This window comes from Thermocatellispora tengchongensis, assembly GCF_014202315.1.
Classification (GTDB): domain Bacteria; phylum Actinomycetota; class Actinomycetes; order Streptosporangiales; family Streptosporangiaceae; genus Thermocatellispora; species Thermocatellispora tengchongensis.
Genome location: NZ_JACHGN010000005.1, coordinates 468,706 through 525,131 on the forward strand (window position 1 = coordinate 468,706; position 56,426 = coordinate 525,131).

At 73.3% G+C, this 56,426-nt stretch carries 56 protein-coding genes (2 of these 56 only partly in view); 24 read left to right on the forward strand and 32 right to left on the reverse strand.

The annotated features are described in order from the left end of the window. The 3 genes from HNP84_RS14255 to HNP84_RS14265 form a co-directional block, all read left to right on the forward strand. Positions 1-540, forward strand: the 3' portion of a protein-coding gene (locus HNP84_RS14255) for a CGNR zinc finger domain-containing protein (RefSeq protein ID WP_185050138.1). It extends 36 nt beyond the left edge of the window; the window shows 540 of its 576 coding nt (coding positions 37-576); its start codon lies off the left edge, out of view; its stop codon occupies positions 538-540. A gap of 245 nt (positions 541-785) precedes the next feature. Beyond that, on the forward strand, positions 786-1,277 hold the full coding sequence (locus tag HNP84_RS14260) for a GNAT family N-acetyltransferase (protein WP_246518120.1): 492 nt from the start codon (positions 786-788) through the stop codon (positions 1,275-1,277). A gap of 31 nt (positions 1,278-1,308) precedes the next feature. Beyond that, complete coding sequence (locus HNP84_RS14265; protein ID WP_185050140.1) at positions 1,309-2,217, forward strand: 1,4-dihydroxy-2-naphthoate polyprenyltransferase; 909 nt, start codon at positions 1,309-1,311, stop codon at positions 2,215-2,217. On the opposite strand, the gene HNP84_RS14270 is transcribed toward HNP84_RS14265, so the two are convergent. From HNP84_RS14270 to HNP84_RS14295, 6 genes are all read right to left on the reverse strand, one after another. Continuing rightward, entirely contained in the window at positions 2,207-2,719 is a 513-nt protein-coding gene (locus HNP84_RS14270) for a GNAT family N-acetyltransferase (protein WP_312924759.1), read from the reverse strand. The genes HNP84_RS14265 and HNP84_RS14270 overlap by 11 nt on opposite strands. A gap of 127 nt (positions 2,720-2,846) precedes the next feature. Then, positions 2,847-3,584: a 4-hydroxy-tetrahydrodipicolinate reductase gene (gene dapB / locus HNP84_RS14275; protein ID WP_185050142.1), complete on the reverse strand. Its 738-nt coding sequence runs from the start codon at positions 3,582-3,584 to the stop codon at positions 2,847-2,849. 27 nt (positions 3,585-3,611) lie between these two features. Beyond that, a complete protein-coding gene (locus HNP84_RS14280; RefSeq protein ID WP_185050143.1) occupies positions 3,612-4,925 on the reverse strand; it encodes a M16 family metallopeptidase in 1,314 nt (437 codons plus the stop codon). Between the two features lie 276 nt (positions 4,926-5,201). Then, entirely contained in the window at positions 5,202-7,535 is a 2,334-nt protein-coding gene (locus HNP84_RS14285) for a polyribonucleotide nucleotidyltransferase (RefSeq protein WP_185050144.1), read from the reverse strand. 357 nt (positions 7,536-7,892) lie between these two features. Next, the gene (gene rpsO / locus HNP84_RS14290) at positions 7,893-8,162 is read right to left on the reverse strand and encodes a 30S ribosomal protein S15 (RefSeq protein WP_185050145.1); all 270 of its coding nucleotides are present in this window, start codon (positions 8,160-8,162) and stop codon (positions 7,893-7,895) included. A 215-nt stretch (positions 8,163-8,377) separates the two neighbouring features. After that, entirely contained in the window at positions 8,378-9,334 is a 957-nt protein-coding gene (locus tag HNP84_RS14295) for a bifunctional riboflavin kinase/FAD synthetase (protein WP_185050146.1), read from the reverse strand. 252 nt (positions 9,335-9,586) lie between these two features. Here HNP84_RS14295 and HNP84_RS14300 point away from each other — a divergent pair, with 252 nt between their 5' ends. After that, on the forward strand, positions 9,587-10,615 hold the full coding sequence (locus HNP84_RS14300) for a TRM11 family SAM-dependent methyltransferase (protein WP_185050147.1): 1,029 nt from the start codon (positions 9,587-9,589) through the stop codon (positions 10,613-10,615). Positions 10,616-10,664: 49 nt separating this feature from the next. Here HNP84_RS14300 and truB read toward each other — a convergent pair whose 3' ends face one another. From truB to rimP, 8 genes are all read right to left on the reverse strand, one after another. Next, on the reverse strand, positions 10,665-11,561 hold the full coding sequence (truB, locus tag HNP84_RS14305; protein WP_185050148.1) for a tRNA pseudouridine(55) synthase TruB: 897 nt from the start codon (positions 11,559-11,561) through the stop codon (positions 10,665-10,667). Between the two features lie 14 nt (positions 11,562-11,575). Further along, a complete protein-coding gene (locus HNP84_RS14310) occupies positions 11,576-12,676 on the reverse strand; it encodes a DHH family phosphoesterase (RefSeq protein WP_185050287.1) in 1,101 nt (366 codons plus the stop codon). Further along, a complete protein-coding gene (gene rbfA / locus HNP84_RS14315) occupies positions 12,676-13,164 on the reverse strand; it encodes a 30S ribosome-binding factor RbfA (RefSeq protein WP_185050149.1) in 489 nt (162 codons plus the stop codon). Before rbfA ends, HNP84_RS14310 begins: the two co-directional genes overlap by 1 nt. A gap of 66 nt (positions 13,165-13,230) precedes the next feature. Then, positions 13,231-13,530, reverse strand: a complete 300-nt coding sequence (locus tag HNP84_RS14320) for a DUF503 domain-containing protein (RefSeq protein ID WP_185050150.1) — start codon at positions 13,528-13,530, stop codon at positions 13,231-13,233. An 81-nt stretch (positions 13,531-13,611) separates the two neighbouring features. Next, positions 13,612-16,719 (reverse strand): translation initiation factor IF-2, encoded by a 3,108-nt coding sequence (gene infB, locus HNP84_RS14325; RefSeq protein WP_185050151.1) that lies wholly within the window; start codon positions 16,717-16,719, stop codon positions 13,612-13,614. Between the two features lie 144 nt (positions 16,720-16,863). Next, positions 16,864-17,169, reverse strand: coding sequence for a YlxR family protein (locus tag HNP84_RS14330; RefSeq protein ID WP_185050152.1), 306 nt, complete (start codon positions 17,167-17,169; stop codon positions 16,864-16,866). After that, a complete protein-coding gene (gene nusA, locus HNP84_RS14335; protein WP_221336232.1) occupies positions 17,153-18,145 on the reverse strand; it encodes a transcription termination factor NusA in 993 nt (330 codons plus the stop codon). Before nusA ends, HNP84_RS14330 begins: the two co-directional genes overlap by 17 nt. Before the next feature lie 24 nt (positions 18,146-18,169). Next, on the reverse strand, positions 18,170-18,697 hold the full coding sequence (gene rimP, locus HNP84_RS14340; protein WP_185050154.1) for a ribosome maturation factor RimP: 528 nt from the start codon (positions 18,695-18,697) through the stop codon (positions 18,170-18,172). Positions 18,698-19,265: 568 nt separating this feature from the next. Between rimP and HNP84_RS14345 the strand changes: the two genes are divergently transcribed. After that, a complete protein-coding gene (locus tag HNP84_RS14345) occupies positions 19,266-19,805 on the forward strand; it encodes a hypothetical protein (protein ID WP_185050155.1) in 540 nt (179 codons plus the stop codon). Continuing rightward, a complete protein-coding gene (locus HNP84_RS14350) occupies positions 19,802-20,401 on the forward strand; it encodes a ferritin-like domain-containing protein (RefSeq protein ID WP_312924766.1) in 600 nt (199 codons plus the stop codon). The genes HNP84_RS14345 and HNP84_RS14350 overlap by 4 nt, the downstream gene beginning before the upstream one ends. A 98-nt stretch (positions 20,402-20,499) precedes the next feature. Here HNP84_RS14350 and HNP84_RS14355 read toward each other — a convergent pair whose 3' ends face one another. Both HNP84_RS14355 and HNP84_RS14360 read right to left on the reverse strand, forming a co-directional pair. Next, positions 20,500-22,251 carry a proline--tRNA ligase gene (locus HNP84_RS14355; protein ID WP_185050156.1) on the reverse strand — a complete coding sequence of 584 codons (1,752 nt, stop codon included), beginning with the start codon at positions 22,249-22,251 and terminating at the stop codon, positions 20,500-20,502. A gap of 68 nt (positions 22,252-22,319) precedes the next feature. Further along, the gene (locus HNP84_RS14360; RefSeq protein WP_185050157.1) at positions 22,320-23,111 is read right to left on the reverse strand and encodes a hypothetical protein; all 792 of its coding nucleotides are present in this window, start codon (positions 23,109-23,111) and stop codon (positions 22,320-22,322) included. A gap of 132 nt (positions 23,112-23,243) precedes the next feature. Here HNP84_RS14360 and HNP84_RS14365 point away from each other — a divergent pair, with 132 nt between their 5' ends. Next, a complete protein-coding gene (locus HNP84_RS14365; RefSeq protein WP_185050158.1) occupies positions 23,244-24,284 on the forward strand; it encodes an acyl-CoA dehydrogenase family protein in 1,041 nt (346 codons plus the stop codon). 63 nt (positions 24,285-24,347) lie between these two features. Here the strand turns inward: HNP84_RS14365 and HNP84_RS14370 are convergent, their stop codons facing one another. Further along, positions 24,348-24,776, reverse strand: a complete 429-nt coding sequence (locus HNP84_RS14370) for a hypothetical protein (RefSeq protein WP_312924769.1) — start codon at positions 24,774-24,776, stop codon at positions 24,348-24,350. A 683-nt stretch (positions 24,777-25,459) separates the two neighbouring features. Here HNP84_RS14370 and HNP84_RS14375 point away from each other — a divergent pair. From HNP84_RS14375 to HNP84_RS14400, 6 genes are all read left to right on the forward strand, one after another. Continuing rightward, positions 25,460-26,554 carry an LLM class flavin-dependent oxidoreductase gene (locus tag HNP84_RS14375; RefSeq protein ID WP_185050159.1) on the forward strand — a complete coding sequence of 365 codons (1,095 nt, stop codon included), beginning with the start codon at positions 25,460-25,462 and terminating at the stop codon, positions 26,552-26,554. Further along, positions 26,551-27,621 carry a class I adenylate-forming enzyme family protein gene (locus tag HNP84_RS14380; protein ID WP_185050160.1) on the forward strand — a complete coding sequence of 357 codons (1,071 nt, stop codon included), beginning with the start codon at positions 26,551-26,553 and terminating at the stop codon, positions 27,619-27,621. Before HNP84_RS14375 ends, HNP84_RS14380 begins: the two co-directional genes overlap by 4 nt. 32 nt (positions 27,622-27,653) lie before the next feature. Next, positions 27,654-29,321 (forward strand): AMP-binding protein, encoded by a 1,668-nt coding sequence (locus tag HNP84_RS14385; RefSeq protein WP_246518121.1) that lies wholly within the window; start codon positions 27,654-27,656, stop codon positions 29,319-29,321. 94 nt (positions 29,322-29,415) lie between these two features. After that, positions 29,416-30,606, forward strand: coding sequence for a class I adenylate-forming enzyme family protein (locus tag HNP84_RS14390; RefSeq protein WP_185050161.1), 1,191 nt, complete (start codon positions 29,416-29,418; stop codon positions 30,604-30,606). 32 nt (positions 30,607-30,638) lie between these two features. Beyond that, positions 30,639-31,943, forward strand: coding sequence for an FAD-dependent oxidoreductase (locus HNP84_RS14395; RefSeq protein WP_185050162.1), 1,305 nt, complete (start codon positions 30,639-30,641; stop codon positions 31,941-31,943). Positions 31,944-31,950: 7 nt separating this feature from the next. Continuing rightward, positions 31,951-33,171 (forward strand): DUF6986 family protein, encoded by a 1,221-nt coding sequence (locus HNP84_RS14400; protein ID WP_185050163.1) that lies wholly within the window; start codon positions 31,951-31,953, stop codon positions 33,169-33,171. A gap of 24 nt (positions 33,172-33,195) precedes the next feature. Here the strand turns inward: HNP84_RS14400 and HNP84_RS14405 are convergent, their stop codons facing one another. From HNP84_RS14405 to HNP84_RS14415, 3 genes are all read right to left on the reverse strand, one after another. After that, the gene (locus HNP84_RS14405) at positions 33,196-33,876 is read right to left on the reverse strand and encodes a copper homeostasis protein CutC (RefSeq protein WP_185050164.1); all 681 of its coding nucleotides are present in this window, start codon (positions 33,874-33,876) and stop codon (positions 33,196-33,198) included. A gap of 77 nt (positions 33,877-33,953) precedes the next feature. Next, complete coding sequence (locus HNP84_RS14410; protein ID WP_221336233.1) at positions 33,954-34,556, reverse strand: GNAT family N-acetyltransferase; 603 nt, start codon at positions 34,554-34,556, stop codon at positions 33,954-33,956. Positions 34,557-35,918: 1,362 nt separating this feature from the next. After that, a complete protein-coding gene (locus tag HNP84_RS14415; RefSeq protein ID WP_185050165.1) occupies positions 35,919-36,668 on the reverse strand; it encodes a GntR family transcriptional regulator in 750 nt (249 codons plus the stop codon). Between the two features lie 140 nt (positions 36,669-36,808). On the opposite strand from HNP84_RS14415, the gene HNP84_RS14420 reads away from it, so the two are divergent. Further along, positions 36,809-37,156, forward strand: coding sequence for a hypothetical protein (locus tag HNP84_RS14420; RefSeq protein WP_185050166.1), 348 nt, complete (start codon positions 36,809-36,811; stop codon positions 37,154-37,156). 98 nt (positions 37,157-37,254) lie between these two features. Here the strand turns inward: HNP84_RS14420 and HNP84_RS14425 are convergent, their stop codons facing one another. Genes HNP84_RS14425 through HNP84_RS14435 form a run of 3 tightly spaced genes read right to left on the reverse strand, consistent with a single transcriptional unit; the run spans position 37,255 to position 39,387 of the window. Next, positions 37,255-37,659, reverse strand: a complete 405-nt coding sequence (locus tag HNP84_RS14425; protein ID WP_185050167.1) for a Zn-ribbon domain-containing OB-fold protein — start codon at positions 37,657-37,659, stop codon at positions 37,255-37,257. After that, on the reverse strand, positions 37,656-38,876 hold the full coding sequence (locus HNP84_RS14430; RefSeq protein ID WP_185050168.1) for a thiolase C-terminal domain-containing protein: 1,221 nt from the start codon (positions 38,874-38,876) through the stop codon (positions 37,656-37,658). The genes HNP84_RS14425 and HNP84_RS14430 overlap by 4 nt, the downstream gene beginning before the upstream one ends. A gap of 58 nt (positions 38,877-38,934) precedes the next feature. Next, positions 38,935-39,387, reverse strand: a complete 453-nt coding sequence (locus HNP84_RS14435; RefSeq protein ID WP_221336236.1) for a hypothetical protein — start codon at positions 39,385-39,387, stop codon at positions 38,935-38,937. A 154-nt stretch (positions 39,388-39,541) separates the two neighbouring features. Here HNP84_RS14435 and HNP84_RS14440 point away from each other — a divergent pair, with 154 nt between their 5' ends. The 5 genes from HNP84_RS14440 to HNP84_RS14460 all read left to right on the forward strand — a co-directional run bounded on the left by HNP84_RS14440 (position 39,542) and on the right by HNP84_RS14460 (position 43,384). After that, positions 39,542-40,093, forward strand: a complete 552-nt coding sequence (locus HNP84_RS14440; RefSeq protein WP_185050170.1) for a flavin reductase family protein — start codon at positions 39,542-39,544, stop codon at positions 40,091-40,093. Positions 40,094-40,128: 35 nt separating this feature from the next. Then, entirely contained in the window at positions 40,129-41,319 is a 1,191-nt protein-coding gene (locus HNP84_RS14445; protein WP_376771882.1) for an acyl-CoA dehydrogenase family protein, read from the forward strand. 61 nt (positions 41,320-41,380) lie between these two features. Beyond that, positions 41,381-42,139, forward strand: a complete 759-nt coding sequence (locus tag HNP84_RS14450) for an SDR family oxidoreductase (RefSeq protein ID WP_185050171.1) — start codon at positions 41,381-41,383, stop codon at positions 42,137-42,139. 55 nt (positions 42,140-42,194) lie between these two features. Continuing rightward, positions 42,195-42,683 (forward strand): SLOG cluster 4 domain-containing protein, encoded by a 489-nt coding sequence (locus tag HNP84_RS14455; protein ID WP_312924775.1) that lies wholly within the window; start codon positions 42,195-42,197, stop codon positions 42,681-42,683. Between the two features lie 275 nt (positions 42,684-42,958). Next, on the forward strand, positions 42,959-43,384 hold the full coding sequence (locus HNP84_RS14460) for a DUF6010 family protein (protein ID WP_185050172.1): 426 nt from the start codon (positions 42,959-42,961) through the stop codon (positions 43,382-43,384). Positions 43,385-43,787: 403 nt separating this feature from the next. On the opposite strand, the gene HNP84_RS14465 is transcribed toward HNP84_RS14460, so the two are convergent. The 3 genes from HNP84_RS14465 to HNP84_RS14475 all read right to left on the reverse strand — a co-directional run bounded on the left by HNP84_RS14465 (position 43,788) and on the right by HNP84_RS14475 (position 46,468). Beyond that, positions 43,788-44,042 (reverse strand): hypothetical protein, encoded by a 255-nt coding sequence (locus tag HNP84_RS14465; RefSeq protein WP_185050173.1) that lies wholly within the window; start codon positions 44,040-44,042, stop codon positions 43,788-43,790. Positions 44,043-44,314: 272 nt separating this feature from the next. Further along, positions 44,315-44,986: a pentapeptide repeat-containing protein gene (locus HNP84_RS14470; RefSeq protein ID WP_185050174.1), complete on the reverse strand. Its 672-nt coding sequence runs from the start codon at positions 44,984-44,986 to the stop codon at positions 44,315-44,317. 63 nt (positions 44,987-45,049) lie between these two features. Then, positions 45,050-46,468, reverse strand: a complete 1,419-nt coding sequence (locus HNP84_RS14475; RefSeq protein ID WP_185050175.1) for an alkaline phosphatase D family protein — start codon at positions 46,466-46,468, stop codon at positions 45,050-45,052. Between the two features lie 140 nt (positions 46,469-46,608). On the opposite strand from HNP84_RS14475, the gene HNP84_RS14480 reads away from it, so the two are divergent. Beyond that, positions 46,609-47,301, forward strand: coding sequence for a TetR/AcrR family transcriptional regulator (locus HNP84_RS14480; protein WP_185050176.1), 693 nt, complete (start codon positions 46,609-46,611; stop codon positions 47,299-47,301). Positions 47,302-47,319: 18 nt separating this feature from the next. Then, on the forward strand, positions 47,320-48,009 hold the full coding sequence (locus HNP84_RS14485) for a DNA alkylation repair protein (protein WP_185050177.1): 690 nt from the start codon (positions 47,320-47,322) through the stop codon (positions 48,007-48,009). 32 nt (positions 48,010-48,041) lie between these two features. Here the strand turns inward: HNP84_RS14485 and HNP84_RS14490 are convergent, their stop codons facing one another. From HNP84_RS14490 to HNP84_RS14510, 5 genes are read right to left on the reverse strand one after another with little or no spacing between them, the layout of a single operon-like run. Beyond that, a complete protein-coding gene (locus HNP84_RS14490; protein ID WP_185050178.1) occupies positions 48,042-48,953 on the reverse strand; it encodes a carbohydrate ABC transporter permease in 912 nt (303 codons plus the stop codon). An 8-nt stretch (positions 48,954-48,961) separates the two neighbouring features. Beyond that, positions 48,962-49,864 (reverse strand): carbohydrate ABC transporter permease, encoded by a 903-nt coding sequence (locus tag HNP84_RS14495; protein WP_185050179.1) that lies wholly within the window; start codon positions 49,862-49,864, stop codon positions 48,962-48,964. Positions 49,865-49,867: 3 nt separating this feature from the next. After that, positions 49,868-51,292, reverse strand: coding sequence for an N-acetylglucosamine/diacetylchitobiose ABC transporter substrate-binding protein (gene ngcE, locus HNP84_RS14500; RefSeq protein WP_185050180.1), 1,425 nt, complete (start codon positions 51,290-51,292; stop codon positions 49,868-49,870). Positions 51,293-51,311: 19 nt separating this feature from the next. Continuing rightward, positions 51,312-52,064: a sugar isomerase domain-containing protein gene (locus HNP84_RS14505; RefSeq protein ID WP_185050181.1), complete on the reverse strand. Its 753-nt coding sequence runs from the start codon at positions 52,062-52,064 to the stop codon at positions 51,312-51,314. A gap of 7 nt (positions 52,065-52,071) precedes the next feature. Then, positions 52,072-52,950: a MurR/RpiR family transcriptional regulator gene (locus tag HNP84_RS14510; protein WP_185050182.1), complete on the reverse strand. Its 879-nt coding sequence runs from the start codon at positions 52,948-52,950 to the stop codon at positions 52,072-52,074. Positions 52,951-53,015: 65 nt separating this feature from the next. Between HNP84_RS14510 and HNP84_RS14515 the strand changes: the two genes are divergently transcribed. Beyond that, positions 53,016-54,104, forward strand: coding sequence for an N-acetylglucosamine kinase (locus tag HNP84_RS14515; protein ID WP_185050183.1), 1,089 nt, complete (start codon positions 53,016-53,018; stop codon positions 54,102-54,104). On the opposite strand, the gene HNP84_RS14520 is transcribed toward HNP84_RS14515, so the two are convergent. Further along, complete coding sequence (locus HNP84_RS14520) at positions 54,087-55,184, reverse strand: thiolase C-terminal domain-containing protein (protein WP_312924781.1); 1,098 nt, start codon at positions 55,182-55,184, stop codon at positions 54,087-54,089. The genes HNP84_RS14515 and HNP84_RS14520 overlap by 18 nt on opposite strands. A gap of 200 nt (positions 55,185-55,384) precedes the next feature. Here HNP84_RS14520 and HNP84_RS14525 point away from each other — a divergent pair, with 200 nt between their 5' ends. Continuing rightward, positions 55,385-55,993: an HAD family hydrolase gene (locus HNP84_RS14525; protein ID WP_185050184.1), complete on the forward strand. Its 609-nt coding sequence runs from the start codon at positions 55,385-55,387 to the stop codon at positions 55,991-55,993. Between the two features lie 15 nt (positions 55,994-56,008). Beyond that, positions 56,009-56,426 carry the 5' portion of a MerR family transcriptional regulator gene (locus HNP84_RS14530; RefSeq protein WP_185050185.1) on the forward strand. Its footprint extends 272 nt past the window's final position, so only the first 418 of its 690 coding nucleotides appear in the window; it begins with the start codon at positions 56,009-56,011; its stop codon lies off the right edge, out of view.

The window sequence follows — 56,426 nt, forward strand, 5'->3', positions numbered from 1 at the left end:
AACACCTACGACGTCGAGGCCGGCACCGACGAGCTGTCCTCGCCGGCCGAGCTGGTCGTCTGGCTGCGCGGGCGCGGGCTGGCCGGGGCGCGCGACCGGGCGGACGCCGGCGACCTGGCGCTCGCCGTCGGCCTGCGCGAGGGGCTGCGCGCCGCCCTGCGACACAACCACGACCGCGCCGCCCCGCACCCCCCTGGCCAGGCCGTTCCCCCCGAGCTGCCACGGCTGGCCGAGATCCTGGCCGCGTTGCCGCTGCGGCTGGAGCTGACCGAGGCGGGGCCGATGCTGCGGCCGGCCGTGACCGGGGTGACGGCCGGGCTGGCCGCCATCGCGGCCGCCGTGGCCGACACGCGGGCCGACGGCACGTGGCCGCGGCTGAAGGTGTGCGCCGAAGGCACCTGCCAGTGGGCGTTCATCGACTCGTCAAAGAACCGTTCACGCGCCTGGTGCTCGATGAAAGTCTGCGGCAATCGAACAAAAACTCGTGCGTATCGGGCAAGACGGGTCGCTGACCCCCCATCGCGTCATTCTGCGCGGTGATTCCCCGATACGGTGGGTACTGCCTGCACCGCGGATCCCTCACGGTTCTCCTCAACGCGACGCCCGCCGGACGAGATCCTCGGCGACAGGTCCAGGCATGACGGCATTAGAAGGAGCCGGCCGAGATGGCAGACGTAGGCGTGCGGGCAGCCCGGCGCGAAGATGTGGCCGCGGTGACGCGGACCCAGATCCGGGCGTGGCGCCATGGATATCGGGAGTTCCTGCCTGAAGGACCCCTTGCGCAGATGACGGGAAGCGCCGCCGAGGAGATGTGGCAGCAGCAGTGGGAGGAGGCGGTCGTCGCGCCGCCGACACCACGCCATAGGCTGCTGGTCGCGATCGAGCGCATCCTCGACACCGACGCGTTCCCGGCGCTCGGCCCCGGCGGCATCGCCGCCGCGGCGTCCATGGAACCCCAGGAGCGGGTGGTGGGCCTGGCGTCGCACGCGCCCGCCGAGGACGCCGACACCGACCCGACGGTCACGGCCGAGCTGCTCACCCTGCTCGTCGATCCCGACCACATCCGGCGCGGCCACGGCAGCCGCCTGCTCAACGCCACCGTGGACTACCTGGTCAAGGACGAGTTCACCTCGGCGATCACCTGGGTCTTCGCCGACAACCACGCGATGCTGGCCTTCCTGGAGTCGGCCGGGTGGGGCGAGGACGGCGCCGAGCGGGTGCTCGACATGGGGCGTCCGGTGCGGATGGTCCGCCTGGCGACCGACATCCGCCCATGACGCCGATCGCGTACGTCTCGGGGGCTTGGCGATGACGGCCACGCGGGAGCCGGGCGGGGCCCCGGCTCCCACTCTCAAGCACTGGGTGGCGGGCGCCCGCCCGCGGACCCTGCCCGCCGCCCTGGTGCCGGTCGCGGTCGGCACCGGTGCCGCCGTCTCGACCGGCGGCGCCGTGTGGTGGCGGGCGCTGGTCGCGCTCGCCGTGGCGCTGCTGCTCCAGATCGGGGTCAACTACGCCAACGACTACAGCGACGGCATCCGGGGCACCGACAACGCCCGGGTCGGCCCGCTGCGGCTGGTCGGCTCGGGCCTGGCCACGCCGCGCTCGGTGCTGGTGGCCGCGCTCGGCTGCTTCCTCGCCGCCGCGGTGGCGGGCCTGGCCCTGGTCGTCGCCACCCGGGCGTGGTGGCTGCTGGCCGTGGGGGCGCTGTCGATCGCGGCGGCCTGGTTCTACACCGGCGGCTCACGGCCGTACGGGTACCGGGCGCTGGGCGAGGTGTCGGTCTTCGTGTTCTTCGGCCTGGTGGCCGTGGCCGGCACGACGTACGTGCAGGTGGAGGGCCTGCCCTGGCTCGCGGTCGCGGCGGCGGTGCCGGTCGGGCTGCTGGCGTGCGCGCTGCTGGTCGTCAACAACCTGCGCGACCTGCGCGGCGACGCCGAGGCGGGCAAGCGCACGCTCGCGGTGGTGTTGGGCGACCGGCGTACGCGGCTGTTGTACGCCGGATGCGTGATCGCGCCGTTCGCGGTCGCGGCGGCGCTGATCCCGGTACGCCCGCTGACCGCGCTCACCCTGCTCGCGATCCCGCTGGCGGTCCCGCCGGTGCGCCTGGTGCTCGGCGGGGCGCTCGGCCCGGCACTGATCGCCGGGTTGCGGCAGACGGGGCGGCTCCAGCTCGCCTACGGCGCGCTGTTCACGATCGGCCTGGCCGTCACGTTGTGACGGCGGGCTGCCACATCACCACGCGCGGCGCGACCTCGATGCCGAGTTCGCGCTCGCGCTCCACCAGCTCGGTCAGCTCCGGGCCCCAGCGCTCGCGGGGCAGCACCCGGTAGCCGTGCCGGGCGTACCAGGGAGCGTTCCAGGACACGTCGCGGTAGGTGGTCAGGGTGACCCCGTCGGACCCGGACGCGGCGGCGTGCTCGGCGACGGCGGCCAGCAGCCGCCCGCCGATCCCCCGCCGCATGCGCTCGGGCCGCACGGCGAGCTGTTCGAGGTGCACCCGCCCATCGACCTCGCCCAGCAGCGCGAACCCCTCGGGCGGGGTGCCGGAGACCAGCACCCGCTCCGGGTCGGTGACGTCTTCGATCATGGTCGTGCCGGGCGGGAAGGTGATGCCCACCTCGGCGAACAGCTTGTCGGCGGCCAGCTCGATCTCCGCGAGCCCGGCCAGCTCGTGCTGCTCGGCCCAGCGCACGGGCGCGGGAGCGTACGCGTCGGTCACGCCTCGCACGCTACCGCCCGCGCCCGCACCGGGCATCCCGTTTCCGCGTCCGCCTGCCCGGGTGCGCCGTTTCCGGCCGTCATCGGCCCTCACCCGGGCGCGTGGAGAATCTGCTCGTGCAGGCAGATCACAGGTCGAGCAGGTGCTCCAGGCCGACGGTGAGGCCCGGCAGCCCGCCGATGCGGCGCACGCCCAGCAGGACGCCCGGGGTGAAGGAGGCGCGGTTCATGGTGTCGTGGCGGATCGTCAGGGTCTCGCCACCGCCGCCCAGCAGGACCTCCTGGTGGGCGATCAGGCCCGACAGGCGCACGGCGTGGACGCGCACGCCCCCCACGTTCGCGCCGCGCGCGCCGTCGAGCTCGGTCGTGGTCGCGTCGGGCATCGGCGGGCAGCCCGCCTCGGCCCTGGCCTGCACGATCAGCTCGGCGGTGCGCCGGGCGGTGCCGGAGGGGGCGTCGGCCTTGTTGGGGTGGTGCAGCTCGACGATCTCGGCGGAGTCGAAGAAGCGCGCCGCCTGCTGGGCGAAGTGCATCATCAGCACGGCCGCGATGCCGAAGTTGGGCGCGATGAGCACGTTGACCGAAGGGTGCTCGGCGAGCCAGCCGCGTACGGTGCCCAGGCGCGCCTCGTCGAAGCCGGTGGTGCCGACGACCGCGTGGACGCCGTGCTCGACGCACCAGCGCAGGTTGTCCATCACCACGTCGGGATGGGTGAAGTCGACGACGACCTCGGCCTTGGCGATGTCGTCGATCGGGTCGCCCTTGTCGACCGCGGCCACCAGTTCCATGTCGCCGGCCGCGTGGACGGCCTTGCACACCTCTACGCCGACGCGTCCACGCGCACCCAGCACTCCAACCCTGATCACGGACCTACCTTAGCGAACCGGGCGCTTTCAGTCGGCGATGAAGGGGGTGAAGTCCTTCTCGCCGTACGGGCCGATGACCGCGAGGGTCATCGGGCGGCGCAGGACGTCCGCGGCCACCGCGACGATCTCCTCCGGGGTGACGGCGTCGATGCGGGCCAGGACCTCGTCCACCGTCATCAGCCGGTCGTAGACCAGCTCGCTCTTGCCGATGCGCGACATGCGCGACCCGGTGTCCTCCAGGCCGAGCACCAGGCCGCCGCGCATCTGGCCCTTGCCGCGGGCGATCTCGATCTCGCTGATGCCCTCGGCCGCGATGCGGGTGATCTCCTCGCGGCAGATCTTCAGCACCTCGTCGATCTTGCCCGGCAGGCAGCCGACGTAGATGCCGAACTGGCCGGTGTCGGCGTACTGGGAGGTGTAGCTGTAGGCCGAGTACGCCAGGCCGCGCTTCTCGCGGATCTCCTGGAACAGGCGCGAGGACATGCCGCCGCCGAGCGCGGAGTTCAGCACGCCGAGCGCGAAGCGGCGGTCGTCGGTGCGCGAGATGCCGGTGGTGCCCAGGACCAGGTTGGCCTGCTCGGTGGGCCGGTCCAGCAGGCGCACGCCCGAGCGCGACTCCACGCCGGGCCCGGTCAGCCGCGGCGGCGCGTGCTCGGCGTCGCCGCCCAGGGCCCCCGCCCGCTCGTACGCCGCCGCCACCAGCTCCACCACCCGCTCGTGCTGGATGTTGCCCGCGACCGAGACCACGGTGTGCGGGGGCCGGTAGTAGCGCTGGTAGTACTCCAGGATGCGCTCGCGGCTGAGGGAGTTGATCGACTCGACCGTGCCCAGGATGGGCCGGCCGATCGGCGTGTCGCCGTACAGCTCGGCGGAGAACTGCTCGTGCACGACGTCCGAGGGGTCGTCGTCGTGCATGGCGATCTCCTCCAGGATCACGCCGCGCTCGGACTCGACGTCCTCGGGGTCGATCAGCGCCGAGGTGACGACATCGGACAGCACGTCGATCACCAGTGGTAGATCCTCGTCGAGCACCCGGGCGTAGTAGCAGGTGTACTCCTTGGCGGTGAACGCGTTGATCTCGCCGCCGATGCCCTCGATGGCCGCGGAGATCTCCAGCGCGTCGCGCGTGGGGGTGCCCTTGAACAGCAGGTGTTCCAGGAAGTGGGTGGCGCCCATGTGCTCCGGGGCCTCGTCGCGCGAGCCGATGCCGACCCACATGCCGACCGCGACGGAGCGCACCGTCGGCATGGTCTCGGTCACCACACGGAGCCCACCGGGGAGTACGGTGCGCCGCACGACCCCGGCGCCGTCCTTGCCGGGGTGCAGAGTGACAGTGTTCAAAGCTTGATCAGGGCCTTTCGCCGCGGTGGGGGGGGGCCCGGCCGGGGCCCCCCCCCCCCCCCCCCCCGCCGGGGGGGGGGGGGCGCGGGCCCCCCCCCCCGGGGGGGGGTGCGGCGCCGCGCGGGGGCGCGCGGGAGGGGGGTCTCGGGGGGCGCCGCCCCCCCCGGGCGCCTTCGTGGGGGGGGGGCTGTGTCCCTTTTTAAAACTCTTCAGCGGGCCCTGCCGCGGGGGGGGGGGGGCCGGGGGCGGGCCCCCCCCCACCGCCCGCCGTCGTCGTCAGGAGTTGCGCTCGTCACGCCCGCCGCGGGTGCGGGTGCGGCGCCGCTCGGTGCGCGGCTGCTCGGGCTTCTCGGAGCGCTCGGCGCGCTCCTCGCGGCCCTCCTCGGCACCCCCGCCGTCGCCGCCGCCGCTCTCGGCCGCCGCGGCGGCGGCCTCGGCCTCCTTCTCGATGACCTCGACCGGGACCAGCGACAGCTTGCCGCGCGAGTCGATCTCGGCGATCTCCACCTGGATCTTCTCGCCCACGCTCATGACGTCCTCGACGTTCTCGATCCGCTTGCCGCCGTGCAGCTTGCGGATCTGCGAGACGTGCAGCAGGCCGTCCTTGCCGGGCAGCAGCGACACGAAGGCGCCGAACGCGGCGATCTTCACGACCGTGCCCAGGTAGCGCTCGCCGACCGTCGGCATGTGCGGGTTGGCGATGGCGTTGATGGACGAGCGCGCCGCCTCGGCCGAGGGGCCGTCGGTGGCGCCGATGTAGATGGTGCCGTCGTCCTCGATGGTGATCTCGGCGCCGGTGTCGTCCTGGATCTGGTTGATCATCTTGCCCTTGGGGCCGATGACCTCGCCGATCTTGTCGACCGGGACCTTGATCGTGATGATCCGCGGCGCGGTCGGGTTCATCTCGGCCGGCGAGTCGATGGCCTCCTGCATGACGTCCAGGATGGCCAGCCGGGCGGCCTTGGCCTGCTTCAGCGCGCCCGCGAGCACGTTGGCGGGAATGCCGTCGAGCTTGGTGTCGAGCTGGAGCGCGGTGATGATCTCATCGGTGCCGGCGACCTTGAAGTCCATGTCGCCCATGGCGTCCTCGGCGCCGAGGATGTCGGTCAGCGTGACGTACTCGCCGCCCTCGTGGATCAGGCCCATCGCGATGCCGGCCACCATCTTCTTCAGCGGCACACCGGCGTCGAGCAGCGACATCGTGGACGCGCAGACCGAGCCCATCGAGGTGGAGCCGTTGGAGCCGATCGCCTCCGACACCTGGCGGATGGCGTACGGGAACTCCTCGCGCGAGGGCAGCACCGGGATCAGCGCCCGCTCGGCGAGCGCGCCGTGCCCGATCTCGCGCCGCTTGGGCGAGCCCACGCGGCCGACCTCACCGGTGGAGTAGGGCGGGAAGTTGTAGTTGTGCATGTAGCGCTTGGTGCGCTCGGGGTTGAGCGTGTCGATCATCTGCTCCATGCGCAGCATGTTCAGCGTCGTGACGCCCAGGATCTGGGTCTCACCGCGCTCGAACAGCGCCGAGCCGTGCACCCGGGGCACCACGTGCACCTCGGCGCTGAGCTGGCGGATGTCCTTCACGCCGCGCCCGTCGATGCGCACGCCCTCGGAGATGACGCGCTCGCGCATGAGCTTCTTGGTCAGCGCCCGGAACGCCGCCCCGAGCTCCTTCTCGCGGCCCTCGAAGTCGCTGAGCAGCTTCTCGGCGACCAGCGCCTTGACGCGGTCCAGCTCGGCCTCGCGCTCCTGCTTGCCGGCGATGGTCAGCGCGGCGGCGAGCTCGCTCTTCACCGCGCCGACGACCGCCTCGTAGGCGTCGTCCTGGTAGTCCAGGAAGACGGGGTACTCCGCGGTCTCCTTGGCGGCGACCTTGGCCAGCTTGGCCTGGGCGTCGCAGAGCACCTTGATGAACGGCTTGGCGGCCTCCAGGCCCTCGCCGACCGTCTCCTCGGTCGGGGCGACCGCGCCCTCGGCGACCAGCTTGAGCGTGTCGCGGGTGGACTCGGCCTCGACCATCATGATCGCGACGTCGCCGTCGTCGAGCACCCGGCCGGCCACCACCATGTCGAAGGTGGCCTTCTCCAGCTCGGAGTGGGTCGGGAACGCCACCCACTGGCCCTCGATCAGCGCGACGCGCACGCCGCCGATCGGGCCGGAGAACGGCAGCCCGGCGAGCTGTGTGGACAGCGACGCGGCGTTGATGGCGACCACGTCGTACAGGTGCTCGGGGTGCAGCGCCATGACGGTCGCCACGACCTGGATCTCGTTGCGCAGGCCCTTGACGAACGACGGGCGCAGCGGCCGGTCGATCAGGCGGCAGGTCAGGATCGCGTCCTCGGAGGGACGGCCCTCGCGCCGGAAGAACGAGCCGGGGATGCGGCCCGCGGCGTACATGCGCTCCTCGACGTCCACTGTGAGCGGGAAGAAGTCGAGGTTCTCCTTGGGCTGCTTGGAGACGGTGGTGGCGGACAGGACCATCGTCTCGTCGTCGAGGTAGACGACGGACGAGCCCGCCGCCTGGCGCGCGAGGCGGCCGGTCTCGAACCGAACCGTGCGCGTTCCGAAACCGCCGTTGTCTATGACGGCTTCCGTACTGTGGACACCCTCCACGGGGGACCTCCTTTTACGGTGGGTCTCCCGCGTCTGCTTGCCGGTCCCCGTCAGGTGCAGCGCCGGTCTTCGATCGAAGCGCCCGGTGGCGCGGGCGACGCCCGCGTGACCTACCGGAAGCCACTACCGAGGACCGGCCCTCCGACGCCGCGGGGCGCGCTTGCTGTGCGGACGCGGGGCTTACTCGGCTATTCAGTTGGCGGGCGGGGCGGCCGGTGGCGGCGCGCCGGGCCCTAGCCCATATTGGGCTCTCATATCCGGTTTTCTGGGATATATAGCTTCCGCGGCGACCGATTGGAAGCCTGTCGTCCAGGCCGGATACGAGGAGGGAGCGGCCGGGGCCGCTCCCTCGTCAGTCTATCGGCGCAGGCCGAGCCGCTCGATCAGGGAGCGGTAGCGCATGATGTCCTTGGCCTGCAGGTACTTCAGCAGCCGGCGCCGCCGGCCGACCAGCAGCAGCAGGCCGCGCCGGCTGTGGTGGTCGTGACTGTGCGTCTTCAGGTGCTCGGTCAGCTCGCTGATGCGCTTGCTCAGCAGCGCGATCTGCACCTCCGGCGAACCGGTGTCGCCTTCGCCGGTGGCATACTCGCTGATGATCGCCTTCTTGGCGGCGGTGTCGAGGGACACAGCTCTCCTCTGTCTCATCCAAGGGCACGCGTGAAGTGGGCAAATGTGCTCGAACGACCGTGCGTGCCTACAGTCGCCGTGCGAGAGCCGACGGGCAGCGTCAAACGACGCCGGATCAGAGCCGACATGTAAGGCTACCATCACGGATCGCAGCCGGGCACATCGGCGAACCCGCCGTCAGGGATGTGAGACAAGATGGAGATCGTCGTGTTGCCTCACCTTGCCGTGATCCGCCGCACCTGCTCCACGTCGCGGTGGATCTGGGCCACCAGCGAGTCGATCGACTCGAACCGGGTGTTGCCGCGCAGCCGGGCGGCGAAGTCCACGGCGACGTGCACGCCGTACAGGTCCAGGTCGTCGTGGTCCAGCGCGTACGCCTCGACGGTGCGCGGCACGCCCTCGAAGGTGGGGTTGGTGCCCACCGAGATGGCCGCGGGCCAGCGCTGGCCGGGGTAGGGGGCGGGAATGTTGCCGCGCTGCAGGCAGCTCAGCCAGCCGGCGTACACGCCGTCGGCGGGGATCGCGGTGTACTGCGGCGACTCGACGTTGGCGGTGGGGAAGCCGAGCTGACGGCCGCGCTGGTAGCCGCGTACGACGACGCCCTCGACGCGGTGGGGACGGCCGAGCGCCGCCGCGGCGCCCTCGACGTCGCCGGAGACCACCAGCTCGCGGACCCGGGTGGAGGAGACGGCCACACCGTTGGCGACGAGCGGCACCACCTCCACGGCGAAGTCGTACTTCTCGCCAAGAGTGCGCAAAGTCTCGGTGTCGCCGCCGGCCGCGTGGCCGAACCTGAAGTTCTCGCCCACCACGACCCCGGCGGCGTGCAGCTTGTCCACCAGCACGTTCTGCACGAACTCGTCGGGCGTCATCCTGGAGACCTCCAGGGTGAACGGCTCCAGGCAGACCTGGTCGAGCCCGAGCTGCGAGAGCAGCTCGACCCGGTGCGCCGGGGTGGTCAGCCGCGGCGGGTGGGTGCCGGGACGCACGACCTCGTCGGGATGGGGGTCGAAGGCCACCGCCACCGAGGGCACGCCCAGCTCCCCGGCCATCGCGACCGCCCGCTCCACCATGCGCCGGTGCCCGCGGTGGACACCGTCGAAGACCCCGATCGTAACGACGGATCTGCCCCAGTCTCCGGGCACGTCGCCGAGTCCGCGCCAGCCCCGCACGTTGACCTCGATCCCTCTGGACGGCTGTTGCCTTGCAGGTTTTCCGGGGACAAGACTGCCATGCTCCCCGGCGCCGCGCCGCACCGGGGAGCCTCCCGACCATCTTCATGATCATTCGGGCAGGTCGAGAGTACACAACCACAGGCGGCTCCGCGAACCGCGCCCGGCGATACCTGGGCCTATAATCGTCGGTCCAACGGCGATCAGGGCCCGGCGCCGGCTTCGGGCCCGGCCTTTGAGGCGAAACAGGTCATGGCGAGATACGCGATTTTGATCCTGCCCGCGTTCAACCGCGTTTACGGCGCGAGCGCGGTCGGGCTGACCAGGAGCGAGCTGGCGTTCTTCGGCGAGCGGGCGCTCGGCGGGCGCGTGGGCGAAATCACCGAGACCCGCATGGGCGGCGTGCCGTACGTCACGTTCGAGGCGGACGATCTGCCGGAGCGCGACGTGGCGTTCCTGTCGAACCTGTCCTCCCTGTACGCGCTGTTCGAGCTGGAGGGCGGGCTGCTGCGCCCCGTCGAGGTGCGCCCGCTGGACCGCTTCGACACCGACCTGCTGACGATCCAGAAATACGCCGGGAAGACCAATGAGCATTTCACGAAAATGCTCATGAACGTCACGCTGCTGGCCACCGCGCACCCGGAGCGCATGCTCACCCGCAAGCTGTCGGTATTCGACCCGATGTGCGGCCGGGGCACCACGCTGAACCAGGCCCTCATGTACGGCCTCGACGCCACCGGAATCGACATCGACGCCAAGGACTTCGACGCCTACGCCAATTTCCTGCGCACCTGGCTGAAGAACAAGCGGCTCAAGCACTCCGCCGAGATCACCCCGATCCGGCGCGAGCGCGCCCAGGTCGGGCGGCGCTTCCACGTCACGCTGGGCCGGACCAAGGAGGCGTGGAAGGCGGGCGAGGTCGACTCGATCACCATGATCAACGCCGACACGCTGCGCAGCGCCGAGCTGCTGCGGGCCCGCTCCTTCGACGCCCTGGTCACCGACGCGCCGTACGGCGTGCAGCACGGCAGCCGCCAGGGCACCGGGGGGCTCTCGCGCAGCCCGCTGGCCCTGCTGGAGGCCGCCGTGCCCGCCTGGCGCCCGCTGCTGCGCCCCGGCGCGGCGCTCGGCCTGTCCTGGAACACCCACGTGGCGCCTCGCGGCGAAGTGGTCAAGGTCCTGGAGGGCAACGGCCTGGAGGTCGTCGAGACGCCCGGGTTCGAGCACTGGGTGGACCAGGCCATCAACCGGGACATCGTCGTGGCCAGGGTGCCCGACTAGGTAGCGCGTCGTGGCCAGGGTGCCCGAGTAGCTCCCGGTTGGCTCCCGGCTAGCTGAAGACGACCAGTGGGCGTGAGGTGCGGCCCTGGACCTCCAGCAGTGCGATCAGGGTGCCGTCGGGGGCGAACGCCCCGGTGGGCCCGGCCGGCTGGCCGGCCGCGGGCAGCCGACCGCCGTGCGAGACCAGGCGCGCCTCCTCGGCGGTCAGGTCGCGCCGGGGGAAGGCCGCCGCCACGGCCTCGGCGATGGGCAGGATCGCGCACTCGCGGGACAGCTCCTCGATGGTGCGGGCCATCGACAGGTCGTAGGGGCCGACGCGGGTGCGCCGCAGGTAGGTCAGGTGGCCGCCCACCCCGAGGTCGGCGCCCAGGTCGCGGGCCAGCGAGCGGATGTAGGTGCCGCTGGAGCAGGTCACCGACGCCGAGACGTCCACCAGGCCGCCCTCGCGGCGCACCTCGGTGATCTCGAACGCCGAGACCGTCACCGGCCGGGCCTGCAGCTCGACGTTCTCCCCCGCCCTGGCCCGCTTGTACGCCCGCTCGCCGTTCACCTTGATCGCGCTGACCTGCGGCGGGATCTGCATGATTCGCCCGGTCAGCTTGGCCGCCCCGGCCGCGATCTCCTCGTCGGTGACCCCGGAGGCCCCGGCCGTGGCCACGACCTCGCCCTCGGCGTCGTCGGTGTTGGTGGCCTGGCCGAGCCGGATCGTCGCGTCGTACGCCTTCTCGGTCAGCGCGAGGTGCCCGAGCAGCCGGGTCGCCTTCTCCACGCCCACCACCAGCACGCCGGTGGCCATCGGGTCCAGGGTGCCCGCGTGGCCGACCCTGCGGGTGCCGGCGATGCCGCGCAGCTTGCCCACGACGTCATGGGAGGTCCACCCGGCGGGCTTGTCCACGACGATCAGGCCGCTGGGGGGTGGGGTGCGGTCGCCTCTGGCGCGGTTCATCGTTCCTCGGTTGGTCAGGCGGGCGTGAGCAGCGCCCGGATGTCGGCCATGGTCTCGGCGACCGGGCGGTGGGAGGTGAAGCCGGCGGCGCGGACGTGGCCGCCGCCGCCGAGCGCGGCGCAGACCCGGGCGACGTCCACCGCGCCCTTGGAGCGGGTGGAGACCTGCCAGGCGCCCTCGTCGTCCTCCTTGAGCACGATGGCGACCTCGGCCTCGTCGGTGCGCCTGACGATGTCGATCATGCCCTCGACCTCGTCGTACGGCAGCCCGTACGCGGCGCGGTCCACCCTGGGCACGTACGTCCACACCAGGCCGAGGCCGCCCGCGGCCTCCGGCTCCAGATGGACGCGCTCCAGGGCGGCGCCCAGCACCTTCAGGTAGCCGAACGGGGAACGGTCCCACAGCTCGCGGGCGATCTCGTCGGTACGCAGCCCGGTTGCCACCAGCCGCGCGGCCATGGCGTGGGCCGCCGGGCTGGTCGAGGAGTGCCGGAAGGAACCGGTGTCGGTGACCAGGCCGGCGTACAGGCCGGTGGCGATGTCGCGGTCGAGCGGCACGCCGAGGCGGTCGATCAGCTCCTCCACCAGCATGGCGGTGGCCGCGGCGCCCGGGTCGATCAGCGCCATCGTGCCGAAGCCGCTGTTGGACGGGTGGTGGTCCACCACGATCAGCTCGGCCGCCTTGGCGGCGGAGTCGCCGAGCAGCCCCAGGCGCGCCGAGGTGGACGCGTCGAAGGTGATCATGAGCGCCGGGGCCTCGGGGTATCGGGCCGGCTCCACCAGCAGTTCCTGGCCGGGCAGGAAGCGCAGCAGGCGCGGCACCTCGAAGCGGCGGTCGCCGAAGGAGGCGACGACCCGCTTGCCGAGCGCGCGCATGGCGAGCCCGGCGGCGAGCATCGAGCCGAGCGCGTCGCCGTCGGGCGACACGTGGCAGGCGAGCGCGATCTCGTCGGCGGAGCGGATCAGCTCGACGGCGCGTGCCCAGTCGCTCTCGGGCACCCCGCCGGAGTGGGAAAGGTGCGGCAGGCACGGCGCGTCCGAGCCGCCCGTGCCGTGCCCGGCGCGGTCGTCACGCGGCAGGCGCGTCACGTCGCGCTCCTCGCGCACGTCGCCCATCACGTCGCGGAGTGTCCCGCCCGGTCGGACGACGAGGACGGCCCCGCCTCGGGCTCCTCCTCGTCGGCCTCCCCGCCCGGCCTGCGGTAGGGGTCGGCGTCGCCGGCGTGCTTGGCGCCCTCGGCCCGCCGCGCGATCTCGGCGTCGCGCGCCTTGGCCTCGGCCAGCAGGTCGTCGATGTGCTTGGCGCTGTCGGGGAGCGGGTCGTGGGTGAACGTCAGCGTCGGGGTGTGCCGCAGGCCGGTCTGCCTGCCCACCTCGGAGCGGATGATGCCCTTGGCGCTCTCCAGGGCGGCCGCGCTGTCGGCCCGCTCGGCGTCGGAGCCGAACACGGTGTAGAACACCGTGGCGTCGCGCAGGTCGGCCGTGATCCTGGCGTCGGTCACGGTGACGAAGCCCAGGCGCGGGTCCTTGATCCTGCGCTCCAGCATCTCCGCCACGACCTGCTGGATCCGGTCGGCAAGCTTACGTGCTCGCGCGGCGTCCATATCGTCCCCCTCCTAGCGGATCGGACGACCGGCGCGGGAGGGCGGCTCCCGCGCCGGTCGCCATGGTCAATCCTCGTCCTCGTTGTAGAGCCGCTGCCGGGCGGACAGCACTTCGATCTCCGGCCGGAAGGCGACAAGCCGCTCGCAGGCCTGCAGCACCTCGCCGCAGTTGGCCGCGGTCGCGGAGACGACCGCGATCCCGATCTGCGCACGGCGGTGCAGGTCGAGGTGGCCGGTCTCGGCGACGGCGACCGCCGGATACTTCCGCTGCACCTCGGCGATGATCGGCCGCACCACGGAGCGCTTCTGCTTCAGCGAACGGACGTCGCCGAGCATGATGTCCAAAGTCAGGGCACCGACATACATGGCATGGTACGCCGCGCCGGGCGCTCCCCTCCTCCGCCCGCACGCCCGTCTCGGGGCGCGCGGGCGGAGGGGTCAGGAGCGTCAGGCCCGCGGCTTCTCCCGCATCTCGAACGTCTCGATGACGTCGTCGATCTTGATGTCGTTGTAGCCGATCCCGATACCGCACTCGAAGCCCTCGCGGACCTCGGTGGCGTCGTCCTTGAAGCGGCGCAGGGACGACACGGTGAGGTTGTCGGCGATGACGACACCGTCGCGGATGAGCCGCGCCTTGCTGTTGCGCACGATCGTGCCCGAGCGGACCAGACAGCCGGCGACGTTGCCGATCCTCGGCACCTTGAAGACCTCGCGGACTTCGGCGGTGCCCATCTGGACCTCTTCGAACTCCGGCTTCAGCATGCCCTTCAGGGCCGCCTCGACCTCTTCGATCGCCTGGTAGATGACCGAGTAGTAGCGGATGTCCACGCCCTCGCGCTCGGCGAGGTCGCGGGCCCGCACCTCGGGCCGGACGTTGAAGCCGATGATCACCGCGTTGTCGTCGGCGATCGCCAGGTTGACGTCGTACTCGGTGATGGCACCGACGGCGCGGTGCAGCACCCGGAGGCTGACCTCCTCGCCGACGTCGATCTTGAGCAGCGCGTCCTCAAGGGCCTCCACCGAACCGGAGACGTCACCCTTGATGATGAGCTTGAGCTCGTTGACCTGGCCCTTCTCCATGTCCTTGAAGAGCTCTTCCAGGCTGCGCCTGCGGCCGGACTTGGCCATGTCGGCCGTACGCTGGCGGGCCGCCCGCTGCTGGGCGATCTGCCGCGCCATCCGGTCGTCGGGCACCACGATGAAGTTGTCGCCGGCGCTCGGCACCGCGGTGAGGCCCATGACCAGGACCGGCCGCGACGGGTCGGCCTCGGCCACCGCCTCGCCGTTGTCGTCGAGCATCGCCCGGACGCGGCCGAACGCCTCGCCACAGACGATCGAGTCGCCGACCCGCAGCGTGCCGCGCTGCACCAGCACGGTCGCCACCGGGCCGCGGCCCTTGTCGAGGTGGGCCTCGATCGCGATGCCCTGGGCGTCCATCGACGGGTTGGCCCGCAGGTCCAGCTCGGCGTCGGCGGTGAGCAGGATGGCCTCGAGGAGGTCCTCGATGCCGACCCCGTTCTTGGCCGAGATGTCGACGAACAGCGTGGAGCCGCCGTACTCCTCGGCCACCAGGCCGTACTCGGTGAGCTGGGCGCGCACCTTGTTCGGGTCGGCGCCCTCCTTGTCGATCTTGTTGACCGCGACCACGACCGGCACCCCGGCCGCCTGGGCGTGGTTGAGCGCCTCGATGGTCTGCGGCTTCACGCCGTCGTCGGCCGCCACCACCAGCACGGCGATGTCGGTGGACTGGGCGCCTCGGGCACGCATGGCGGTGAACGCCTCGTGACCCGGGGTGTCGATGAAGGTGATGCGCCGCTCCTCGCCCTCGTGGTCGGTGACCACCTGGTAGGCACCGATGTGCTGGGTGATGCCACCGGCCTCGCGGGCCACGACGTTGGTGTTGCGGATCGCGTCGAGCAGCTTGGTCTTACCGTGGTCGACGTGACCCATGACGGTCACCACCGGCGGACGCGGCGCGAGGTCGGCCTCGTCGCCCTCGTCCTCGCCGAACTCGATGTCGAAGGACTCGAGAAGCTCGCGGTCCTCCTCCTCCGGGCTGACGACCTGGATCACGTAGTCGAGCTCGGCGCCCAGAAGCTGCAGGGTGTCCTCGTTCACCGACTGCGTGGCGGTCACCATCTCGCCGAGGTGCAGCATGATCTGCACCAGCGACGCCGGGTTCGCGCCGATCTTGTCGGCGAAGTCGGACAGCGACGCGCCGCGGGGCAGGCGGATCGTCTGACCGCCGCCGCGCGGGACCTGCACGCCACCGATCGCCGGGGCCTGCATGTTGTCGAACTCCTGGCGCCTCTGCCGCTTCGACTTGCGCCCGCGGGCCGGACGGCCGCCGGGACGGCCGAACGCGCCGGCCGTGCCGCCGCCGCGGCCCCTGCCGCCGCCACCGGGACGGCCGGCGAAGCCGCCGCCGCCACCGGGAGCACCGGTGCCGGTGCGGGTGCCGGCGCCGCCGCCGGGACGACCGGCGAAGCCGCCGCCACCGCCGCCACCGGGACGACCGCCACCGCCGCCGCCCGGACGGCCGCCGCCACCGGGACGGCCACCGCCGCCACCGCCGCCGGCCCGGCCGCCGGGAGCACCGGGGCCGCCGGAGACGGGACGCTGGGGCATCATCATCGGGTTCGGCCGCGGGCCGCCGGGACGCGGACCGCCCGCACCGGGACCCGGACGCGGGCCGGCGGGGCCGGGACCCGGACGGGGACCGGCGGGACCGGGACGCGGACCCGCGGCGCCGGGAGCGCCGCTGCGCCCGCCGGGCGGACGCGGGATCGCGCCGTCGCGGGGACCCTGGCCGCCGTCGCGCCGGGGCTCGCGGGTGCCGGGGCCGCCGTCGCGCGGGCCGCCGTCACGGCCGCCCGGACGCGGCGGACGGGGCTGGCCCATGCCGCTGGCGTTGGACGAGAACGGGTTGTTGCCCGGACGCGGGCCGCGGGGACCCGGACGCGGGCCGGGCCGCGGGCCGCGCTCGCCGCCGGGAGCCGGCGCGGGCGCCGACGGGCCCTGACCGGTGTGGCCGTGGCCGGTGCCCGGACCCTGCTGGCCGGCGGGACGCGGCGGCGCGGGGCGCGGACCCGGACGCGGGCCCGGCTGCGGCGCCGGCCGCGGCGTGGGACGCGGGGCCTCGTCGCGGGCGGGCCGCTGCTGCGGGGCGCCCTGCGGAGGCTGCTGCTGGGGCTGGGGCTGCGGCTGCGGGCCGTGCGGCATGGGCACGGGCGGACGCGGAGCCGCGCCGGAAGGGCCGGGACGCGGACCCGGCCTGGGCCCCGGCTTGGGGATGTTGGTCGGCGCCGGAGCGCCGTTGCCGGCCTGCTGCTGACCGCCGCCAGGCCGGGGGGCCGCCCGATGGGACGACCTGGATCGGTCGGACGAGCCCTTCGACCCGCCCGAGAAAGCTTCGGTGAGCTTGCGGACCACCGGCGCCTCGATGGTCGAGGACGCCGAACGCACGAACTCGCCCATCTCCTGGAGCTTGGCCATCACGACCTTGCTCTCTACGCCGAACTCCTTGGCGAGCTCGTAGACCCGGACCTTCGCCACTGCACTCCCTTACTCGGCCCGGGAGGCTCGCAGTGCCGCCGGACCGTCGTTACCTAGACGTGTTCATCGCCGCATGCTCATCAGGCGCTCATCGCTATCTGACCCGCCCATCAACTCGGCGTCCTACATGACAGTTGGCAACCTTCACCCGGCACCTCCATCTTCGGCACGCTCCTCCAGGTGAGCCCGCACCGGCGTCGTGTCAAGCGGTCCCTGGGCGCGGAATGCGCGCGGGAACGCTCGACGGCGCTCGGCGAGCTCCAGACAGCCGAGGGCGGGATGCAGCGATGCACCCCGGCCCGGCAGCCGTCCTCGCAGGTCGGGGACGATAACGCCCTCGATCGCCACCAGGCGGAGCAGCTCGGACTTGACCGTGCGAACTCGGCAGCCCACGCAGGTTCTCAGCGGGACCGCCTGACCACCATATTCCAGCTTACCTTGTGGACGCATCTACGGGACCGGCGGCATCTCCGAGCATGGTGTCGGGACGGATGTCGATCCGCCACCCCGTGAGCCGCGCCGCGAGACGGGCGTTCTGCCCCTCTTTGCCGATCGCCAGCGAGAGCTGGTAATCGGGCACGGTCACCCTGGCCACGCGGGCCTCGGCGTCCACGACGTCGACATGGGAAACACGCGCCGGCGACAGGGCATTCCCGACGAACTCCGCGGGGTCCTCGGACCAGTCGATGATGTCGATTTTCTCGCCGTGAAGCTCGGTCATGACGTTACGGACTCGTGATCCCATGGGCCCGATGCACGCGCCCTTGGCGTTGACCCCGGAGCGCCGCGACCGCACGGCGATCTTGGTCCGGTGGCCGGCCTCGCGCGCGATGGCGGCGATCTCGACCGTGCCGTCGGCGATCTCGGGGACCTCCAGCGCGAACAGCTTCTTCACCAGGCCCGGGTGGGTGCGCGAGAGCGTGACCGACGGCCCCTTGGGCCCCTTCTTCACCTGCACGACGTAGCACCTGATGCGCTCGCCGTGGGTGTAGTCCTCGCCCGGCACCTGCTCGTTGTGCGGCAGCACCGCCTCGATCTTGCCCAAATCGACCAGCACCACGCGCGGGTCCTTGCCCTGCTGGATGATGCCCGCGACCAGCTCGCCCTCGCGGCTGGCGAACTCGCCGAAGTTGACCTCGTCCTCGGCGTCGCGGAGCTGCTGCAGGATCACCTGCTTGGCGGTGGTCGCCGCGATGCGGCTGAAGTTGCCCGGGGTGTCGTCGTACTCCCTGACCACCTCGCCGTCCTCGCCCACCTCGGCGGCCCAGATCGTGACGTGCCCGGTCGTGCGGTCCAGCTCGGCGCGGGCCTTGGGCGCGGCGCCCTCGGTGCGGAAGTACGCGATGAGCAGGGCGTCCTCGATGGCCTTGACGACCAGGTCGAAGGAGATGTCCTTCTCGCGCTCCAGGCTGCGCAGAACGCTCATGTCGATGTCCACGAGGCTCCCCCCTTAGCCCTCGTCGCCGTCTTCGGCGTCTTCGCCGGCGTCGGCGTCGCCGCCGAGGTCGCCGCCGTCGTCGATGCGGCGGAACTCGACCTGCACCCGGCCGCGGGTGAGGTCCTGATGGTCGAAGCGGCGCGGCCCGCCGGGGACGTCGAGCTCCACGCCGGTCTCGTCGGCCGAGAGCACCCGGCCCTCGACGGTGGTGCCGTCGGCGAGGTCGGCCTTGACGAGGCGCCCGGCCGCGCGGCGCCAGTGGCGCGGCTCGGTCAGCGGCCGGTCCACGCCGGGCGAGGTGACCTCCAGCATGTACGGCGCCTGCCCCATCGCGTCCTCGGCGTCGAGCGCCTTGGAGACCGCCTGGCTCACGTCGGCGATGTCGTCGAGGCTCACCCCGCCGTCGCGGTCCACGATGACGCGCAGCACCCGTCTCTTGCCCGCCGGGGTGACCGTGACGTCCTCCAGATCGAGTCCCTCCGCGGCGATCACCGGTTCGAGGAGCTTCACCAGGCGGTCACGGGACGCATCCCTTCCCATGCCGACCTCCTATTTGTCACGATCTCAACCGGGCGCACCTCGCCCATGCGGTTAACCAGCCTATCCACACCCAGGCACGGAAAGAGCGCCTTGCGCGCGGCGAGCCCGGCACGGCCGCCACACGTGCCCAACACCGTACGCGCGAGGCGTCCGACACGAGCGCCGGGCGCGGCGGATCGGGGCGGCGCGGGCCGTACGATGCTATGACCGCCGAAGGCCGCGCCGGACCACTTTCCCGGCGCCGCCGGGACGCGCGCCATCGCCCCGCCGTCGCCGCGAAGGGAGGCCCCGCACCGTGCGCCAGCCCCACAGCCGCCGCACACCGCGCCCCGGCCCCACCCCTCCCACCCCGGCACCCGGCGCCAGGCCCACCCCCGGCACGCCCGGCCCTCACTCGGCACACCCCGGCCCTCACTCCGCACACCCCGGCCCTCACTCGGCACCCCCTGGCCTCGCCGGCCCCGGTCTGGCACCGCCCCACCCGAACCCGGCGGAGCGCGCCCCCGCGCGTCCGGACCCGGACCCGGCCTGGGGCGGCCGGACGCGGGCCGGGCTGAGCCGGCGCGCCGTGCTGGCCCGGGGCGGGGCGCTCGGCGCCGTGGGGGCCTTCGCGACGGTTGCGCTCGCCGGGTGCGGCGGCCCGGACGATGCCGACGACGCCCCGGCCGAGCCCCGGCGTCCCGACCCCGAGACCGAGCTGCTGCGCTCGCTGGTGGCCGGCAAGGCCGAGACCGTCGCCCTGTACTCCGCCGCCATCGCGGCCGGCGAGACGCCCGGCGAGGAGCTGCGCCCGTACCTGGAGCGGCACCAGGCCCACCTGACCGAGCTCAAGCGCCGCCTGCCCCCGGGAGTCGCGGCGCCCACCGGTGCGGCCACCCCCACCACGGCCACTCCCGCGCCCTCGGCGTCACCTCACCCGTCGGGGTCGCCCTCGGCCACGCCCTCCGGGCAGGCCGTGTCGCTGAGCCGGCTGCGGCAGGTGGAGCGCGAGTCCGCCGCGGCGCGGGCCGAGCAGCTTCAGTCGGCCTCACCGGCGCTGGCCCAGCTCCTGGCGTCCATCGGGGCGTGCGAGGCCGCCCACGCCGTGGCCCTGGCGAGGCTGTCGTGACCGGCTCCTACCCCGGCGCACAGGCCGCCGCGTACGGCCCTGTGGCCGCGCGTGCGGGCACGCCGTCGGGCCCCGCGGCAAAGGACACCGAGGGCCCCGTCAAGACGCTGGACGGGCTCATGAAGGCGCTGGCGGCCGAGCACGCGGCGGTGTTCGCCTACGCCCTCATCGCCGCCCGCGCCACCGGGGCGCGCAAGGCCGCGGCCACCGCCGCGTACAACGCGCACCGGGGCAGGCGCGACCAGCTCCGCGGCCTGATCAGAGCCCGCGGCGGCACCCCGGCCGAGCCCGAGGCGTCGTACGCCCTGCCGTTCACCCCGCGCGACTCCACCGAGGGGGCCCGCCTGGCGGCGCTCGTCGAGGACGGCGTGACGGCCGTCTACCTGGAGCTCGCCGCCTGCGACGACCCGGCGACCAGGCGCACCGCCGCACTGGCCATGCAGGAGGCCGCCGCCCGCGCGTACGGCTTCCGCCCCACCATCGCCGCCTTGCCCGGCTTCCCGGGGCCCGACCCCGAGGCCACCGCCACGACGCCCGGCCCGACGGCCACGCTGAGCACGCCGAGTACGCCGAGCACGACGGCCACCCCGAGCTGACCCCGGGCGGCGCCTGGCGGCCACCGCTCAAGGTGCGGCCCCTCCCCGGGCCGGCTCGACGCCGGCCGGGGACGGAAGCGCCGGACGACGCGGGAGGATCAGGCGGCCGTTACCCCGCAGGCGGCGGCCACCAGCGCGGGGGCCTCGGCCAGCGGGATCTCCTCCTTGGTGCCGGCGGCGCGGTCGCGCAGCTCGGCGACGCCCTGGGCCAGGCCGCGGCCGATCACCACGACGGTGGGCATGCCCAGCAGCTCGGAGTCCTTGAACTTGACGCCCGGCGAGACGCCCGGACGGTCGTCCACCAGCACGCGCAGACCCATGGCCTCCAGCTTGGCGGCCAGGTCGAGGGCGACCTCGATCTGGTTGTCCTTGCCGGTGCCGACGATGTGGACGTCGGCGGGGGCGACCTCGCGCGGCCAGACCAGGCCCAGCTCGTCGTGGCGCTGCTCGGCGATCACGGCGACGGCGCGGGAGACGCCGATGCCGTAGGAGCCCATGGTGACCCGGATCGGCTTGCCGTCGGGGCCGAGGGCGTCGAGCTCGGCGGCGTCGGCGTACTTGCGGCCGAGCTGGAAGATGTGCCCGATCTCGATGCCGCGGTCGATCGACAGCGCCGAGCCGCAGCGCGGGCAGGAGTCGCCGGCGCGGACCTCGGCGGCCTCGATGGTGCCGTCGGGGACGAAGTCGCGCCCGGCCACGACGTTGGCGGCGTGCTTGCCCGGCTCGTTGGCGCCGGTCACCCACGAGGTGCCGGTGACGACACGCGGATCGACGAGGTAGGTGATGCCGAGGTCCTTGAGCACCTGCGGGCCGATGTAGCCGCGCACCAGGCCCGGGTGGCGCTCGAAGTCGGCGGCCTCGAAGATCTCCGGTACGCCCGGGGCGAGCGCGGCCTCAAGCCGCTTGAAGTCGACCTCGCGGTCGCCGGGCACCCCGATGACCAGCACCTCGGTCTTGTCGGAGCCCGGAGTGCGCACCTTGACCACGATGTTCTTCAGCGTGTCGGCGGCGGTGACGCCGAGCCCGAAGTGCTCGTTGACGTGCGCGACCAGGGTCTCGATGGTCGGGGTGTCGGGGGTGTCGAGCACCTGGAGCGGCGGGTGCTCGGCGGTGACGGCCGGGGGCGCCGGGGTGGTCACGGCCTCGGCGTTGGCGGCGTAGCCGCAGGTGTGGCAGGCGACGAAGGTGTCCTCGCCGGTCGGGGTCGGGGCCAGGAACTCCTCCGACGCCGAGCCGCCCATGGCGCCGGACATGGCGAAGCAGATCTTGTAGTCGATGCCGAGCCGGTCGAAGATCCGGATGTACGCCTCGCGGTGCTGCTCGTAGGAGCGCTTGAGCCCGTCGTCGTCCAGGTCGAAGGAGTAGGAGTCCTTCATCACGAACTCGCGCCCGCGCAGGATGCCCGCCCGCGGCCGGGCCTCGTCGCGGTACTTGGTCTGGATCTGGTAGAGCGTGACCGGGAAGTCCTTGTAGGAGGACAGCTCGCCCTTCACCATGCCGGTGAACATCTCCTCGTGCGTCGGGCCGAGGAGGTAGTCGGCGCCCTTGCGGTCCTGGAGCCGGAACAGCGTGTCGCCGTACTCGGTCCAGCGGCCGGTGGCCTCGTAGTACTCGCGCGGCAGCAGGGCCGGGAACAGGACCTCCTGCGCGCCCATGCGGTCCATCTCCTCGCGGACCACGCGGGTCACGTTCTCCAGGACCATCTTGCCGAGCGGGAGCCAGGAGTAGATCCCGGGCGCGACCCTGCGCACGTAGCCCGCGCGGACGAGGAGCTTGTGGCTGGGGACCTCCGCGTCTGCCGGGTCGTCCCGCAGGGTGCGAAGAAACAACGACGACATGCGCAGCAGCACGGCCAACTCCCTGCTTGGAACCGATCGGAACAGCCCGTCAAGGGCTTGAAAGACTTACAGGCTATCGGCTACGGCGCGGGGACGAGCAGAATAAGGGCCATCGGCACGGCGAGGGCGGCCAGCAGGGCGCGCAGCCGGGCGCCGACCGTACGGCGCAGGAACAACACCAGCCCCACGGCCAGCGCCGACACCACCGCCAGCGGCCAGGGCGCGAACCCGGGCAGATACTCCTCGAAGCCCGGCAGCGCCTTCTCGGCCGCGTCGGCGATCATCGCCCCGCCCAGCAGCCCGGCGGCGGCGTCGCCGAGATAGCCGTCGCGGCGCGCGCCGTACGCGAGCAGGCCGTAGGCCAGGCTGAGCACGACGACGAAGTTGAGCTGGAAGCCGCCGGAGATCCAGCCGTCGTGCTTGAACCCCTCAATCAGGGCCGCGCACGCCAGGCCCGACACCAGCGGCGACACCGCGGCGAGCAGGCTGGACAGCATCGCCCAGCCCACCCCGTACGCGGTGGCGCCGACGGACGCCCCGAGCAGGAGGTAGGCGTACGGATCGACCACCATGTGCAGGGGTTCCGGCCCGGAGTACCGGATCAGCGTGCCGAGCAGCCCGAACAGCAGCCCGAGCCAGAACGCGGCGAGGATGTGCCGCTGTATCCGGCTCTCCCGCCGGTCGAGGTCGAAGTACTCGGCGTCGAAGTGGTCCACCAGGTCGGGCCCGCCCGCGTCCCCACCCTGCTGCGCGCCTGGCAGCCCGCCCGCGTGTCCGCTCGCTAGCCCACCTGCTCGCCCCTCTGTTCGCCGGCCTGCGGCACCGCCGTCGGCCCCGTCCCACGACAGGGCCCTGCTGGTCTGGTTCCTCATCCCGTACTCCTTTGGGCATCCCCCGAAATGCCCAGCTCAAGTGTATTTAAGCACTCCAAATCGCTGATTCCGGTCAAGGCAATATCTCTCACGCACAAGCAAGCGTTCGGCCGGTTCGCGTACGCTGCCCGCATGACGCACGAACACGCCGCCGGGCCGCGGGTCGAGCCGGACGATCGGGACGAGTCACGGGACCAGCTGCGGGACGAGCTGCGGGACGAGTTGCGGGCGGCCGTGCGCGGGTTCCTGGCGGCCCGGCCGGGGGCGCCGTGGAGCCGGGCGGCGGCCGAACTGGGCATCGCGGGGCTGATGATCCCCGAGGAGCACGGCGGTGCGGGGTGCGGGCTGCCGGAGGCCGCGGTGGTGTGCGAGGAGCTGGGGGCGGCGCTGTCGCCGCTGCCCTACCTGCAGACGGCGGTGCTGGCGGCCGAGGCGGTCATGACGGGCGGGGACGAGGACGCGCGGCGCCGCCTGCTGCCGCGGATCGCCGAGGGGGCGGCCACCGCGACCGTCATCCTGCCCGGCGAGGCGGATCTGACCTTCGAGGACGGCACGCTGAGCGGCGTCGCGCCGTACACGCTGGAAGGCGAGATCGTGCTCGCGTACGCGGGGGGCGTACTCGTCGAGGCCGAGCCCACCCGGCGCACTCCCCTGGTCCCGCTGGACCAGACCCGGCCGCTGTGCGCGCTGGCCTTCGACCGCGCCCCGGCCCGCGTGGCCGGCGACGGCGGACGCGCCGCCTGGGAGCGGGTACGCGACGCGGGCCTCGCCGCGCTCGCGGCGGAGCAGGTGGGCGGGGCGGCGGCGTGCCTGGCCGCCTCGGTCGCGCACGCCAAGCGGCGGCACCAGTTCGGCCGCCCGATCGGCTCGTTCCAGGCCATCCAGCACAAACTGGCCGACGTGCTGCTGCTCGTGGAGTCGGCGCGCTCGGCGGCGTACGCGGCGGCCCGCGCGACCCCCGAGGACCTGCCCGTGGCCGCGGCGATAGCCGGCTCGTACTGCGCCGAGGCGTACGCGACGGCGGCGGGCGAGAACATCCAGGTGCACGGCGGCATCGGCATCACGTGGGAGCACGACGCGCACCGCCACCTGAAACGCGCCACCACCGCCGCCCGCCTCTTCGGCCCGCCCCAGGCCCACCGCGCCCGCCTGGCCCCCACAGCCGGCCTCTGATCACCCGGCCCCTGATCAACCCGGCCTCTGATCACCCGGCCCGTGATCACCCCCGGCGTGTGATCAACCCCCGAGCAGTTCCTCCCACGGGCGGCGCGCGCTCGTGCGCCGCGTGGTGTCAAGGGCCTCCGACAGCCGCCACAGCCCTCGCCGGGCCAGCACCCGCTCGCGTCCCAGCGGATCGACCGCGCGCAGCGTGAAGCGCACGCCCACGACCTCGATCTCCGCAAGCCCGTGCCCGCTCCGGTCCTCACCGGCCGCCTCGGCCCCGTGCACCCCCCGCGCCCGCCGCGTACGACCCCCGTCCGCGGCGAGCACCACCTCGGCCAGCTCCGACGCGTACGGCCCGTCACGCCACTCGATGTGCCACCCACCCTCGGGCCCGCCCGGCCACCAGGTCAGGTCGCGGCACGACTCCATGACCTCCGCGTCGGCCGCGAGCGCCGCCATCACGCGCCCCAGCGCCTCATACCTACGCGCGTCCGCCGCCACACCCTCAGTATCCGCCACACCCCGCCCCGGCACCCGGGGATCGGGCACAACCACCCCATCAGGTGCTCCCGCTTCCTCCACTGCGCCCTCCGCCGGAACAGGCACGGACGGCGCGGGACCCGCCGGGACAGGCGCGGAGGGCAAGGACGCCCCGGACTCCGCAGTCGCGGGCGCAAGCGGTACGGCCTCGGTAGAGGCAGGGGCCGGTGGCATGGACTCCCGCGGGCGCGCCCCAGCCGGCGAGGGCTCCGCCGGGCCATCCGCCCGCGGCCCGCACCCCGCCACAGCGGGCACCGACTGCACAGGCTCCGGCAACGCCGGCGCCGCAGCCACGGGCGCCGACGACGCAGCATCCGCCACAGCGGGCACGGAGGGCACCCCCTCCGGCAACGCCGGCGCCGCAGCCGTGGGTGCCGAGGGCGCAGCGTCCGTCACAGCGGGCACGGGGGGCGGAGGGGTGGGCTTTGGGGGGCGGGGGATGTCCTTTGCGCGGCGCGCGTTCACTCTTCTTCGCTTTTCCGCCCCTGAGCCCACGAGACCCCACTTTGATCGGGAAGGGGCCCTTCCCGCAAGTCCCCGGTCATCGGGGCTTGTTGCTGCCACTTCACCCGGCTGGTAATCTCGCCAAGCGAGCGCTTGGTTAAGTGAGCTGCCGGTGACGTGGCGGTGTGACGGAGGCATGCATGGCGTCCCTACGGATCAGCCTGGGATATGAGCTGGAGGTGCGCGGCCGGACCCGGGAGGTCGAGCAGCGCGCCTTCCGGAACGTGATCGACCAGGTGGTCCTGGGAGACCGGCTCGGCGTGGACACCGCGTGGTTCGTGGAGCACCACTTCACCCGGGGGTTCTCCCACTCCTCCGCGCCCGATCTGGTGCTGGCCGCGATCTCGCAGCGCACCCGGCGCATCCACCTCGGGCTGGGCGTGGTGCTGCTGCCGTTCCAGTCGCCGATCCGCACCGCCGAGCGGGTGGCGACGCTGGACGTGCTGTCCGGGGGGCGGGTGGAGTTCGGGACCGGGCGCGGTGCCTCGCCGCTGGAGTACCAGGCGTTCCAGCGGCCCTTCGAGCAGTCGCGGAAGATCTGGGAGGACAGCCTCGAAGCGGTGCTGGCCATCTGGAACGCCGACGGTGAGCCGGTCAGCCGGTCCAGCGAGTGGTTCGAGATCCCCGACATCGCCGTCTACCCCCGGCCCGCGCAGGTGCCGCATCCGCCCGTCTGGGTGGCCTCGACCTCGATCGAGGGCTATCGGGCCGCCGCCCGGCACGGCTACAACCTGCTCGGCATGACCATGCTGAAGGGCCTGGACGACGTGGCCGAGGACATCGCGGAGTACAAGCGGTGCCTGGCCGAGCACGGCTTCGACCCGGAGTCGCGCAGGATCGGGCTGATGATCCCCTGGCACGTCGCGCCGAGCCGCGACGAGGCGTACGCCGTCGCCGCCGACCCCGTGCTGTGGTACATCCGCCGCCAGGTCAACCTGGTCACCCCGCCCGACTACTACGACGCCAGGCACGCCACCCACCGCGTGCTCGGCCAGCTCGCGGCCGGGCTGCCGCCGGAGGAGGCGATGGCGACGCTGCGCGAGCACCACATGGTGGTGATCGACGACGTGGAGGGCTCGCGCAAGGCCGTGGCCCGGGTGGCGGAGGCGGGCGCGACCGACCTGATCCTCCAGGCGCAGGTGGGCGGGCTGGCGCACGAGCGGGTGTGCGCGTCCGTCGAGCTGTTCATGCGCGAGGTCGCCGGGTCCGGGGCGGTGGGGGAGGGCGCGGCGTGAGCGCCCGGTGGCCGACCAGGGACGGGCTGGCGGCCTCCGCCCGTACGGCGCGGGGCCTGCTCGCCGTGCCGCCCGACGCCGCCTGCGCGTACCCGCTGCACGACGGGGACGAGAAGGCGACGGCCGCCGCGCTCACCGCCGCCGGGGTCGGCGGCGGGGACCGGGTTGCCGTGGCGCTGGCCGAGCCCGCCGGGGCGCTGTGGGCCTCGGCCGCCTCCCGGGTGGCCGCCGCCGCGGCCTCGCTCGGGCCGCGCGGGCGGATGCGGCTGCAGCACGCGCTGCGCGAGCTCGGCGCGACCACGCTGGTGATCACGCCCACCGGGGCGATGGACCTGCTGGCCCGGCTGCACCTGGAGTTCCTGCTCGACCCGCTGGACCTCGGCCTGCGGCACATCGTGGTGACCGGCGAGATCGCCTCCCGGCACACGCTGCGCCACCTCGCGGCCGAGTTCGACGCGCGCGTGACCGAGGTGTACGCCGACCCGTTCGGCGGCGGCGCGCTCGCCTGGCGTACCGACCAGTCCGCGCCCCTGACCCCGATCGAGGCGGACACGCTCGGGCTGGCCGCGCTCGCCGCGGACGAGCCGCTGCCCGGCCCGCCGTACCCCGCCGGCGTGCTCGGCGAGCTGGTGGTGGCGGCGCGCGGGCGGCACGGGCTCGGCGACGCGGTGCTGCGCACCGGCCAGGTGGGCCGGCCCGGCGAGGGCGGCGGCCTGCCCGCCCCGGAGCACACCGTGGGCGAGCACCTGCTGGTACGCGGCGTATGGCTCTCGCTGCCGCGCATCGAGCGGGCCCTGGCCAGGATCGACGGGATCGCCACCTGGGAGCTGTCGGTGGACCGCCGCGGCACGCTCGACGCGGCGGCGCTGACCGTGACCTTCGGCCGGCCCGGCCTGGTCGGCAACCCGATGTGGCGCGCCCGCGTACGGGAGGCGGTCAAGGCGCTGACGCCGGTGTCGATCGAGGTGGCCGTGGCCGAGGAGGTCATGGCGGAGTCGCGGCCCGGCACGGTGACCGACCTGCGCGGCCACCACCTGGGGCGCGACCGGACCGCGATAGCGCCCTGACCCCGCCGCCGTTCGCGAGGAGGGCGACCGAGATGGCAGGACAGACGCCGGACCGGGGGACGCCGGGCTGGGAGAGATCGGGCTGGGAGACGCCGGGCTGGGGGACGCTGCCCCGGATGTTGCGGGACCGGGCGGCGGCGAGCCCCGGCGTGGTCGCCGTGGCCGGGCCCGCCGGGAGCGGCGACCGGCTCACGACCGCCGAGCTGCGGGCGCGGGCGGCGCGGTTCGCCCGGGGGCTGATCGCGCTCGGCGTGCGGCCGGGCGACCGGGTGGCCGTGTGGGGGGTCAACGACGCGTCCTGGGTCGTGGCCGCGTACGGGGTGTGGGACGCGGGGGCGGTGATCGTGCCCCTCTCGGCCCGCTACAAGGGCTTCGAGGCGGCGGAGCTGCTGGCGAGCACGGGGGCGCGGGTGCTGGTCACCGGCGAGGGGCCGGGCGGCGCGGTGCTCGCCGACCTGCTCGACGGCCCGCCCGGCGCGGGCGAGGCAGGCGGCGTGGGCGGCCGGGAGACCGGGCCCGTCGTCGTGGTGCCGGACGCGGTCTCCCGGCCGGGGACGCTGCGCCGTTCGGAACTGCTGGCGCGGGGCGCCGCCGTGCCGGAGCGGGAGGCCGAGGAGCGCGCGCTCGCCGTACGCCCGGAGGACCTGTGCGAGATCATGTCCACCTCCGGCACGACCGGCACCCCGAAGGGCGTGATGCTGGACCACGCGCAGATCGTCCGGGGCTACTGGGACTGGTCCGAGATCGTCACGCTGCGCGAGGGCGACCGCTACCCGGTCATCGCGCCCTTCGCGCACGGCTTCGGGCTCAACGCGGGGCTGATCGCCTCGGTGATGCGCGGGGCGACCATGATGCCGATCCCGTCCTTCAGCCCCGAGGGGCTGCAGCGGCTGGTCGCCGAGGAGCGGATCACGATCCTGGCCGGTCCGCCGGCGCTGTTCCACCGGCTGCTGGACGACGTGGACACCCGTGGCCACGCGCTGCGGGTGGCGATCTGCGGCGCGGCGGCGGTGCCCGCCGAGCTGATCCACCGCCTGCTCGACGAGGTCGGCCTGGAGCGGATGATCAACGCGTACGGGCTGATGGAGGGCACGGTGGTGTCCATGACCCGGGCCGATGACCCGGTGGAGGTGATCGCGGCGACCGCCGGGCGGCCGGTGCCGGGCATCGAGGTCAAGATCGTGGATGCGGCCGGGCGCGAGGTGCCGCCGGGCACCCGCGGCGAGATCCTGCAGCGCGGGTACGGCGTGATGCGCGGCTACTGGGGCGAGCCCGGCAAGACCGCCGAGGTGATCCGGGACGGCTGGCTGCACACCGGTGACATCGGCGTGCTGGACGAGCGGGGCAACCTCGCGATCGTGGACCGCAAGAAGGAGCTGTTCATCGTCAACGGGTTCAACGTCTCCCCCGCCGAGGTCGAGGGCCTGCTGCTGCGCGAGGGCTCGCTGGCCCAGGCCGCGGTGGTCGGCGTGCCCGACCCGCGCTCCGGCGAGGCCGGGTGGGCGTACGTGGTGCCCCGGCCCGGCCGCAGCCCCGAGCCGGAGGAGCTGATCGCCTGGGCTCGGGAGAACATGTCGGCGCACAAGGTGCCGCGCCGGATCGTCGTCGTGCCCGAGCTGCCGGTCAACGCCAACGGGAAGCCGGACAAGCAGGCCCTGCGCGAGCGCGCGCGAGCCGCCGTGGCCCCGGCGCCCGACTGAATCGGGACGCCACCATCCGGCGTGACAAGAGGTACCGTCGGAAGGGAGACGCCGGTCTCGGCGGCCCCACACCGGAGGCCCGATCATGCTGCGCATGCTCGCCGCGGAGGCCGCGCGCAGGTTCGGGGCGCGTGCGGCGTTCGACACGGAGGGCTTCGCGCTGTCCTTCGCCGACCTCGACCGGCTCTCCGACCGGGTGGCCGCGGGCATGGCCCACCGCGGGGTGCGGCTGGGCGACGTGGTGGCGCTGGTGCTGCCCGGCGGCGCCGAGTACCCGATCTGCTTCCTGGCCGCGGCGAAGATCGGCGCGGTGACGGCCGGCCTCGCGCCGGGCCACCCCGCCACCGCGGCCCTGCTGCGCCGCCTCGATCCGGCGCTGGTGATCGCCGCCCCGGGCGTGCCCGGCGTGCCCGCCACGGCCGTGGTCCTGCCCTGCGCCGAGCGGCGGCGCGACCGCACGTACGCCGCGGCCCGGCTGGGCGGGCTGGCCAGGCCGGAGGCGCCGCCGCCACCCCTGCCTCCCGACCCGCTGCGGCCCGTGGCCGTGGTGTTCACCCGGGGCCGGAGCGGCCCGCCGCGCGGCGCGGTGTTCGGCAACGCGCAACTGTCGGCCATACGGGCCCAGGGCGCGGGCGTGCGCTGGGGCACCGGCGAGGCCCGCCTGTTCGGCCACCACCCCGGGCACGTCGCCTTCACCACGCGGATTCCGGTGTTCCTGCAGACCGGGCGGACCGTGCACGTGCTGCCGCGCTGGGACCCCGAGGCGGCGCTGCGGGTGCTGGCCGGGGGCGGCGTCGGCGTGCTTCAGGGCACCCCGGCCCAGTTGTCCGGCATGCTGGTCGCGCTGGGCGGCGGCCGGGCGCCGTCCGTGCGCCTGGTGCTGTCCGGCGGGGCCCCCGCCGCGCCCGAGCTGATCGGCGAGGTGCGGGCCCGGTTCGGGGCGCGGGTGTGCAACAGGTACGTGTGCACCGAGGCGGGTCTCGGGATCGGCACCCGGCCGGACGACCCGCCCGAGGACGCCGAGGTGAGCGTGGGGCGTCCGGGGGCGGGTGTGGACCTGTCGATCCGCGACCCGGCGGGCGCGCCGGTGCGCCGGGGGGAGATGGGAGAGGTGCTGCTGCGCTCGAAGGCGGTGATGTCGGGCTACTTCCGCGACCCGGCGGCGTCGCTGGGGGCCTTCGCCCGCGACGGGTTCGTCCGTACCGGCGATCTCGGCGCGCTCGACGGCTCAGGGCGGCTCCGCCTGGTGGCGGCGAGAACCGGTGATGCAGAATCACAGGCGTGAACCGCCTGTGAAACCGACGTTAGGAGGCGGACGTGCCGCTGCGCGTGGCGATCGTGGGGTCGGGCCCCGCGGGCATCTACACTGCCGAGGCTCTGACCAAGCAGGCGGGCGAGCCCGTCGAGGTGGACGTGCTGGAACGGCTGCCGACACCGTACGGCCTGGTGAGGTACGGCGTCGCGCCCGACCACACCTCGATCAAGTCGATCGCGGGCTACCTGCGCCGGGTGCTCGAACTGCCCGGCGTGCGCTTCCTGGGCGGGGTGGAGCTCGGCAAGCACGTCTCGGTGGACGACCTGACCGCCTGCTACGACGCCGTCGTCTACTGCACCGGCGCGATGGTGGACCGCAAGCTGGGCATCCCGGGCGAGGACCTGCCGGGCAGCGTGGCGGCGACCGACTTCGTCAACTGGTACTGCGGCCACCCCGACATGCCGGCCGACAGGTTCGTCCTGGACAGCCCCGAGGTCGCGGTGATCGGCGTGGGCAACGTGGCCGTGGACGTCGTGCGCATCCTGGCCAAGACCGCCGAGGAGCTGCGCGCCACCGACGTGCCGGAGGAGGTGCTGTCGCGGCTGGCCGCCAGCCAGGTCAAGGCGATCCACATGATCGGGCGGCGCGGGCCCGAGCACGCCAAGTTCACCCTCAAGGAGCTGCGCGAGCTGGGCGAGCTGGAGAACTGCGACGTGTGCGTGCGCCCCGAGGAGGCGGGCGACTCCGACGTCAGCGGGCTGTCGCGGCAGGTGCGCGGCAACGTCGAGGTGCTGCGCGGCTGGGCGGCGCGCGAGCCCGTGGGCCGGCCACGGCGGCTGGACGTGCGCTTCTGGCTGCGTCCGGTGGAGATCCTGGGCACCGAGCGGGTGGAGGCGCTGCGGCTGGAGCGCACCCGGCTGGAGGACGGCCGGGTGACCGGCACCGGCGAGTTCGAGACCCTGCCGGTGGGCATGGTGCTGCGCTCGGTCGGCTACCAGAGCGTGCCGCTGCCCGGCGTGCCGTTCGACACCGCCACCATGACCGTGCCCAACGAGGCGGGCCGGATCAGCGAGGGCCAGTACGTCGCGGGCTGGCTCAAGCGCGGGCCGACGGGCGTCATCGGCACCAACAAGTCCGACGCCGCCGAGACCGTGCGCACCCTGCTGTCCGACCTCGCCGACCGGGAGCGGGTGGCGGGCGCGCCGCTGGACGACCTGCTGCGGCAGCGCGACGTGCTGCCGGTGACGTACGAGGAGTGGCTGGCCATCGAGGACGCCGAGACCGCGCTGGCCAAGACGCTCGGCCGCGGCGAGCGGGTCAAGATCGTCGGGCTGCCCGCGATGATGGCCGCGATCGGCCGGGAATAGCACCGGCATGCAGGTGACCCTCGCGCATCCCCTGGCCCACGTCCCCGGCTTCGCCCCCGCCCACGCCGAGCAGGCGCGCCGCTACCCGCCCCGGCCCGTCGCCTGGCAGCCGGTCCACACGGTGTACGTGCCCGCCGACGCCTTCCACCGCGGGACCGTCGCCGAGTGGGGCCGGGCGGCCGGGTCGCTGTTCGCCGCCCACCTCCCCGGCTCCACGGTCCTCGCCGAGGTGTTCGGCGAGGTCTTCGGCGCGTACGCGGGCGGCGACGTCTCCGAGGGCGACCTGGCCCGCGCCGTGCACGAGCGGGTGGCGGCCAAGCTGGCCGGCGAGCCGGTCGAGGACCTGCGGATCGACTTCGAGGACGGGTACGGCGTGCGCGAGCCGGCCGAGGAGGACGCCCACGCGCTGGCGGCGGCCGAGGCCGTCGCGGCCATGCACGCCGAGGGCACGCTGCCGCGCCGCTGGGGCCTTCGGGTCAAGTCCTTCGCCGACGGCGACCCGGAGCGCTCCATACGCACGCTGGACGGCTTCCTGACGGCCGTGACGGCCCGCGCCGGGCTGCTGCCGCCCGGATTCACGGTGACCTTCCCGAAGGTCCTGATGGAGTCATATCTGGGGCAGTTCGCCGCGTGCCTGGCGGCGCTGGAGGAAGGGCTGGGCCTGGCCGAGGGCACGCTGCGGTTCGAGCTCCAGGTGGAGGCGCCGCAGACGGTGCTGTTCCTGCTGCGCTCCCCCGGCCTGGTGCCGTCGCTGGGCGGGCGGCTGGCCGCGGCCCACTTCGGCGTGTTCGACTACACCGCCGCGCTGGGGCTGCCGCCGCACGAGCAGCGGCTGGACCACCCGGCATGCGACCATGCGCGGCACGTCATGCAGACCGCGCTCGCCGGGACCGGGGTGGAGCTGTCCGACGGTTCGCTGGCGGCGGTGCCCGCGACCGACTCGGCGCACGACGTGCACGCGCTGTGGCGGCGGCACGCGGCGCTGGTGCGGCACTCCCTGGCGCACGGCTTCTACCAGGGCTGGGACATGCACCCCTCTCACCTCGTCAGCCGGCACGTGACCACGTACGCGTTCCACCTCGCCCGGCGCGGCGCGTACGCCGAGCGCGTCCGGGCCTGGCAGGAGCGGCGGGCGGCCGGCGACGGGCTGCTGGACGAGCCGGCCACGATCAAGACCCTCGCCGCGGCCCTGGCCCGCTCCGACCTGGCCCTCGGCGAGCCCCGATAAGCCGCTCGGGTGAGGCGGCGCGGCTCACACCTGATCGACGAGCGTCCGCCAGCGGCGTACGAGGGCGGGGTCCACGGGGTCGGACCAGGACGGGCGGACGGCGCCGCCCACGTGGAAGGCGCGCACGCCGTAGTCGAGCAGCACGGGCACGTGCTCGGCGCGCAGGCCGCCGCCGGCCATGATCAGCGCCGCGTCGCCCGCCCCGGCGCGGGCGCGCAGCACGCCCAGCCCCGCGCCGACGCCGGCCGGGTCGCCGGAGGTGAGCACGGTCGCGAGGTTGGGCAGCAGGCGCACCGCGCGCCAGGCGGCGTGCACGTCGGCGGCGTGGTCCACCGCGCGGTGGAAGGTCCACGGGAGCGGGGCGACGGCGTGGATGAGCGCCTCGGTGGCGGCGAGGTCCACCGCGCCGGCCCCGTCCAGGAACCCGAACACGAAGCCCGCCGCCCCCGCGTCGGCGAGGGCCCGCGCGTCCCTGCGCAGGCCCTCGACCGTCTCGTCGGTGACCGTGAACCCCGGGCCCGGCCGCAGCATCACCATCTGCGGCAGGGCGCACTTCGCGGTGATCGCCGCCACCGTCTCGGCCGCGGGGGTCAGGCCGTCGGCCGACATGTCGGCGACGACCTCCAGGCGGTCGGCGCCGCCCTCCTCGGCCGCTACGGCGTCGCGCACGTCGAGCGCGATCACCTCAAGCAGGGATTCGGTCATGAGTTGAGGCTATCGGGTACGGTTTGCGTGCTGTAGGGCATGCACCCCTGATGGAAGGTCCGGGCGGGTGCCGCCGGTCACGCGCCGACCAGTTCCGGGCGCGGGGCCGTACGGTCGCGGAAGGCCAGGCCGTCCCCGGAGGTCACCCCGGCGCGGCGCTGGAACAGCGCGCCGGACGCCCGGTGCGGCAGGTCCACCGTGCGCACGTGCTGGAAGCCGCGCCCCCGGTAGTAGTCCTGGAGCCCGAGGTTGGCCTTGGCGCAGTCGAGCCGCAGCCACCGCTTGCCCATGACCAGGGCCAGCAGCCCGGCCCAGTCGAGCAGCGCCTCGCCCGCCCCCTGCCCGGCCAGCGAGCGCGAGACGGCCAGCTTGTGCACGTACATCGCGGCGGCGGGCTCGTCGGCCGGGGTCCAGAACTCGGGGTCGGCGTGCCCGTCCACGGCCACGACGGCCACCGGGCCCGCGCCGTCGCGCTCGGGCTCCAGCACGTACAGGACGGCCTCCTCGATCAGCGGCACGATCCGCTCGGCGCCGAAGCCGCCGCGCGGCCACTGCCGCACGCCGCGCCGGTGCAGCCACTCGGCCGCCTCGGCGAGGAGGGCGAGCACACCGGGCAGGTCGGCATGCCCGGCCCGGCGAAGCGAGAGCGCCGGACGGTGCAGGACGGTGTTCGAGTGCATGATGCATCCCTTCGTTGCGATGGGTGTTGGGGTGAACGCGGAGAGTGTTGGTTCGCTGGCATGCGGAAGTCAGGGCACATATCGGGATTTTTGGGAAGTTTCTAACACCCCTCGATCGCCATCACCGGTTTCGGCGAACCGGCACGGACCGGTATGAGGCTCCTGGCACCCGCCCCAGCCCTCTCACCGGCCGACCGCCGGCGGAGCGTACCGGGCCCTCGCAATGCCTCCGTACGCCCGCCGAGGGCCCCCGCCCGGCCGAGGGCCACGCCGCGCGCCCACACGGCCTCTCCACGCCCCAGACGCCCCGGCCCGCCCAGGCCCCCCCACAAGGGCCCGGTACGCCCGCTGAGGGCTACAGAGGCCCCGGCCGGGCCGGGCCCACACCGCCCGCCGCTCCAAGCCCCGACGCCCCGGCTGGACGGGAGCACTTACCCCCACGCCGCCCAGCCACACACCCCTCCGGGCCGCCTTGGGGCGCGGCGGCGGCCCCGCGATACCGGCCAGGGCCGCAGCGTCCCGCAACGCGACGACCGCACCCGAAGACCCCGCCCGGCTCGGCCCGCGCCCATCAGAACGGCCGGTGACCGCGAGGCCCCGCCGGTCCCGCCGAAGCCCACCCGCGACCGCCGACGGCCGCCAGGCCCAGCCGGTCCCCTGCGGCCCATCACAGCGGCGGAGAACACACGCCCCTGCCCGTCATGCCGCGACGCGAACCCTCCACCGCCGGCACCCGATGCCGGTGTCGCAGGTACCGGGTGAGGTTCCGGGCCGCGGTGCCCGCCCTGGCCTTCCTCGTCTGCCGCCCGGCCTGCCATGACGGCCGGGCGCGTGGGAGTGGGCGCTCGCCGCCGCCTCGGTGGCCGTGGGCGCCTGCCCGCTGCCCGCCTTCGCCCACTTCGTGAGGCGCACCTACGAGCCGACCGGGCTCGACCTGGCCTGGTCATGGAGGCCGGCTGCGTGCACCGGCCCGCGATCCGCTCAACCGCACCACCCGCGCGCTGCGGCCCGCCCTGAGGGCCTGCCGTACCTCGGCCGGGAGCCGCGGGACCGAGCCGCCGACGGCGGGCGGCGCGGGCGCGGGGCACCCGGCCGAGCACCGGGAACGGCGAGCACCGGGTACGGCACCCTTGCGCCGCCCGCCACCATGCCGCAGGCCCCACCGGTCCCGCACCCCCTGAGGTGAGGGATGGGTGGCCACCACGCCGCGCGCCTCACCGACCGCCCACCCCTCTGGGACGAGGGGTGAGCCGCCACCACGCCACGCGCCCCACCGACCGCCCACCCTGAGGCTGGGGATGAACTGCCACGCGCCTCATTGACCGCCCACCCTCCGCCCTCTGGGGGCGAGGGGTGGGGCGGTCAGTGGCGTTCGAGTTCGTAGCGGATGAGGTGCTTGTCGGCCGGCAGGACCGAGACGGCCACCCGTACCGGTACGTCGGCGTCGTCGTAGCCCACCCGGACGTACTCCATGACCGGGGTGCCGGGCTCTAACTCCAGGCGTCGGCTCTCCTCGGGGGTGGGCATGCGGGCGGAGATGTCGTCCACCACCCGGACCTGGGGGTGGCCGAGTTCCTCCAGGACCAGGTTCGCGCCGCGCACGATGTCGGCGGGGTTGACGATCTCGGAGTCGGCGACGATGGCGTGCGGGAAGTAGGAGTCGTTGGTGTTGTACGGCTGGCCGTCCACGAAGCGCAGGCGGCGGCGTACCACGGTCAGGTCGCCGTCGGACAGTTCCAGGCGGGTCGCGATGTTCTCCGGCGGCTCCACGATGGCGACCTCGATCACCTGACTCGGCTTGCGGCCCTCCTGCGAGACGGCGTAGCCGAACGCCTCCCTGGGCGAGTGGGCGGGCTGGGGGGCCAGCTCGCGCTGCGGGTACATCAGCAGCGGCCTGCGGTCGCGGACGATGGTGCCGCGCCTGGGGGTGCGGCTGACCAGCCCCTCGTTGACCAGCTCGCCGAGCGCCAGGCGTACGGTGTTGCGGCTGACGCCGTGGGTCTGCATCAGGTCGGCCTCGGTCGGTAGCTGATCCCCCGGACCAAGGTCACCGGAGTAGATGGCCCGGCGCAACTCCCGGGCCACCTGTTGGTACAGCGTAGACCGCGCCACAATCACCCCTTTTGTGCCAACGAATCTAGACGATCTGGTTCTAGTGTGAAACTCAGCCCTTGACCTCGCCCCCTGGTTGCCCGCATCATCCAAACGTTGGTACAAATCCATCGAAAGGTCGGCGAGGGGGTGATGGGCCGGTGCTGTCGGTGCGCGCGGATGTGCCGAACCTGCCCTGGCACGATCCCCGCGAGGCGACGCGTCTACTGCGTTACGCGTTGCATCGCCAGGGGTTCACCCACACCTACCAGAGCAACGCGAGCGGCATGTCCGTGTTGTCGGTGCTCACCGACCTGACCGTGTGGTGCAAAGACGGGATGTTCGTGTGGACCGAAGACGGCCGGGAGGTCACCCATCCGGCCGACGACCCGGTCGGCGCGGCGGATCTCATCGCGCGCCAGTACCGACGACCGGAGCACGCCGATCCCTTCGAGTCCTTCGAGGAGGATCGCTCCCCCACCGGCTCCGGGCGCGATGAAACGGTCTAGGACCCCATCCCTCGCCGGGGTCCTGGCGCCGTTCGCGCTCGGGAGGGAGGTGTCCTGGCGGGTCCCCCACGCCCGCCAGGGCACACTCCCGTTCCCGCTCAGCGGGCGGGGTGCCAGGCGAGCAGGGTGAGATCCTCGCCGGGCACGTCCTCGAACCGCACCCGTACGGGCTCGTCCGGCACCGGCTCACGGCCCGCACGCCACGCCCCGTACAGGACGCAGGCCGGGGCCTGCTCCAGGCACACCATGACCACCGTGTACGGCGGCTCGGGCTCGGCGGCGAACCGCCGGCGCGCGACGATCCAGCTCAGCACCCGGCCCCGCCCGTCGGTGGCGTGCCACTCCCAGCGCGCGCCCCGGCACGACGGGCAGTACGCACGCGCGGGGAAGCGCAGCGTGCCGCAGCCGGAGCACCTCTGCACCGGCAGCTCGTGCCCGCGCACCCGCCGCCACCACTCCAGTGAGTCCCGGTCGGCGACCGGCCGCGGCCCCCACACGGTCACGCCGCCCTGAGGATCAGCGCCGAGGTGGCGGGGAGGACGTATCCGGGCTGCGCGGTGGACAGGGCCACCTCCGCCCCCGGCACCTGCCGCTCCTCCGCGTCGCCGCGGAGCTGCGAGACGGCCTCGGCGATGTGGTTGATCCCGTGCACGTACCCCTCCGACAGGAAGCCGCCGTGGGTGTTGACTGGGATCGTCCCGCCGAGGGCGGTCGCGCCCGACTCCACGAACGGGCCGCCCTCGCCCTTGGCGCAGAAGCCGTAGTCCTCAAGCTGGACGATCACCGAGTAGGTGAAGCAGTCGTAGAGCTGCGCGACGTCGATGTCACCGGGGCCGACGCCGGCCGCGCGGTACAGGCGGGGCGCCAGCTCGGCCGCGCTTGAGACGGTGACGTCGCGCGGGGCGGGGCCGGACAGGAACGACTCGCCGCCGCCCCAGGCCGCGACGGTGACGTCGCGCGGGGCGGGGCCGGACAGGAACGACTCGCCGCCGCCCCAGGCCGCGGCCGAGATCAGCACGGGCCGGTGGCGCAGGCCGGCGGCCCGCTCGGCGGAGGTGAGCACCAGGGCGCAGGCCCCGTCGGTCTCCAGGCAGCAGTCCAGCAGCCGGAACGGCTCGGCGATCCACCGGGAGGCGAGGTAGTCGTCCAGGGTGATCGGCGTACGCATGAGGGCGCGCGGGTTGCGGGCGGCGTTGGCGCGCTGGATCACCGCCAGCCGCCCGAAATGCTCCGATTTAGTGCCATATTTGGCCATGTGGGCGCGCGCGTACATGGCGAACTGCTGCGGCGGGGCGACGTACCCGTACGGCGCCTGGTACTGCACCTCGGGACCGACCGGCAGCGCCCGCCCCGTGCCGCCCATCCGGAACTCCGAGCGCGCGTTGATCGCCCGGTAGCACACCACGGTCCGCGCGATCCCCGCCGCCACCGCGAGCGCCGCCTGCCCGACCACGGCGTGCGAGACGCTGCCGCCCCCGAACTGGTCGAGGTACCACGAGGGCGGCGGCAGCCCGAGCGCCGGCCCGACCACCGAGGGCGCGGCCGAGTCGCCGACCCGGTGCGTGGCGACGCCGTCCACGTCGTCCGGCGAGAGCCCGGCGTCCGCCAGCGCGGCGAGCACGGCCTCGCAGGCCAGCGTGAGCGTGCTCACCCCCGAATCCTTGGAGAACGCGGTGTAGCCGACCCCCGCCACCGCCACCCGGTCCCGAATCCCACTCACATTCGAATGGAACCAAGCGCTTGGCCAAATCGTCAACCGGCCCGCACCTGGTTCGGCGTCACCACACCATCCAAGCAAGCGCTTGGTAAGATACTCGGCGAGTGGCCCGCACCGCCGCCGGGAACCCTTGCGGATGGCGACCGGCCCCCACCCCCGAGGAGGCGAGCGCGACCATGACGATCCCCGCGGCCAGACCCACTCCCGCGGCCAGACCCATCCCCGCGGCCAGACCCGCACCTGTGCCCACCCCCACACCCGGGCCCGGCACCACATACGGGCCCGGGACCACGACCCGGCCCGGGACCACGGCCCGGATCGCCAGGCCCACTTCGGGCGCCGGTATGGCGACGGCCGCCGCCACCAGACCCACTTCCGGCACCGGCACGGCCACCACCGCCGCCACCAGACCCACTTCCGGCACCGGCACGGCCACCACCGCCGCCACCAGACCCACTTCCGACGCCGTTACGGCCACCGGCGCTGCCGCAATGCCCGCGGGTGGTACTGCCATGTCCCGAGGGGCTACCGCCATGCCCACGGGCGATACCACTCTGTCCAGAGGCGCTGCCGCCATGCCCAGGGGCGGTGCCGCCGGGTGCGGTCCGGGGCGTGGGGTGGTGCCGGCTTCGCCCGTTCCGACCGCCGATCTTCGCAACGGAGCCGCCATGCCCAGTGGTCCCCCGCTCCCCGCCCATGAGAACGGCCGCCGCGAGCAGGGTGGCGTGCGCAACGGGGCGGAGGTGGACAGCAGGCACTTCCGCAATGTGCTGGGGCGGTTCGCGACCGGCGTGGTGGCCATCACGGCGGTGGACCCGGACACGGGTGAGCCGTGCGGGCTGGCCGCCAACAGCTTCACGTCGGTGTCGCTGGACCCGCCGCTGGTGGCGTTCTGCGTGGCGCACACCAGCACGAGCTGGCCCCGCGTACGCGCCGCGGCGACGCACTGCGTGAACGTGCTGGGCGAGCGGCAGCAGCGCGTGTGCGACCAGCTCGCGGCCAAGGGGGGCGACAAGTTCGCCGGGCTGGCCTGGCACGACTCCCCCGGCGGCAACCCGGTGATCGACGGCGCCCTGGCCTGGATCGACTGCGCGATCGAGGCCGAGCACGTCGCGGGCGACCACGTCATCGTCGTGGCGCGGGTGCACGGCCTGGACGCGCACGCCGACGGGGGCCCGCTGGTGTTCTTCCGCGGCGGCTACGGCCGCTTCGCGCCGTGACACCGGGGCCGGGCGCCCAGCCCAAGGCCGGTGCCCTGCCCGATCCCGGCGGCCGGCCCGATCCCGGCGCCCTGGACGCCTTCCGGCAGGAGGTGCGGGCGTGGCTGGGGGCCGCGCTGGAGGGGCCGTTCGCGGCGGCGCGCGGGCTGGGCGGGCCGGGCCGCGAGCACGAGGGGCACGAGCTGCGCGTGGCCTGGGAGCGGCACCTGGGCGCGGCGGGCTGGACCTGCCTGGGGTGGCCGAAGGAGCACGGCGGGCGCGATGCGAGCCTGGCCGAGCAGGTGGTCTTCCACGAGGAGTACGCCCGCGCCGAGGCGCCCGCGCGGGTCGGGCACATCGGCGAGGGGCTGATCGGGCCGACCATCATCGAGCACGGCACCGAGGAGCAGAAACGCCGCTTCCTGCCCCCGATCAGGGCGGGCGAGGAGCTGTGGTGCCAGGGGTACTCCGAGCCGGAGGCGGGCTCGGACCTGGCCGGCGTGCGCACGCGGGCGGTGCTCGACGGCGGCGAGTGGGTGATCACCGGACAGAAGGTGTGGACGTCGCTGGCGCACCTCGCGCAGTGGTGCTTCGTGCTCGCGCGCACCGAGCCGGGCTCGCGGCGCCACCACGGCCTGTCCTACCTGCTGGTCCCGATGGACGCCCCCGGCGTGGAGGTGCGCCCGATCGTGCAGCTCACCGGCACCAGCGAGTTCAACGAGGTGTTCTTCGACGGCGTCCGCACCGCGGCGGGCAACATCGTGGGCCGGCCCGGCGACGGGTGGCGGATCGCGATGGCGACGCTGGGCTACGAGCGGGGCGCGTCCACGCTGGGACAGCAGATCGGGTTCCGGCGCGAGCTGGCGGCGGTGGTCGCCACCGCGCGGCGTACCGGGGCGGCCGAGGACCCGGTGCTGCGCGACCGGCTGATCCGCGCCTGGCTGGAGCTGGAGATCATGCGGCAGAACGCGCTGCGCACCATGACCTCGCTGTCGGCGGGCGAGCCGGGGCCGGAGGCGTCGATCGGCAAGCTGTACTGGTCCGAGTGGCACCGCAGGCTGGGCGAGCTGGCGCAGGAGGTGCAGGGCCGGGCGGGGCTGGTCGCGGACGGGCCGCCGTACGAGCTGAACCCGTTGCAGCGGCTGTTCCTGTTCAGCCGGGCCGACACCATCTACGCCGGGTCGAGCGAGATCCAGCGCACGATCATCGCCGAACGCGCCCTCGGCCTGCCCCGGTCCCCGCGCTGAACGCGAGGGACCGACCAGTCGGTATGGACGGCGGGAGTGCCGTGCGGCATCATCAGGGCCTATGAACCTGTTCTCGGTGGAGGGGAAGACCGTCGTCGTCACGGGCGGCTCCCGGGGTATCGGCAAGATGATCGCGACCGGCTTCGTGCAGGCGGGCGCCACGGTGTACATCTCCTCGCGCAAGGCCGCGGAGGTCGAGAAGACCGCGGCGGAGCTGGGCTGCGTGGCGGTGCCCGCCGACCTGTCCACCCCTGAGGGCGCCGAGAGGCTGTTCGAGGCGGTCTCGGCCACCGAGACCAAGGTGGACGTGCTGGTCAACAACGCGGGCGCCACGTGGGGGGCGCCGCTTGAGGAGTTCCCCGAGCACGCCTTCGACAAGCTCTGGGGGATCAACGTCAAGGGCGTGTTCTTCCTGACCACCCGCTTCCTGCCGTTGCTGCGCGCCGCCGCGACCGCCGACGACCCGGCCCGCGTGATCAACATCGGCTCGATCGACGGGCTGCGGGTGCCGGGCATGGAGACCTACGCCTACTCCGCCACCAAGGCCGCGGTGCACATGCTGACCCGGCACCTCGCGCAGCGGCTCGCCGGCGACTCGATCACGGTGAACGCCATCGCGCCCGGCCCGTTCGACTCCAAGATGATGGCGTTCGCGCTGGACGACCCGGAGACCCGCAAGGCCGTCGCGTCCAGCGTGCCTCTGGGCCGGGTCGGGCGGCCGGACGACATGGCGGGCGCCGCGATCTTCCTGGCCTCGCGCGCGGGGGCGTACCTCACCGGGACGGTGATCCCGGTGGACGGCGGCATCACGGCCCGCTGAGCCCGTTCCGGCTCCCCGCGCGGTGCGGTTCACTGGGGGGCGGGAGGTGGCGATCGTGGCCTGGTCACAGGTGGCGGTGTGCGGGCCCAACGCGTGCGACGAGCACGAGGCCGCGCAGGCGCGCGAGGTGGGGCGGCTGCTGGCCCGCCGGGGCGCGGTGGTGCTGTGCGGGGGCTACGGCGGGGTGATGGCCGCCGCGGCGGCCGGGGCCCGCGCGGCGGGCGGGGTGGCGGTGGGCCTGCTGTCGGGCCGCGACCGCGAGGGCGCCTGCCAGGAGCTGTCGGTGGTGATCCCGACCGGGCTCGGCGAGGCGCGCAACGCCCTGATCGTGCGCGCGGCGGACGCGGTGATCGTGATCGGCGGCTCGTGGGGCACCCTGTCGGAACTGGCCCTGGCCCGGCGCGGCGGAGTCCCGGTGATCACGCTGGGCGGCTGGCGGGTGGTGGACGCGGCGGGCGAGCCGGTGCCGGGCCCGGTCACGGCGACCGACCCGGCCGAGGCCGTACGCCTGGCGCTGGCGAGCACTCCGGCGGGCAGCACCTGACCGCAGGCGAAGCGTGACCGCGCACCACGACCGGCCGGGCACGGCCGCGCACAGGGCAAGACCACGCGAAGAGGCGGGAAACCGCCACCCGCGAAACAGTAGGTCAACGGGGGGTGCTGCTGCCGCAGCAGGACACGGCGCGTGGCGGGAATCCGAGGGAAAGTGTCGATTCAGCCTCTGGGGCGACGGTGGACGGCCGTCCTAGGCTGGCCCCGCCTCCGGCGGCCACCTGTCCCCTTCCCCTCCGCGTTTGGCAGAACGGAACGTCGCGTCCCATGTCCATCCTCATGCCGATCCTGATCGGCCTGATCGCCGTCACCCTCATCTCCCTGATCCCCGAGCCGCACCGGCGCGCCGTCAACGCCGTGATCGTCGCGGGCGCGGGCGCCGCCTACCTCAGCGGCGGCGCGCTCGGCTACGCGGAGTTCGTGCTGCCGATCGTCATGACCTACGTCGCCTATCGCGGGCTGACGAGCTATGCGTGGATCGGCATCGGCTGGCTGCTGCACACCGTGTGGGACGTCATCCACCACCTCAAGGGCGCCCCGATCCTGCCCTTCGCCGAGCACTCGTCCTTCGGCTGCGCCATCTGCGACCCGGTGATCGCGCTGTGGTGCTTCGCGGGCGGGCCGTCGGTCATCGGCTGGGTCCGCGCCCGCTTGTCCCGCAAGGAGGCCGCACCCCTCGCCCCGGCCGAATAGCACCCTCTCATCTCGGCGGGCGACCACCGGTCGTCCGCCGGGGCACGTGCGCCGGGAGGGTCGTCACCGGCCCCTGCCGTGCCTGTGGGTCCCCTGCCGTGCCTGCGGGCTCCTGCCGTGCCTGTGCTCACGCTCTGCGCGTGGTCATGCCCTCCGTGCGACCATGCCGTCCGTGTGACCATGCCGGCAGAACTCGGCGGTGCCGGTGTCGGTGGGGCGAGCTTCCGGCTCGGCGAGTTTCCGCACGGTCACGGCGCGGTCGCCTGCCTGGAAGCGTGGGCCGGATGCGTCCCGGTCGGCCGGTTCGGCCCACAGGCATGGAACGCCCAGCCCACGAGCACACGCGGACCACGGCCAAGGGCCGGCCCCGGCGTATGCCTGGGGCCGGCCCGTGACGTCGCTGTCAGTCGAAGACGTAGGTCACGGTGACACTGCCGTTGGAGGCGGTGCCGGCCACGCCGTTGAGGTTGTTGACGTTGGTCGACTGGCCCGTGCCGGCGTTCCGGGAGGAGACCTGCCCGAAGAGGTTGCCGGACTGCGCGGAGTCGGTGTTGTTGCTCCAGTTCCTCCAGTCATCAGCGTGCGCGGGGGACGTGACGAGCACGGCTCCGGCAGCGGCGGCGAGCACGGCACCGGCAACGCACAGCTTCTTGATCACTTCAGCTCCTTCGCTCGGAAGAACGGCTGCGCACCCACGGACGGAAACCCCTGGCTCTGGGCCCAACCAGCCGAGGCGCCCCCTTGACCCGGGTGTTGACCTGTCGGTCAAAGCCAGAGCGATGGTATAACGCACTGTCGCCGATTGCTAGCGTTGTGTGACCAAAGGTTGGCGCGCCGGATCGAGCACGGTCACCGGTGTCGCGATGACGTGCGGGATCGGCGGTTTACGGGACGGCGTTCATCAGGGTCATCGGCACCGCAGGATGGCGGTCACAGCACGGTGAGGCCGCGTGCGGCGAGGATGCCGGCGGCCTGGGCCGGGCTGATCACGGCTCCGGCGAGGGCGCGCAGTTGCGTGTCGTCGGGCTCGCCGAGGTCGGCGCCGCGCAGGTCGGCGCCGGTGAACGTGGTGTCGATCATGCGGGCGCCGCCCAGCCGGGAGCCGCTGAAGACGGTCTTGCTGAAGTCGCACCCCGACAGGTTGGCCTCGTCGAGGCGGACGCCCTCGATCACCTGGCCGCGCAGCGAGCAGCCGGTGAGGTCGGCCAGCATGAGGTTGCTGCGGGCGATGCGGTAGCCGTGGCCGCGGCACCCGGTCAGCTTGGCGCCGATGAGCCGGCACCCGGTGAAGGAGACGTCGGTGAGCAGGGCGTTGGCGAAGTCGGCCGCGGACAGATCGACGTCGGTGAACCGCGCGTCGATCAGTTCGCCGTCGCCGAACCGGATGCCGCTCCCGCCCCCGCCGCTGAACCGCGCCGCGTCGAGGTCGGCCCCGCGGAAGTCGGCGTGGTCGAGCACGCACCCCTCGAACACGGCCCCGGCGAGCTCGGCCCCGTTGAAGTCGGCCCCGGTCAGGTCGCAGGCGCGGAAGACGTGCGGGCCGTCGTCGTCGGCCCCCTCGACCGGTGAGGTGTACGCGAGGTCGGCGCCCGAGAACTCCATGGGCCGATTCAACCAGCCGCCACCGACAGATCGGCGCGGTTCACCGTTCGCGCGTCGCGGGCCTCAGGGCATGGTGTCCACGCGCACCAGGCGGCCGTCCTCGACGCCGAACACCGCGGCGGTGCTCACCGGGGCGCCCGGCCGGTCCACGAAGTCCACCACCCGGTAGGCGACCTCGAACGCCGTGGGCGTGGCGGTCCCGGTGAGGTAGCCGCGGTGGCCCTCGAAGTAGCGGATGTGCGGGTTGGCGGCCAGGATGGCGTGGTTGTCGGTGGACGGCGGCAGGCTGGTGATCGCGGTGCTCACGAACTCCACGCCCACGGGCCGCGCGGCCGGGTCGCCGAAGGCGGTGGACAGCTCGCAGGCCCAGTTGTTGTGCACGTCGCCGCTGAGCACGACCAGGTCCCGCCCGGCGGCGGCCATGATCCGGGAGCGCTGGTCGCGGTAGGCGTCCCAGGCGTCGCGGCTGAACGACGGCCCGCCGGGGCCGGGGAAGGCCCGCTGGGCGAAGAAGACCGGCTGCACCAGCACCTTCCACCGGGCGCGGGGCGCGCGCAGCTTGCCGAGCAGCCATGCCTCCTGCTCCGGGCCGAGCATGTCGGCGCCGTCCCGGTACTGGCGGGCGTCCAGCACCAGGAAGTCGGCGACCGTGCCGTAGGCGCGCCAGCGATACATCCGCAGCCCGTCGCCGACCGGCCGCACCCGCAGCGGCTGGTGCTCGTAGTACGCCCGGTACGCCGCCGTGCGCCGGCGCAGGAAGGCCGCCTGGTCCGAGCCGTCGGCGGGCCGGGTGCCGCGGTAGTTGTCCTCCACCTCGTGGTCGTCCCAGGTGACGATCCAGGGCGCGGCGGCGTGCGCGGCGCGCAGGTCGGGGTCGGTACGGTAGCGGGCGTACCGGTTGCGGTAGTCGTGCAGCGTCGTGCACTCGCGGGCGGGCGGTTCGAGCGGGCGCACGTACCTGCCGGGCTGCGGCGTGGTCGCGGGCCGGCCGGCCTCGTAGATGTAGTCGCCCAGGTGGAACACCACGTCGGGCCGCTCCACGGCGAGGTGCCGGTACGCGGTGAAGTGCCCGTGCTCGTACCTCTGGCAGCTCGCCACCGCGAACCTGACCGGCGCCTGTGAATCGGGCGCGGGCGCGGTCTTGGTGCGTCCGACGGGGCTGGTGGCCGGCTCGAACAGCGGGTCGGCGACGGAGAAGCGGTAGAAGTACTCCGTGGCGGGCCGCAGGCCCTCGACCTTCACGTGCACGCTGTGCGCCCAGGCGTGCTCGGCGTACGCGGTGCCCTCCTTGACCACCCGGGTCAGGCCCTGGTCCTCGGCCACCTGCCAGCGCACGGCGACCTGCCGCTTGGGCATGCCGCCCGGACGCCGGGGGTCGAGATGCAGCGGCTCGGGCGCCAGCCGCGTCCAGAGGATGACGCCGTCGGGCAGCGGCTCCCCCGACGCGACGCCCAGCGTGAACGGATAGCCGAGTTTCGCCATGCCCCGATCGTGACGCAGGAATATGTGAGATGTGCTCGTTTCGTAGGAGATGAAGGGGCTTGTGGGGGATTGATACCGCTGGCCACAGGGGTTGCGGGCGTACCGTGAACAAGCGATTGCGCAAGGGCCATAATAGGAAGGTGAACACGCGTAAGAACCCCGGCGGCGCGGCGGCGACCTCGCCCAGGCGCCAGGGCGCGAAACGGGCGTCCGCCTCGGGCGCGGCGTCGGAGCGCCGGGACCACCTCGTCAAGCTCGCCGCCGAGATCTTCGCGCGCAAGGGCTTCCAGGCGACGACCGTCCGCGAGATAGCCAACGAGGCGGGAATCCTATCCGGAAGTCTCTACCACCACTTCGACTCCAAGGAGACGATCGTCGATGAGGTGCTGTCCAGCTTCCTGGACGACCTCATCGGCCGCTACCGCGCGGCGCTCGACTCCGACGGCGACCCGCGTACCGTGCTGTCCGAGATGGTGCGCATCGGGTTCAGCACCCTGGAGCCCCACCGCGCCGCCATCACGGTGATGCAGAACGACTGGAGCTACCTGCGCTCGCTGCCCGGCAACCGCTTCGACTACCTGGTCAAGGCCGAGGACGAGGTCGAGCGCATGTGGGTGGAGCAGATCAAGCGCGGCCAGGCCGCCGGCCAGTTCCGCCCCGACGTCGATCCCAAGCTGACCTACCGCATGATCCGCGACACCATCTGGGTGGCGGTGCGCTGGTTCCGGCCCGGCGGGCGGCTCAACACCACCGCCCTGGCCGAGCACTACATCACCGTACTGTTCGACGGGCTCGCCACCGGCGAGCGCACCAGCCAGCAGCAGACGGGCTAAAGGAGCCTGGCAGAGGTCATGACCCCCCTGCACGACGCCGTACGCGACGCGCTGAAGGCCGCCGCCGAGCCGGACAAGGCCGAGGCGATGCGCGCCTACATGAAGTCCGACCTGCCGTTCCTCGGGGTGCAGGCGACCCCGCGCCGGGCCGCGCTGAAACGCGTCTTCGCCGAGCACCGCATCGCCACCGCGCCCGAGTGGCGGCGTACGGTGCTGTCCATCTGGCGCGAGGCCGAGTACCGCGAGGAGCGCTACGCCGCGATCGAGCTGTCCGGCTTCCGCTACTACAAGTCGTGGCAGACGCTCTACACGCTGCCCATGTACGAAGAGATGATCGTCAGCGGCGCGTGGTGGGACTACGTGGACGAGCTGGCCATCCACCGCATCGGCCACCTGCTGCTGACGTTCCCCGACACCATGCGCCCGCTGATGCTGGAGTGGTCACGCGACGCCGACCTGTGGAAGCGGCGCACCTCGATCCTGTGCCAGAACAAGTTCCGCGACCGCACCGACCTCGGCCTGCTGTACGCCTGCATCGAGAACAGCCTGTCCGACACCGACTTCTTCGCCCGCAAGGCGATCGGCTGGGCGCTGCGCGAGTACGCCAAGGTCGACCCGCGCGAGGTCGTGCGCTACGTCGAGCACCACGGCATCGCCGGGCTGAGCCGGCGCGAGGCGCTGAAGAACGTCGCGGGCGCGCTCACCTGAGCCTCACGTGAGGCCAAGTTGGCTCAGGAGCCTCACTTGAGCGCGCCGGCGGTCAGGCCGGCCTGGATCTGCCGCTGGAAGACCGTGTAGACGACCAGCATGGGCAGGATCGCCATGCTGAGCGCGGCGAACAGCGCCGCCCAGTCGGAGTTGTAGCCCGCGGCGGTGGAGATCTCGGCGATGCCCTGGGTGATCACCCACTTGTCCTTGTCGCCGGCGAGCAGCACCAGCGGGATCTGGTACTGGTTCCACTGCCCCAGGATGTTGAACACGGTGATGCTCACCATGCCCGGCCTGGCCATCGGCAGCATGATCTGGAAGAACACCCGGGTGTGCGAGGCGCCGTCCACGAACGCCGCCTCCGCGACCGCCTGGGGCAGCGTGCGGAAGAACGCGGCCAGGAAGAACACGGTGAACGGCAGCGAGTACGCGATGTAGACCAGCACCAGCCCGGCGTACGTGTTGAGCCCGATGAACGGGCCGATCACCGGCAGCGTGCCCATGTTCTGCACCACGAAGAACAGCGGCGTGAGCGCCAGGTAGACCGGGAAGGCCAGCCCCGAGACGAACAGCAGGTACAGCGCGCGCCCGCCGCGGAAGGTGTAGCGCGAGAGCACGTACGCCGCCATCGAGCCGAGCAGCATCGTGCCGAGCACCCCGAAGCCCACCACGATCACGCTGTTGAGCATGTACTGGCCGATGTTGGCCTGGTCCCAGGCCCGCGCGTAGTTGTCCCAGCGCAGGGTGGCGGGCAGCGACCAGGCGCCGCCGAAGATCTCGTCCTCGCTCTTCACCGAGGCCAGGAACGTCCAGATGATCGGCACCACGACCAGCACGGTCCACACGAGCAGTGCCAGGTGCGACAGCGCCGACAGCGGGCCGAGGCGCGCCCGGCGCACGGCGCGCAGCCGCGAGCGCGACACCGGCAAGGTCTCCGTCGCCATGAGCCCCCCTAGAACTCGACTCGCTCGCGCCGCGACAGCCGCAGGGCGACGACGGCGAAGCCGACGGTGAAGAAGAACAGCACGACCCCCATCGCGGAGGCGTAGCCGAAGCGGAAGTACTGGAAGGCGTTGCGGTAGATCTCCGCGGCCATCACGGTGGTGGAGGAGTCGGGGCCGCCGTGCTCGGCCGTCATCACCCACACCACCGCGAACACGTCCAGCGCCGCGATGCCGAGGTAGACCCAGCCGACCTGGATCGTGTCCCACAGCAGCGGCAGCGTCACCCGGAAGAACAGTTGCACCCGCCCCGCGCCGTCGATCGAGGCGGCCTCGAACATGTCGCGCGGGATCGAGGCCATGCCGGCGGAGAACAGCACGACGTAGAAGCCGACCGCCTGCCACACCAGCACGCCCAGCACCGACCACAGCGCGATGTCCGGATTGGACAGGAAGCCGATGGGTTCCAGGCCGAGCGCGGTCACCACCGAGTTCAGCATCCCGTTGCCGCGCGGCTGGAAGACCTGCTGGAACAGCACCGCCACGATCGCCACGGCGAGGACCTGGGGGAAGAAGAACACCACCCGGTAGAACCTCGCCCCCCTGATCCCGGCCACCCCGGACGTGCCGCCCACGTTGAGCAGGAACGCGAAGAACAGCGCGATGCCGATGGTCAGCACCGGCATCAGCACCAGCAGGACGCCGTTGTGCGCGACGGCCCGCCAGAAGACCGAGTCGTCCAGCAGCCGCCGGAAGTTCTCCAGCCCGATGAACTGCGGGGTCGCGCTGACGCCGCGCCAGTTCGTCATCGCGATGTAGAACGCCTGGGCGTAGGGGGCGATGACGTACACGACGTACAGCAGCACGGGCAGCGCGAGGAACCCGGCCACGAACCGCGCCCTGTGGTACCTCATGGGTCAGGTCCTCGTGAACTTCACGATCGAGGAGTCTCCCTTGATCTCCGCGGCCTTCTTCTCGATGCGGTCGGCCCACTGCTTGGGCGTCAGCCGGCCGCTCATGAGCTGGCCGGTGGCGGCGGCGACCTCGTCGTGCATCGGGAGGTACCACTGGCGGAACCGGAAGAAGGTGGTGTTCGTGCCGGCCTGCTGCAGCGCGGCGGCGACGCTCTCCAGACCGGGGGTGAGCCTGCGGCCGTCGCCCGCGCCCTTGACGATGGTCGGCGTGCTGACCAGCTCCATGAACCGGCCGGCGGCGTCCTTGGACAGCATGGCGCGCATGTACTCCACGCCGGCCAGCGGGTTGGCCGACTTGGCCGACACGAAGTAGTCCTCGCCCGGCCGCGAGTGCACGGTGCCGTACGGCATCGCGTCGGAGGAGGTGAAGTCGGGCAGCGGGAACATCGCGTAGGTGAAGCCCTCGGGGGTGGTGTCCTTCTGCTCGTTCTCCACCCACGAGCCGTTGGGCAGCATGGCCACCTGGCCCTTGTTGTGCGCGAGCTGGGTCTGGATGTGGTCCAGTCCGGTGGTGCCCTCCATGAGGTACTTCGCGCCGATCTCCTGCCAGGCGGTCGCCGAGGTGATCACCGGCTCGGCGTTCCAGGCGCCCGGCTGGAGGTTGTCGATGTTCTTCAGCACCTCCACGCCGCCGATCTTGGCGGCGAGGGTGAGGATGGTCTCGTAGATGTAGAAGGGGTGCTTTCCGGCGTAGGTGAACGGCGCCATCCTGCCCTGCTTCTTGATCGTGTCGAGCAGGCCGGTGAACTCCGCCCAGGTCTTGGGCACCTGCCAGCCCTCCTCGTCGAAGAGCTTCTTGGAGTACCAGATCCCCCAGACGGTGTTGCAGTACGGCAGCACGTTGAACGTCCCGCCGTACGTGCCCAGCTCGATCGCCGAGGGCAGGATCGTGTCGCGCACCTTGACGTTCGGGTCGTCCCAGCTCGGCGCGTCCAGCAGCGCGGTCAGGTCGTAGAGCTGGCCGTCCTGCGCCAGCGCGCCGAGGTCCATGGCGTTGGCGCCGGAGTTGTTGACGAACTCCGGCGGGTTGCCGCTCGCGAACCGGGGCTGAAGCGTCTTGGCGATCTCCTTGGTCGCCGAGTGCTTGATCTCCACCCCGGTGTGCTTGCTCTTGAACAGGGGCTCGTGGATGTCGGTGGCGTACTTCTCGCCGAGCCCGCCGTCGAAGATCACGATCTCCAGCGGCTTGTCCTGCGGGATGCCGAGGGGGTTGGCGGCGCTGGTGGCCCCGGCCGTCGGCGCCTGGCTGGCGCCGGAGTCGCCCGCCGGGGTGGCACAGGCCGACAGCGCGCCGGCCGCGGGCAGCAGCATGCCCGCGAGCGCAGCGCTCCGCAGCAGCTCGCGCCGGGTCAGGGGGGTGTTCGCCATGGTCTCTCCTTCGAATGGATCAGGCGCCCCGGCGGATCCGCCCGGCGTAGCGGCTCTCCAGGGTGCGGTTGTGCTCATCGCCCCCGGCCATGTTGGCCGAGAGGTACAGCGGCGGCTCCTCACCCGCCTCGACCAGCGCGCGCACGACCTCGGCGACCGTCATCTGGGCCAGCAGGGCCGAGGTGATGGTGGACACCGCGCCGAAGGCGGCGCCGCCGGGGAGCGGCAGGATGGCGTCGCCGTACGGCGCCCCGTTGTCGAGCACGACGTCGGCGAGGTCCATGAGCTTGCGCCCGGAGGGGTGGCGGGAGGTCATCTCGGTGCTGTGCGTGACCGAGGTGATGGCGATCAGATCGTGCCCCCGCTCCTTGACGATCGAGGCCAGCTCGACCACCGAGCCGTTCACCCCCGAGCTGGAGATCAGCACGAACGCGTCCTGCGGGCGCACCGGCGCGAGGTCGTAGATGCGCTGGGCGATCGACGGGTCGCGCTCCAGCTCACTGGTGCTGAGCACCCCGGCGGGCTCGCCGCCGTAGAGCACCACGTCACGCAGCGCGAGCCGGTTGGTCGGCACGAGCCCGCCCGCGCGCCCGGCGATCTCCATGGCGATGGCCTCGGAGTGGCCGGAGCCGAAGGCGTTGATCACGCCGCCCGCGCGCAGCGCCCTGACGAGGATCTCCGCGGCCTGCCGTACGTTGCCGGCCTGTTTCTCCGCGACCTCCTCCACAAGCTCCCCGATCCGCTGGACGTAGGCGGCGGCCCCGATGTCCAAGATCTGTTCAGCCCCTTTCCACCCGATGGCTCTCGACGGCGTTGATGGTCAGCTCGTACGACTTGCGCGCCCGCTCGTAGGTCCGCTGCGCGACCGCGACGTAGACCGCGTCCAGGACGAAGATCTGGGAGTGCACGGCCGACAGCCCGCCCGGCCGGAAGGTCTCCTGCGCCCGGCCCGCCGTGGTCAGCACCAGGTCGGCCAGCTCGGCGAGCGGCGAGCGGGCGAAGGAGGTGACCGCGACCAGGGTCGCGCCGTGCCCGCCGGCCTCGGCCAGCGCCTCCAGCACCTCGCGGGTGCGGCCCCGGTGCGAGATGCCGATCGCGACGTCGTCGGCGCCGAGCAGCGCGGCGTCGGCCAGCGCCTCGTGCGCGTCGGTGTAGCTCCAGCAGCGCACGCCGATACGGCGCAGCCGCGCCTCCAGCATCCCGGCGACCGCGCCGCTGATCGACACGCCGAACAGCAGCACCCGGTCGGCCGAGACGATCGCCTCGGCGACCTTGGCCACGATCTCGGCGTCGAGCTGGCCCGCGGTCTCCTGGATCAGCCGGGCGTCGGTGGCGGCCATGGCCTCGATGGCCGCGTCGAGCGGGTCGGCCGGGCCGATCTCGCGGCCCATGCCCGCGCCCCAGTTGGCCTGGGCGGCGCGGCCGGTCTCGGTGGCCAGGGCCACGCGCAGCTCCGCGTACCCGGCGAAGCCGAACATCCGGCAGAACCGGGTGACCGTCGCCGGCGAGGTCCCGCTGCGCTCGGCCAGCGCGATGATCGTCGAGCGGGCGGCCTCGCCGGGGTCGGCCAGGATCAGCTCCCCCACGCGGCGCATCGCCTCCGGCAGGCCGGGCAGCTCCGTCTGGATACGCCCGAGCACCCCTGCGGCCACAAGCATTCCTTTCACTTCTCTATTGGTTGGGTGAAAATTATTCTTGCAACTCTCGGTAGTCAAGCCCCAGGATGGACGATGTGAAAGTGGTGCTGGGCGTGGACGCCGGGGGCACGTCCACCCGCGCGATGGTCGCCTCCCCCGACGGGCTCCGGGCCGCCAGGGCGAGCGGGCCCGGCGGCAACCCCAGCGCGCGGGGCGTCGAGGCCGCCTGCGCCGCGATAGCCGGCGCGGTGACGCGCGCCCTGGAGGCGTACGGGGGCGGGCCCGAGATCGCCGCCGCGGTCCTCGGCGTGGCGGGCCACGAGCCCTTCCTGACCGGTGCGGGCCGCGAGGCCCTGCTGCGCGCCCTGCCCGTGGCCGGCGCGAGGCTCCAGGTGGTCGGCGACGTGCCGGTGGCGTTCGCGGCGGGCACGCCCGAGCCGTCCGGCACGGTGCTGATCTCCGGTACGGGCGCGGTCGCCGCGGCGATCGAGGACCGCGAGGCGGTCGCCATCGCCGACGGGCTCGGCTGGCTGCTCGGCGACCGGGGGTCGGGCTACTGGCTGGGCCGCCGCGCCGCCGAGTCCGTGGTCCGCCGCCTGGCCGGCGGCGAGCCCGACACCCCGCTCACGCACCTGATCGTGACCGCCGTGCTCGGCCACGGCCCCCAGAAGCACGGGCCCCAGAAGCACGGCCTCCAGAAGCACGGGCCCCGGGAACACGGGCCCCGGGAACACGGCCCTCAGGAGCGCGGGCCCCGGGAGCACGGCCCCCACGAGGAGGGCCGCTCTCTGGCCAACGCGGTCATCCGATCCCTGCAGTCCGCCCCGCCCGCCGCCGTGGCCGCCCTCGCCCCGCATGTGGGCACCGCCGCCTCCCAAGGCGACCCGGTGGCGACCGAGATCGTCACCGAGGCCGCCGCCCTCCTCGCCGAGACCGTCGCCGCCGTACGCCGCCCCGGCGACACCACCCCGATCGTGCTCGCCGGCAGCGTCCTCACCACCCCGGGCCCGGTGCGCGAGGCCGTGCACGACCTGCTCTCCCGCCGCTGGCGCGCCCCCATCGCCACCGCCGGCTCCGGCGCGGGCGCCGCCGCCTGGCTCGCCGCCCGCACCCTCCTCGGCCCCGCCGCGACCCCCGCCCACCCCCTCCTGGTCACCTCAGGGGCGGACGAGTAGCGCGGCGCTGCCGTAGGAGCCGCCGAAGCCGGTGACCAGGGCGACCTCGGCGTGTCCGGTGCGCAGTTCGCGGACGGCCTGGGCGGTGTTGTTCAGGCCGTGGACGTAGCCCTCCGAGAGCAGGCCGCCGTGGGGGTTGACCCGGGCGTGGGCGCGGGCGAGGAGGTGGCCGGGCAGGTCGGCGGGGTGGACCAGGCCGAAGTCGGTGAGCTGGCGCGGCACCAGCCAGGAGTAGGCGTCGTAGAGCAGCGGCACGTCCACGTCGCCCGGGGCCATGCCGGCGGCGGCCCACAGGGCGGGGGCGACGTAGGACGAGAAGATCGCGGTGACGTCGGGGGCGCGGTCCATGGCCGAGCAGCCGGGGCCGCCGCCGCGTACGACGGCGTGCAGGCGGGGGGCCGACGGGGCGCGGGCGGGGGTGGTGACGATGAGGGCGCAGGCGCCGTCGGTCTCCTGGCAGCAGTCCACGGTGCGCAGCGGCGTGCACACGTACGGCGCGGCGAGGTAGCCGGCGAGCGGCAGCGGGTCGCGGCGGAGGGCGCGCGGGTTGGCGGCGGCGTTGTCCCGCGACTGGGCGACCACGGCGTGCAGGTGCTCCTCGCCCAGCCCCGACTCGGCGAGGTACCGGGTGGCGGCCATGGCGAACATCGGGATCGGCCCCGCCATCCCGTACGGCCGGGTGAACCGCTCCTGCGGCCCGGTGGACGCGGTGTTCATGCGCACGCCCGAGCGTCCGTTGAGCGCCCGGTAGACCAGTACGGCCCGCGCCACGCCGCAGGCCACCAGCATGGCCGCGTCGCCGAGGATCGAGGCGGCCTGGGTGCCGCCGCCGCTGATGTCGTTGTGCCAGCCGATCGTCTCCATGCGCAGCGCGCGGGCCACCCGGATCGCGGGCGCGGAGTCGTTCATGTGGTAGCTGAGCACCGCGTCCAGCTCGCCGGGGGCCATGCCCGCGTCGTCCAGCGCCGCCCTGGCCGCCTCCACCGCCAGGGCCAGTTCGCCGCGGCCGGACCGGCGCGACAGCGCCGTCATCCCGATCCCGGCCACCGCCGCCTTCCCGCGCAGGCCCACCTTCCCCACCTCCGCGCACGTGCCCCGCTCCGCCTCCGGGTACGTGCCACGCCCGCCGGCTCGGGGCGCGATCCGTGCCGGCGGGCGGGGCTGCCGTCACGCTAACCCGCGGCGATCACCTAGGCAAGCGCTTGCTCGGTTCGAACGCGCGGTCGCCCCCGCATAGGGTGGTCCTTCCGGTCCACGGTCCGCATCGACGTTAGGCGCCCATGCTCGATCCACGACTCCAGCCCGTCCCGCCGTACTCCGCCTTGATCTTCGACTGCGACGGCACGCTGGTGGACAGCGCGCCCGCCAACGAGCGGGCCTGGCGGCACGCGCTGGCCGCGCAGGGGGTCGAGCTCGACTCCGCCTGGTATCACGCGCGCACCGGGCTGTCGGCCGATGAGCTGCTGGCCGCGCTCGAAGCCGAGATCGGCCGCGAACTGGACCGCCAGCAGGCCCACGCGGCGGCGCTCGACGCCTACGACTGGCTGGTCGACACGGTGCCGCCGCGCGAGCAGGTCGTGGCCGTGGCGCGGGCCGACCACGGGCGGGTGCCGCTGGGCGTGGCCTCGGGCGGCTCTCGGGAGCGGGTGCTGGCCAGCCTGCGCGCGGCCCGCATCCACACGCTGTTCGACGTGGTGGTCACCAAGGACGACGTGCCGCGCGGCAAGCCCGCCCCCGACGTGTACCTGCTGGCGGCCGAGCGGCTGCGGGTGCGGCCCGGCGAGTGCGTGGCGTACGAGGACACCGACGAGGGGCTGGCCGCAGCGCTGGCGGCCGGGATGCGGGTCATCGACATCCGCCCCGCGCTGACCGCCACCCCCATTAGCTAGCTGTACTATCCAATTATGCGGATATCCGAACTCAGCGCCGCCTCCCAGGTGCCGATCCCCACGATCAAGTACTACCTGCGCGAGGGTCTGCTCCCGCAGGGCGCGCAGGTCTCGGCCACCCGTGCGGTCTACGACGAGTCGCATCTGCGCCGGCTGCGCCTGATCCGGGCGCTGGCCGACGTCGGACGCCTGCCGCTGGCCTCGATCCGCAAGGTCGTCGCCGCCGTCGAGGACGAGGAGCTCGACGTGCACACCATGCTCGGGGTCGCGCACCACGCGCTGTCGCCGGACGTCGAGCCGCATCCGGAGGACGACGACTGGCGGGCCGCCCGCGAGCAGGTGGACGCGCTGATCCGCGAGAACGGCCTGAACATCGCCCCGGACGCGCCGACCCCCGACGAACTGGCCCAGTCGATCGTCCTGCTCGCCCGGC

Coding starts and splice junctions, on each gene's coding strand:
- HNP84_RS14515 (WP_185050183.1), top strand. CDS start 53,016: ATGGACGATGTGAAAGTGGTGCTGGGCGTGGACGCCGGGGGCACGTCC.
- HNP84_RS14440 (WP_185050170.1), top strand. CDS start 39,542: ATGCCCAGTGGTCCCCCGCTCCCCGCCCATGAGAACGGCCGCCGCGAG.
- HNP84_RS14470 (WP_185050174.1), bottom strand. CDS start 44,986: ATGGAGTTCTCGGGCGCCGACCTCGCGTACACCTCACCGGTCGAGGGG.
- HNP84_RS14265 (WP_185050140.1), top strand. CDS start 1,309: ATGACGGCCACGCGGGAGCCGGGCGGGGCCCCGGCTCCCACTCTCAAG.
- HNP84_RS14320 (WP_185050150.1), bottom strand. CDS start 13,530: ATGTATGTCGGTGCCCTGACTTTGGACATCATGCTCGGCGACGTCCGT.
- HNP84_RS14330 (WP_185050152.1), bottom strand. CDS start 17,169: ATGCGTCCACAAGGTAAGCTGGAATATGGTGGTCAGGCGGTCCCGCTG.
- HNP84_RS14360 (WP_185050157.1), bottom strand. CDS start 23,111: ATGAGGAACCAGACCAGCAGGGCCCTGTCGTGGGACGGGGCCGACGGC.
- nusA (WP_221336232.1), bottom strand. CDS start 18,145: ATGAGCGTTCTGCGCAGCCTGGAGCGCGAGAAGGACATCTCCTTCGAC.
- truB (WP_185050148.1), bottom strand. CDS start 11,561: ATGAACCGCGCCAGAGGCGACCGCACCCCACCCCCCAGCGGCCTGATC.
- HNP84_RS14510 (WP_185050182.1), bottom strand. CDS start 52,950: ATGCTTGTGGCCGCAGGGGTGCTCGGGCGTATCCAGACGGAGCTGCCC.
- HNP84_RS14375 (WP_185050159.1), top strand. CDS start 25,460: ATGGCGTCCCTACGGATCAGCCTGGGATATGAGCTGGAGGTGCGCGGC.
- HNP84_RS14260 (WP_246518120.1), top strand. CDS start 786: ATGACGGGAAGCGCCGCCGAGGAGATGTGGCAGCAGCAGTGGGAGGAG.
- HNP84_RS14490 (WP_185050178.1), bottom strand. CDS start 48,953: ATGGCGACGGAGACCTTGCCGGTGTCGCGCTCGCGGCTGCGCGCCGTG.
- HNP84_RS14410 (WP_221336233.1), bottom strand. CDS start 34,556: ATGCACTCGAACACCGTCCTGCACCGTCCGGCGCTCTCGCTTCGCCGG.
- HNP84_RS14495 (WP_185050179.1), bottom strand. CDS start 49,864: ATGAGGTACCACAGGGCGCGGTTCGTGGCCGGGTTCCTCGCGCTGCCC.
- rimP (WP_185050154.1), bottom strand. CDS start 18,697: ATGGGAAGGGATGCGTCCCGTGACCGCCTGGTGAAGCTCCTCGAACCG.
- HNP84_RS14405 (WP_185050164.1), bottom strand. CDS start 33,876: ATGACCGAATCCCTGCTTGAGGTGATCGCGCTCGACGTGCGCGACGCC.
- HNP84_RS14460 (WP_185050172.1), top strand. CDS start 42,959: ATGTCCATCCTCATGCCGATCCTGATCGGCCTGATCGCCGTCACCCTC.
- HNP84_RS14390 (WP_185050161.1), top strand. CDS start 29,416: ATGCTCGCCGCGGAGGCCGCGCGCAGGTTCGGGGCGCGTGCGGCGTTC.
- HNP84_RS14310 (WP_185050287.1), bottom strand. CDS start 12,676: ATGGGCGACGTGCGCGAGGAGCGCGACGTGACGCGCCTGCCGCGTGAC.
- HNP84_RS14485 (WP_185050177.1), top strand. CDS start 47,320: ATGACCCCCCTGCACGACGCCGTACGCGACGCGCTGAAGGCCGCCGCC.
- HNP84_RS14365 (WP_185050158.1), top strand. CDS start 23,244: ATGACGCACGAACACGCCGCCGGGCCGCGGGTCGAGCCGGACGATCGG.
- rbfA (WP_185050149.1), bottom strand. CDS start 13,164: ATGGACGCCGCGCGAGCACGTAAGCTTGCCGACCGGATCCAGCAGGTC.
- HNP84_RS14475 (WP_185050175.1), bottom strand. CDS start 46,468: ATGGCGAAACTCGGCTATCCGTTCACGCTGGGCGTCGCGTCGGGGGAG.
- ngcE (WP_185050180.1), bottom strand. CDS start 51,292: ATGGCGAACACCCCCCTGACCCGGCGCGAGCTGCTGCGGAGCGCTGCG.
- HNP84_RS14300 (WP_185050147.1), top strand. CDS start 9,587: ATGGCGAGATACGCGATTTTGATCCTGCCCGCGTTCAACCGCGTTTAC.
- HNP84_RS14450 (WP_185050171.1), top strand. CDS start 41,381: ATGAACCTGTTCTCGGTGGAGGGGAAGACCGTCGTCGTCACGGGCGGC.
- HNP84_RS14385 (WP_246518121.1), top strand. CDS start 27,654: ATGGCAGGACAGACGCCGGACCGGGGGACGCCGGGCTGGGAGAGATCG.
- HNP84_RS14435 (WP_221336236.1), bottom strand. CDS start 39,387: ATGGCAGTACCACCCGCGGGCATTGCGGCAGCGCCGGTGGCCGTAACG.
- HNP84_RS14525 (WP_185050184.1), top strand. CDS start 55,385: ATGCTCGATCCACGACTCCAGCCCGTCCCGCCGTACTCCGCCTTGATC.
- HNP84_RS14400 (WP_185050163.1), top strand. CDS start 31,951: ATGCAGGTGACCCTCGCGCATCCCCTGGCCCACGTCCCCGGCTTCGCC.